Source organism: Kitasatospora sp. A2-31, assembly GCF_022288725.1.
GTDB lineage: Bacteria > Actinomycetota > Actinomycetes > Streptomycetales > Streptomycetaceae > Kitasatospora.
Genome location: NZ_JAKNTA010000008.1, coordinates 1 through 56,280, shown reverse-complemented (window position 1 = coordinate 56,280; position 56,280 = coordinate 1). Strand labels below are relative to the sequence as shown.

The window sequence follows — 56,280 nt, the reverse complement described above, 5'->3', positions numbered from 1 at the left end:
CTGAGCGTCGCCGGCCGTCGGGCCGGTCTGATGGAGGGCACCCGCTCCGGACTGTGGCTGACCATCGCCCGCGCGATCGACGTCCTCAAGCCGAAGTTGGTGATCATTGAAAACGTCCGCGGCATCCTCTCCGCAGCCGCTGCCTCGCCAGCCGATGGCGATCTGGAGTGCGGCTGGTGCGATCTGGGAGACGGCGGAGGTGAGCCTGCTCTGCGGGCACTCGGCGCGGTTCTCGGAGACCTGGCCGACCTCGGGATGGATGCGCGGTGGACGGTGCTACCCGCTGCCGCCGTCGGCGCCCCCCACCGCCGGGAGCGGCTGTTCCTCGTCGCCTGGCCTTCCGACACCGAAGGCTCGCGATGCGAAGGGGCCGGACGCGAAGCGGGAGGACCTGGGGCATGCGGTCACCTTGCTGAAGACCCCGACGAGCAACTTGGGCTCGATCGGCGGCTCGCAGCACCCGGACAAGCGACGCCAGGGAGGCCACGGGCCGAACTTGAGCGACGAGGTGGAGCACCTGCTGTTCCCGACACCGAAAGCCTCCGACGGGACGCACGGCGGCCCCAACAGCCGTGGCAGCAAAGGGGATCTGACCCTGCCGTCGGCGGCGGCCCAGCTGCTGCCGACGCCGAGGGCCTCGGACACCGGGACGCCCGGGCGCCGGGCCGGGGCGGGGTTCCGGCCCCCGCTGTCGGCGGTGGTGCTGCCGATCTGGGAGCAGGACGACTCGGACTGAATCGGTGGGGCCCGTACGGGCCCGCCATCGCCCGCTGGGAGCGGGCCACCCGGCCCGCGCCGGAGCCGACCGACGAGCGGGGCCGGCTCGCCCCCCGCTTCGTCGAATGGATCATGGGCGTCAGCGAGGGCCACGTCACAGCCGTCCCGGGCCTGTCCCGCTCCGCCCAGCTGACCGCCCTGGGCAACGGTGTCGTACCTCAACAGGCCAGCCGAGCAATGGAGTTGCTGGGTGCCGCAGACCTGCTCGCCGCCGCCCACTGCTGCGGCCGGCGGTGAGCGGGGGGTGCTTATACACCAAGTCCGGCCCGATACGTCGGGCCGTCGAGCGCACATCCTCGTGTCATCACCCGCCGACGAGAGGCACCCGCCCCTTTGACCACCCCCGAGCCCGACCCGACGTCCGCGCCGGACGGCTACACCAACGCCCAGATCGACGTGCTGACCGCGAAGCTGTCCGCTCTCGCGGCGGGATTCGACCTGCAGGCCGAGCAGCTGGCCAGCATGACCACCGCTCTCCCCCCGGAGGCCGGCGACGATCCGGACGACCCCGGCGGCGCCGAGCCGCTGTTCATCCTCGCCTTCGACGACCCGCAGTACGAGCAGGAACTGGAGCTGATGACCCCATGGGTAGACGAGATCTGGACCAAGATCTACGGCCCCGAGACCACCGCCGGAAAGCCCTGGTGCCCGCGCTGGAAGGAGCACCCGGAGGCCGTCGCGCGACTGCACGCCCTCTGGCTGGCCTGGCAGGCCGCGCTCGACCCCGAGTCGGGTGCCGCCGGGCCCAGCTCGTGGCAGCGAGACCACCTCGAGCCCGCGCTGATGAAGCTCCGCTCCGCCGACGGGCCGTTCGCCGCCTGCACCAGCAGCGGTGGCCACATCAGCCACCGGGTGCTGCCGCACCCCGCGCTGACCGACACCGCTCCTGTCGACCACCCCCTCACCTGAGAAAGAGCCGACCCTTGCCCGACTTCAACCTGCCCGGACGGCGTCCCGCGGACGCCGCCTCCGCCGAGGCCCAGGTGCAGTTCCTCGCCGCGGAGGATGCGTACGAGCTGCTGACCGAGGTGCACCTCGACCACGACGGCGGCGCGGAGGACTTCCTCCTCTTCGCGGACGTCTCCGGCTACTCCGCGGTCGCCGCGCACCTGCACTACGGCGAGGACGGCAAGACCTTCACCCTCGCCACTGAGACCCTGCCCACCTTCGCCCTGGCCGCGGCCTGGCTCGTCCAGCGCGGCGCCGAGACCGACCCCTTCCTCGACCGCTCCGGCCACCCCGGCGCCCCGGCCGACGCCCGCAGCGCCTCCGCCGCCGCCCGCCTCCTGGAGTCCGGCTCCCGCTACCGGCTGGTCGACCACGGCGCCGAGCCCGGCGAGACCTGGGCGATGCTGCGCGACGGCAGCGCCGCCGGCGCCGAGCGGCCCTTCCTGCTGCACTTGGAGACCGTCGACCCGGACCGCGGGTACAAGTTGCGCGAGGGCTCCTTCGCCTCGCCGCAGGAGGCCCAGCAGTGGCTGGAGAACCGGCGCACCCCGCTGCCCCCGGTCGCCGACGGGAACGTGTCCGTCGTGGTCAGCCCGCAGGCCAACGCCGCGCGAACCCGCACAGCGACCGGCCAGCGCCACACGGCCGCTGCGGAACCCGCTCCCGCCCTCGCCGCAGCGGCGGCGACCTCGGCTCGCAGGTCCGTCCGGTGACCACACCCACCCGGCCCCTGGCGGGGTTCAGCGCGCACCCCGAGGCCCTGGACGACCTGCTGTCCGTGCCGCAGCACGTGCGGATGCTCGCCCTGAGCTACCTCGGTCGGCTGGTACGCGCCGAGGTCCGAGGCCCCCTCCTCGAAGAGCAGGGCGAGCGCGACCTGCGCGGTGCCCGGAAGCTCTACCTCGACGACGCGCTGGACTACCGGCTCGTCTACGTGGAGCGCCGCGCACCCCACAACCCGCGCCATCTGCAGGGCATCCACTTGGTCGCCGTCGGTGAACGCAGGGGGGTCGCGGTCTACGAGACCGCGGCCCGCCGCCTTCGGCAGGCCGCCGGCCAGGAGGTGCGGCGCGGAATGCCGGCCCGCTTCCAGGCCGCCCTCGCCTCCTCCACCCGGACCTCCCCGGCCCAGTCCGCCGCCTCTGCCCACGTGCCGGCAGGAGTGTCTCCGGCCGTCGCTCTCTCCCCGGCCGCCCGCCAGCGCTGACGCCGCCCAACTGCCCAACCGCACGCCTGAATCGGAGATCACCCCGTGTCGACCGCCACCGCCGTCCTGCCCGCCACGTCGAAGCCCTCCACCAGCACCGTCCAGCGGTCCGCCGAGGTCCTCTCCATCCGGTGGGCCACCCGCATCGTCCACGCGCTGCGCCAGGGCACGACGACCAGCGGCGACCTCCTGGCGGCCGACCCGTTCATTCCGACGAGCAGCGCCTACTCGGCTCTCCGCGCGCTCGCCGGAGCCGACATCATCACCCGGACCCCGAGCAACAGTGCCGCGGCGTGGTTCGACCTCTCGCTGTCTCCCAAGGGCCAGGCGCTGGCGCCCGTGTACGCCTCGGCCCTTGCCTGGGCCGAGCGCTACCCCCGACAGGGTGTCGAAGCCGAAGAGGCGCCGGAGATGATCGAGGAGGCGTTGGGCCTGCTGGCCAGCTCCCACACCGTGCCCCTGCTGAGCGAACTGGCGGGCAGCGCGCCGATGCCCTACCCGAACCTGGTCCCTTCCCTGAGCGCCCGCGACAAGGCGGCGGCCTACCAGCGGCTGCTCGCGCTGGAGGAGCGCGGCCTCGTGGCCCGCAGCGGCACCCGCCGCACCTACCGGTGGAGCGCCACCGAGGCGGGGCTGGCGATCGGCCGGGTGTACGGCGCCCTGGCGGCCTGGACCTCCGGCTCCCACACCCCGTCCGCACCGGCCAAGCCCGGCACCGCGCTGGCCGCCGCCGGCCGCGCCGCCGTCGTCGTGCAGAGCCCGGCACAGGGCGACCTGTTCTCCGAACTGCAGAACGCGGAGCGGCCGGTGAGCACCCGAGCAGCGGCGGCGGACCTGCGCAGCATCACCCTTCACATCTCCTTCTCCCACGCCCCGGCTCCGCAGCCGCCCGCTCCGCTGCTCGTCGCCGCCTCGGCGCACCGCCGCTGACGAACCCCGACCGCCCGGCCCGCGACCCCCACCCCGAGGTTCATGATCCCGCCTTCCCCGTCCTCTGTCCCTACGAGCAGCACCCCCACGCCGGCCACGGCCTCAGCGGCGGATCCCGAACGCCTCCGGCCAGCGCTTCCGGCAGGCTCCGGCCGGGCAGGTGGGCGATCCATCCTTCGGACCCCGCACGTCACGCCGCTGCTGGCGGGAACCCTGGTGGGTCGTCTGCCCGCGGCGATGGCCCCGATCGCCGTCCTCCTGGCGGCCCGGGCCGACCATGCCTCCACCGCGGTCGGAGCCGTCCTGGCCGCGCTGTACGCATTGGCCGGGGCGATCGGGCAGCCGCTGCTCGGCCGAGTGGTCGACCGCTCCACCCTGGCCGCCGTCGCGGTGCCCGCAGCAGCCGTCTCCGGCGCGGCGTCCGTCGCACTGGCCTTCGTGGACTGCGCGGCCCAGCCGCTGGCCGCCGCCATGCTGTCGGTCGTCGCGGGTGCGGCCACCCCGCCGCTGGAGGCGGGCTTGCGGGCGATGTGGACCCGGCTGGTCGAACCGCGCCACCACCACAAGGTCTTCGCCCTCGACTCCGCCTCCCAGGAGGTGGTGTTCGTCGCCGGACCGCTGCTGGTCACCGCCGTGTGCCTGCTCGCCTCGCCCGACTTGGCGCTGGTCGCCTGCGCAGCGGCCGGCAGCGCGGGCACCCTGGCCGTCGCCGCCCGCCCTCCCGCCAGCGTCCGGACCGCGGCACGCACGGTCCACTGGCTCGGGCCGCTGCGCTCGCCCGGTCTGCTGGTCCTGCTCACGGCCTCGGTGTTCTTCGGGGTGACGCTCGGCTCCTTCACCGTCCTGGCCCTGTCCTACGCTGACCGGCACCACGAAGGGTGGCTCGCCGGAGTGCTTCCGGCCGCACTGTCGCTCGGCAGCCTCGTCGGCGGCGCTGCCTGGGCCAAGCTCAAGCACCCGTGGCCGCCGGGCCGCGCCCTGCCCGCGGTCGGCACGGCGTACGCCTGCGCCTTCGCTGTCCTGCTGCTGCCCGCCCCTCCGTGGCTGATGATCACGGCAAGCGTCCTGCCGGGCCTGTTCCTCGCCCCGTGGCTGGCCTCAGCCTTCGTCGCCTGCGACGCCCTGGCGCCGAGCGGCACCGCCACCGAGGCCGCCGCCTGGCTGATCGCGGTGATCGGTCTCGGCCAGGCAGCGGGCACCGCCCTCGCCGGCCAGTTCTCCGCGCACGGCCACACCGCCACGGCCGCCGTCCCCTTGCTCGGCGCCGCGCTGGCCGCTGCCGCACTCGTCGCGGGACGCCGCCGGCTCTCGCTTCCCTGATCTACCCCTTTCTTCTTGGAGCTGGACTTCTTGCCCAACCGCACCACCAAGGCCACGCCCGCGCCGATCACCATCATCTGGGACTGGAACGGGACACTTCGGGCCGACTTGGACGATCACGTCGCAGCCCTGAACGCGACCCTGCCCGGTCTGGGCGGTGAGCCGATCAGCGTGGAGACCTACCAGGCGCTGCACCGGATGCCCATCCGCGACTTCTACGCCGACCTGCTCGGCCGCCAGCTCGGCGACGAGGAGTGGCACGCCGCCGATGACGCCTTCCTCGCCGAACTCGCCCGCCGGACGGTCCGGCTCCAGCGGGGCGCCCGGCAGCTGATGATGGGCCTGCGCGCCCGGGGTGTGCGGCAGAGCCTGCTGTCGCTGGCCCCGCACGAGCGGCTCGTCGGTGAAGTGGCCAAGGCGGGCATCACCGGCCTGCTGGAGCGGATCGACGGCCGCCCCGGAGCAGCGGTGGCGAGCAAGGCGCCCGCCATGATCGAGCACCTGCGGGCCCTCGGCCCGGGGGTCGATCCGGCGCGGACCCTGGTGATCGGGGACAGCGTCGACGACGCCGTCGCCGCGCACGCCGTCGGAGCCGTCCCGGTGCTGCACACCGCAGGGCTTCACGGCGCGACCCGGCTGGCCACCGCTGGCGTCCCGCTGGTGGACACGATCCAGGACGCCGTCGCCACCGGCATCGCCATCATCGCCTCCGGCCAGCTGGCGGCGGCGTGAGCGCGGACAGCGGGCGCCCGATCGCCCCGTGGAGGCCCCGGGTGCCCGGCAATACCGACCTCGGCAACCGGACGGTGTGGTCCGAGCTCCAGGTCGAGCCCCGCGACCTTCCCGGGCACGGCACAGCGACCCTCCACGGCGCGGTCGCCGACCAGATCGCCTCCACCGCCGTCAAGCTCGACGACGTGCAGACCCGGCTGGTCGCTCTGGCCGCTGCTCTGCGCGACGACCTCCAGCGCATCGCGGCCGGCCGCGACACCGCCATGCCCGTCACCAACGGCATCCTGCGCAACGGCGCTCTCGACATCGACCTCCTGGTCACGCGCCGCACCGAACTGCACCGCTCGCTCACCGCGCTGATCGGCGTCTACAAGGAGCTGCCCGCCTTCGTCGCGCCGCCGGCCCCGGTGCCGGCAGCGAAGGCGGCACCAGCGCACGGCCGCCTGCCGCCGCGGCAGGAGGAGGCGTTGCGGCTGGTCGGCTCGTCCACCGTCACCATCTTTAAGGGCGCGCGCGGGTCGGTCAGGGTCGTGGCCGGCGGGGCCGACGTCAAGGTCGCCACCGTCGATGCCCTGATCGGCAAGGGCCTGGTGGACCACTACGCCCGCAAGGACCTCTTCCGGGGCCACGATCTGACTCTCACTCCCCAGGGGCAGACCAGGTACGAGGCCCTGACCACCACGACGACCGCCGCTCGCTCGGCCGCCGCCCGTGCTCGGCCAGCCGTACTTCCCGCAGCGCCGGAGGAGCCCGCAGCCGTCGTGGTCTCCGTGTCGCCGCCGGCGGCCCGGTCCCTGCGCTGACCGCCGTCTTCACCTCAGCGGGCCCGCCGGGCCCGGCCTTCGACCACGCTCAGGAGACCCCTCATCGGAAGCTGGGACACCGGTCCGTTCCACAACGACGCCGCCGTCGGCACCGCCGAGCGCTTCGACAGCCTCTTCGACAGCGAGCTACCGCCGTGGCTCCACCGCCTCTTCGACGTCGCGGTCGCCATGCCGGAGGGCCCGCTCGACACCGACCTGGCGCAGGAGGTCGTCGCCGCCGCGGCTGTCATCGCCTCGCAGTGCCCGGACGGCGGCGACGTCAACCTCAACAGCGGCCCGCGCGAGCCGGTCCCACCTCTGCCGACGGTTCTCCGGCCGAAGGCTGCCGCAGCCCTCGACCGTGTCCTCGCCCACGCCGACGCCGAGGTGGACCGCTGGTACGTCCGGGAGCGAGGCGAGCAGTGGCTCGGCAACGTGCAACGGATCCGCCTCATCCTGACGGCCCCGGCCTCCAGCCCGGAGCCTGCGGCGCCCCGACCGCAGCGGCGAGTGTTCGCCGGCCAGCAGCTCCTTCGCGACAGGTTCGGCGTCGAGGACGCCTTGGACCTGCACGCCCGGCATCCCAAGGAATCACCGGCGCACGCTCTTGCCGATCTGATGGAGCGCCAGTCGTACGAGGTGGACACCCTCGACCGGGAACTGCGCGCGACGGCCTCCCGAGCGCGCGAGACGCTCGCCCAGGTCGCCGACGGCAAGCACTCAGCGGTCCAGACGAACGGCGTCCTGCGCTTCACCGGCATCGAACTGGAGACCCTCGGGGCCCGCTTCGCTCTCGCCAGCCGTGATCTGCAGGAGCTGGCCAACCGGTACGAGTACGCCGTCGCCAGCGGGACGGACCAGGCCGTTGCCCCGCGGTCGGCGGCTGCCCGGACCCGGACCACGCCCGGCGACGCCGTCCCCGGCCGCGGAACCACCGACTCGCTGCCTCCACCCGATTCCGCCGGCCACCGCCCCGGCCCGCGTCGCTGAACCGAAGGACCCCGCTCATCCCCACCCACGAAACCCTCGAAGAGACCCGCTTCGACGTCGACGGCCTCCGACCGGTCACCGCCGACGACGAGTCGAGGCTCGATGACCTCTGCCTCAGCCTGGACATGTACACCTCGCTGGCGGTCCAGCACACAACGAACCCGCACACCGAGCTCCTCGCCGACAGCTTCCACGTCGTGCACGACGGCACCATGACCTGGCACGACGTCCCCGGCCTCCCGCAGTACGCGGCCATCCACGTCGAGCGCGACCTCGGGGAGGGCACGTACCGCTTCGACTTCAGCCGCCACCCCATCGCCGCGCTCGCCCAGAACTGGCTCATCTCCCGCGGCGCGGACCCGGGCCAGCTCACCGTGGACGCCGAAGACCCCATGAGCACCGACCAGGCCACCCGGGACCTGGAGGACTTCCTGGCCGTCTCCGGCGACCGCTTCGGGATCCGAGACGACTACACCCACGACAGCCCGGACTTCTACAAGACGTGGATCATCGCCACCGATAGCCGGCCCGATCCGGGCCAGCAGCCGGTCAGGGTCTTCTACGAGGACGTCGACACGGCGAACCACTCGTACACCCTGCGCCAGGGCGGCTTCGCCACCGTCGAAGCCGCCCGGAGCTGGGTCGACCGGCTGGGACACCCGGACAACCCGCTGCCACCACTGACCGCCGCCCCCAGCGCCCGCGCCGCCGGCGCCACAGCGCACAGCTCCGTCGCGATCACCCTCTCCACCCCGGGCCCCGCGCAGGCACCCGCTACGGCGGAGGGCAGCCCCACCCGACCGAACCGCCGCTGACGCCCCATCACTCCCTGGAAGGACTGCACATCTCCCCGACCGACAGCACCGAGTCGCCGGCCACCGCCGGGCCTCAGCGGCGACCGCGCACGACAGAGCGCCGCAGCGTGCAGATCACGGTGCGGTTCACCCCAACGGCCATCGCCGCCATCGGCGAGCGCGCCGCCGCCGAGCGCCTCACGATCGCCGGGTTCATCGGCGACGCCGCCCTGGCCGCCGCCAGGTCCACCGATCCGCTCGCACGCGCCGAGCGCGATCCGCGGCGCCCGCTCGCCGAGGCCGTCGACCGCATGGCCGGCGAGCTGAACGCCGCCGTCGCCACCGTCCGCGACTCAGGCGACGGGCCGGCGCGCGAGGCCGCACTCGCGCTCCTGCCGGACCTCGCCGAGCGGACGTACACCGTCCTGGACGCCGTGCTGGAGGCTGCGTGATCCCCGACATCTCCCGGGGCAACAGCATCCGACCGCTGCTGGCCTACCTCTACGGCCCCGGCCGGCGCGAGGAGCACGACGATCCGCACCTCGTCGCCGCCTGGGACGTGCACGGCGCCCCCGACCCGGGCCGCGCCCCGGACGCAACCATCAGGCGTCTGGCCGCACGGCTCGACCAGCACGCCCGGCTGCGCGCCGCCGAGCTGGGGACGACGCCTCCGAACCGGGTGTGGCACTGCGCGGTCCGGGCCGCTCCCGAGGATCCGATCCTGGACGACGCCCAATGGGCCGAGGTCGCCCGGCGCATCGTGCGGGCCACCGGCATCGCGCCCGAGAACGGCCCGGCGTGCCGGTGGGTGGCCGTCCGGCACGCCGTCCACCACATCCATCTGGCCGCCGTCACGGTCCGGCCGGACGGCTCCCGGCCCCTGACGCAGCGCGACGCGGCGCGCGCCCAGGCCGAGTGCCGGGCGATCGAGGCCGAATGGGCGCTGCGGCCCGTCGGCACCGGACCCCGCGTCACCACCAGCTACCCCACCAGCGCCGAGATCATCAAGGCGGAGCGGCACGGCTGGAGCGAGCCCTCCCGGGTGTGGCTCCAGCAGCAGATGCACCTGGCGCTGTCCGAGGCGGCCGACCTCGACACCTACTTCGCCGCGCTGGCCGAGCGCGGGGTCCTCGTCCGCGTCCGCCGCGACGAGGACAACACCGCCGTCGGCTACAGCCTGGCCCGCCCCGGCGACGTCGGCGCCGGAGGGAAGGCCGTCCACTTCGCCGCCGGGCGCCTGGACTCCGCGATGACCCTGCCCCGCGTCCTGCACCACCTGTCCGAGAAGAAGCCCGCCGAAGGAATCCGATCATGACCAGCCCCCAGAACCACCTCAGCCCCGTGGCGGAGTTCGCGCACGCCCTGGCCCAGCGGCTCCCGGACCGGTGGGAGGCCACCGCGATGGACCTGCGCGACGACGCCGACCTTCGCCATCACTTCTACGACCGCGTGTGGGACCGCCGCAACGCCCAGGACCTCGGACTGGACCGCGACACCATGGCGGAGAGCGCCGTGCTCGACAGCCCCGACGGACGCCGGCTCCTGGTGCTGCCCGCCGCCGAGGAGGCCCGGTTCCTGATCTGCCCCCTCATCGCTTTCGACGTGCCCGTGTACGCCAGCAACTCCCAGCTCAGCTCCGCCGTCGTTCCGGCTGACCCGGCCACGGCCGCCGGCGAACTCGCCGAGTCGCTGCTGCCCGTCTACGAGAGCGAACTGCGCACCCGGCTCGAGCGAGCCCTCGGGATCCTGGACCCCACCGCGGCGGCCCTCGCCACCTTCCTGGCCTCCGAGGTCGAACACGACCCCGAACTGGCGGAGGACCTGTACGACATGAGGGCGGTGCGCTGGCTGTCCCACCCGGAGGACACCGACCTGCTGCGCTGTGCCACCGAGGAAGTCCTCGCCGCTCTGGGTCTGCTGCTGGGCCACCGCGGGCCGCTGTCCGAAGCCCTGGTCGGCGTCACCGCCCACGTGCGGATGTACTGCGAGGTGCACGACAGCTGCGAGGCGCTGATCGAGGCCGAGGTGATCGGCCGGATCCTGGCTGCCGCCGGTCTGGCCGACACCAGCAGCGGCATCTTCGATCCCGCGATCACGGCGAAGATCGCGGCGATCGACGCCCTCCCGATCGAGCAGCAGCGAGCCCTGGTGCGCTCCGCCTTCGCGACGTACACCCGGTGAACCAACGCCGGCTGACCTGATCAGAAAGACCGCCCGTTGTACATCGCCTCCTTCCACGACGCCCGCGACGAACTCGACCTCGACGAGTTGGACGCGGTCGACCCCGAGACGGCCCGGACCATCAACCGGCTGTTCGACCCCGAGAGTTCGCTGTGGATCATCGCGAAGCAGTGGGCGTCGGACACCTTGCGCCGCCCAGGGGCGCGGTTGCACGACTACTTCCTCCTGCTCGACTCGTACGCCGTTTACAACGAGCGCCCCGGGGCACCGCAGATCATCGCCGCCCACTTCGACCGCGACCCGAGCACCCGCACGGTCCGGGCCAGCATGACCTCCCACGCGCTGATCCCGCTCGCACAGAACTGGCTGGTCGGACGCGGGGCGGACCCCAGCAGGGTCCTGGAGCCGCAGGGGTGGAGCGATCCGCTGGACGCCGAGACCGAGCGGCTGGAGGGCTTCCTGCGCAGCAGCGGCGAGCGGTTCGAGGTCCACGACACCTTCAGCCGCCACGAAGCGCCGTACGAGATCTGGGTGATCGCCACCGACACCGAGCAGCCTCCCGGCCCGGCGGAGGTCTTCATCTGGCGGCTGCCCGACGACCAGAACCCCGCCTACACGGTGCGCCGCGGGCAGTTCGCCAGCATCGAAGCCGCGTACGAGTGGACCCGGGACACCTCCGCGCCCCTTCCCGCGTCCCCCCGTACCCGGGCCGCCCGGCTTCGCGTCGCGCCGGTCCAGCCCTCGCCCGCGCAAGCCCCGGCGCCGCCGCTGACCATGCCCAACGCCCACCGCCCCCACGGCCGCTGACACGCCTCACCACCCTTTGGAGCTCTGGCCCTTGCCCGACACCTACCTGCCGCACCACGACCCCGACACCGAGACCCTGGTCCGCCCCCGCTACCTGGCCGGCCCCGGCGACCGGGAGGCCGTCGACACCGCCTTCGGGCCGCTGCGCGGGTCAGGGTGGCACGTCACGGCCCTCGGCCGGGACCTCACCGAGGTGATCGCCACCAGCCCTTGCCACCGCATCCGCGTCGGGTACCGGCCCGGCCAGGAGCAGGCGTGGCAGGTCACCGCGGCCCTGGACCCCTTCGCCATCCCCGCCTGGCGCGGCGGATTCAGCCGGACCACCCCGCCGGAGATCATCGAGGCGTTCCTCGGCCAGCTGGCCGACTCCCTCCACTTCGACACCGTCAACGACACCGCGGGCACATTCGTGTCGATGGAGGGCACCTGGGCAGACGCCAACGAGCCTCTCTCCGAAGCGGGTTGGCCGACGTCCTACACCGACGGCTTCTGGCTGACCAGGTCGGGCGACGGCGAGGTCGAGTACGAGGTCGCCCCGCTCGTCGACCCGGCGGTCGAGCTGGCCGCCGACGTACAGCGCGGCTTCACCTGGCGGATCGTTCCGGGCGACCCGGATGTGGGGTGGAGCGCCGGATTCAGCTCGTGCACGCCACTGCACCTGATCGCCGCCGTGAACGGCGCCGTCGTCGACAACAACCCGCTCGTCCGCGTGAGTGACGACCTGCCCCGGCGGGTGCTCGCCCGGGCCCTCGCCGAGCAGGCCGAGGTCGACCGGCGCGAAGCCGAGGCCCGCGCCGCTCTGCCGACCGCGGCCGAACTCCTCGCCGACGGCGACGGCCTGGAGCCCCCGGTGGCCGTCAGCCCGCCGTCCCCGGCCGGGCCCCGCGACGTCGAGCGGGTGGCGGCCAGCGCCGCCCGCTCGGGCACCGCACCGGCCTCCCGCACTCCGCTGCCTGATCCGGCCGGACCTTTGCGGACTGCCCCCGCGGACCGGAGGCGGTTGCGGTGAGGGACAGCCGCGCCCTGGAGGCGTTCACCGAAGCGGTGGCCGGCCGACTTCCCGGTACCTGGCGGCCGGCACTGGCGGACGTGCGCAGGTCTGCGGCTCTGACCGAGGTGTACGAGCGGCTCTGGGACCTCGGGATCACTCAATGGGCCCTGCTGGATTTCGCCAACGACCGTCTCGGGATGCTCCGTGACGTGCAGGGCCGGGAGCTGGTCGTTCTCCCGCGCCCGCTCCGCCAGAGCCGCTACCTGATCGCCCCGCTGGTCCCCACCGGCACGGACCCGGGGGCGGTGGAGGACCTGACGCCGTTCGGACTGACTGTCAGCGGGGCACCGGCCCGGGCGGCTGAGACGGTCCGCCGTCGGCTCCTGCCCCGGCTCGACTACGCGCTGCTGCTGGCCGAGGAGCGCGGGGTCTATCCCGGGCCGCCTTCCGACGACGGGTACCGCCGGGTCCGCGCCGCCACCGCCCGCACCAGCCTGCCGACCGGCACCACCCCGGTCGTCGTCTACTCCGCCGGGCCTATGAGCCCGGCCACCCCGATTCCGGGCCGAGGCCGAGTCCCGGCCCCCTGACCGAACGAGATTTGTGCCAACTGCTGTCTCCACCGACCCGCTCCTCTCCGTCCGGCCCGCCCACCTCGCCGGGCCCGGTGAGGTGGACCTGCCGTCCCTCCTCACCGCCGAGCACGGCTGGTTCCGCCCCTACAACTCGCCCACCCACGTCGTCCTCGTGAGCGGCACCAGCGGCATCGCCCTCTCCAACGGACCAGACCCGACCCCTCTGTCCCTGAACGGGATCGGCTGGTCGGTCGGCTTCTGCCACCAGGTGCCTGCCGAGATCACCCGGGCCCTGCTCAACGAGGCCGCCACCGGCATCCGCCACGCCCCGGACCTCTTCGCCGGTACGGGCCGCCTCGTCGGCCAGCACGCCCGCGCGGCGCTTCTCGCGGCCGGCTGGTCCGGACACCAGCGGGACGGCTACGAACTGGTCTCCGCCCCCGACCGCCACGCAGCCCTCTCCTTCCCGCTGGACGCCCCGGGCAGCGAGGTGATGCTGACCGGCGCCGCCGAGAAGGGCACGTGGACGGTGCGGTTCGGCGCGACCGCTCCCGAGCCGCTGCTCACCGCCGCGACCGCCGCACTTCTGGCCCCGGTCGTCCGCCTGGCCGGGCAGCTCCCGGCGCGGCACCGGGACCTGCTGACCACCCAGACGCTCGCCGAACGGCCACCGCGCACCGGACGGTTCGGCGCGGCTCGCGCCCGGAGCACCGCGGCCCGGCCGGTCTCCGCCCCGCTGCCGCTCTCCGACCGGCCGCGCACCGGCAGCAGCGCGTCCGTGCCAGCTCCGCGGCGCCGCCCGTCCTGACCCCGCCTCCCTCGCTCCTGGAGACCTCGCTGCCTGCCGATCCCGACACCGACGACCTGGTCGCCGTCCGCCCGCTGGAACTCGCCGGCCCCGGCACCGCGCCATTCGACCTCCTGCGCCACCTCACCGCCGAGTACCACTGGCGGGTGGTCTCCGGCGGCGAGAACCCGCAGTTGGAGAGCCCCTGCGGGCGGCTGCGGCTGCAGCACGGCGACTTCCTGTCCGGCAACCTCCTGCTGGCCGACAACTGGATGCTCACCGCCCGCGAGTCACCAGCCGCGGAGTGGTTGTGGTGGGCGTGCTTCAGCCCTCAGACACCGCACGAACTCACCTACGGCTTCGTGCTGGAGACAGCCCGGCGCCTGGGCAGCGAGCCGAGCAGCGTCCTGGTCCGCCGGGACGTGGCCGACGACGCGGGCGAGCTGCTCGCCGCTTGCGGCTGGCTGGAGCGGGAACACCCTCTGCCCGGCGTTCGCATGATCACCCCCACCGGCAACACCGGCACGGCCCACACCTACGAACTCCCTGAGCGGGCCCTGTCGTTCAGCATGAACAACACCAGCTCCGAACTGGCCTGGTCGGTCTCCATGTCGCCCCGGACACCGGAGGTGCTACTGCAGGTCATGGCGACGGCCCTGGTCGACGACTCGGCGGTGCGCCGCCGCAGCGAGATCCCCGCCCACCACCGCGAGCGGGTCTCGACCGCGCCGCCCAGTACCGCCCTCCCGTCTCGTTGGGCGGCACTGCTGCCCGACCACGCCGCCGAAGGAACGCTCGCGCCCACCGGCTCGAACGAGGCCGCCGCTGAACAGCCCAGCCCGCCACCGGCGTTGGTCGCAGTCACCCCTCGTCACTACGCCGGGCCCGGGGCCGGCGACATCGAGCGGCTACGGCACCGTCTCGAGGCCGAGGGCTGGGTCCGCGGCGAAGGCGTTCTCACCAGCGCGTGCGGCCGACTGGGCGTCGCCTGGCCCACGGAATCGGACAAGCCACGAGGCTGGGGGCGCGAGCGGACGTACGCACCGTGGCGCATCTGGGGCACTCAGCACCGCGGCGCGGGCGTCGCCTGGCGGGTCACCGGCTGGCGGCTGGTTCCCCAGGAGATCATCGAAGGTCTGATCGGCGAGGCGACCACGATGCTGGACGAGGCCGACCAGGCCGGCCGGCCGCCGTTCGAGGCCGGCGTCCTGGCGTTGGGGTTCCTGCCGCTGGCAGCCGCAGGCTGGACCAGCGAGGTCACGCCCAAGGGCGCCGCCACCTTCGAGTCTCCCGACGGACTCCTCAGCGCCCGCTGCGGGCCCCCGGACGCCCTGTACGAACTCCGAGGCCGCCCGGCCGCCCGCATCTCCTGCCGCCGGGCGCTCGGATTCTGGGAGGTCGAGATCAGCGCGAACACCCCCTCCCGGCTGGCCGCCGCCCTGTGCCGCGACGTCGCCGACCCGGGCCCTCTGATTCGTGATCCCGATCACCTGCGCCTGGACGCCACCGACCGGGAGGTCGCCGTCGTCACCCCGGTCACCGCGCAGTCCCTCACCACCTCCACCAGCCGCCGGGCCGCGGCCGTCACCCGCTCCCTGCCCGCCGGCGCTGCGGCGAGCCCCGCCGTACCGGTCGTCCTCACGGTCTCCGTGCCCGCGACCTCAAGCCACCTGCAGCGGTGAGGCCATCGGCCGCCCGCCTCCGAGTCCCGCTCCCTGAGCACGGCTGGCACCGGGGATTCGAGCCCTTTGATCACTTGAGCCGACAACCTGGAGAAATCCTGCCCTCGCACCCTCTCGACTCCGTCGTCCACGTCAACGCCAGCGCCGCGACGCTGCATGAACTCGCTGACCATCTCGCCACCATCGAGACGGATCAGTTGGACCAACTGCTGGGAGACCTCCTGCAGGACGGAGGTCTGCTCCACGCCGCCGAGCGGCTGCTCGACCTCGCACGTGCCGCGGTCGACCCCGACCTCGACGAAACCCACCCCGACCCGGGCTCCGTCCCGGCGTACAGGCTCATGCACGCCCTGGCCCGGCTCGGCGAGGAAGTGTGGGACTGCCGGATGGCAGTGCTGGAATCCTTGTCGGCCGTCCGCACCCGCGACCTCGATCCCACCGAGCCGTCGCCCGCCCACCCGGCGTCCCGGTCGGCAGCGGTGAACCCCACTGCCCGGCCCCGCGTGACGATCCTGCGCACCGACACCGGCGATATCACCGCCACCGGCTACGACCCCGCCGCTCAGCGGATCCTGCTGCGGGCCGGCTTCGAGGAGGTCCACCTGCGCTCGGGCGAATCCTGGCTGCGGCTTCCCTCCGACGGCAACCAGCACGGGCCGGACCCACGGGCCTGCTCGGCAGCCAGCGAGCTGCTCGCCGTCGGCTACCCCGTGCGCCTGGACGGAGCCCTTGGGCAGCCGGTGACCGCTGACGGTACCCCCCTGCCGGGTACGCCCGTGCGCGACGGCGACACGACCTCCCGCGCCGACGCCGCCCGCACCGCCACGGGCCAGCCGAAGCCGGGAGCCAAGGGCACGGACGTATCGGTCCAGGTGCCCGTGAGCGGGCCGGTCGCGCCGCCACGGTCCCGTTGATCATCCCGTCTCGGTGGCTCCGGCCGCTTGTACCTACCCACCTCGACGACCGGCTGGAGCACCCGGACTGGTTCGAACCCGACCCCAGCCTCGCCGTGACCCCGGGTGCCTCTACTCCTGGAGACCTCCTTGCCCACCGATACCGATATCGACCCGTTGGTCGCGGTCCGCCCCTTGGAGCTGGCCGGCACCGGCACCGCCCCCAGCGACCTCGGCGACCACCTCATCACCGCGTACGGGTGGGAGCACGACCCGGACAGCACCCCCGAAGAACCCCTGCTCGTCAGCCCGTGCCGCCGCATGGCCCTGGAGCGCGGCGACTTCCCCCTCGGCCGCACCATCCTCCAGAACCACTGGAAGCTCTCCGCTTACGACAGCGGGGAAGAGGACGCCACGGAGCTCTGGTGTGCCTGGTTCAGCCCCAGGACGCCCTACGAACTCACGCACGGCCTCGTTCTGGACGCCGCTGGCCGGCTCGAGAGCGACCCCGCTACCGTCCTTGCCGACCGCCGGGCCGGTGACGACATCGAGCGGATCCTCTCCGACGCCGGATGGACGACCGAGCGGGGCACGTGGCGGACGTTCATCCACTCGCCCGGCGCCGCCACCCTCCTGGTCCCCTCCCACCCGGAGCGCACGCTCGCCTTCAGCCTGGGCAACACCAGCTCCGAGTTGGCGTGGGAGGTCATCGCCTCGCCGTGGACTCCCGAGGCGATCCTGCGTACGGCAGCGGTGACGGTGGCCTCGGACACAGCGCTGCGCCGCCGCAGCGAGATCCCCGCCCACCACCTGGCCCGGGTCACGATCGGACCCGCCGCCTCCGCCTCCCTGCCCCGGTGGCGCCCCCTACTGGCGGCCCCGGACCTCCCGCCCGACCTGGAGAACCCCCTGCCGACCACCCCCGCCCCGACCGCCGCCGAACCACCGCGTGGCACCGACCCCGCACCGGCCCTGGTCACCGTGACCCCCCGCCACTACGCCGGCCCCGGCCGAGGCGGTGCCGACCAGATCAAGGGGCATCTCGCCTCCCTGGGCTGGACGGTGGACACGAACTCGATGACCAGCCCGTGCGGAAGGCTCGGGCTCGCCTGGCCCGACGGCACCGACACTCCGACGCGGCAGAGCGCCGCCTGGCGGGTCTGGGGTGCCCAGCACCGGGGAGCGGGCGTCGCCTGGCGCATCACCAGCGGCGACCTCGTCCCACCCGAGCTGATCGCCGGCGTCGTCGACGAGGCACTCGCCATCCTGGACGAAGCCGGACCGGACACCCGAGCACCGTTCCAGCCGGGCGTCCTGGGCCTGGGCTTCCTGCCCCTGGCCGAGGCCGGGTGGAAGAGCGAAGTCGACCCCCGCGGCGCCGTCTCCTTCCGCTCGCCCGACGGCTACGTCAACGCCCACTGCGACGTCCCGACCGCCCTGCACGACCTGCGCGGCAAGCCCGCCGCCCGCATCAGCTGCTACCGGGCCCGCGGGTACTGGCTGGCGGAGATCAGCGCGAACACCCCCTCACGCCTCGCCTCCGCCCTCTGCCGCGACCTCGCCTCCCCCGACCCCCTTGTGCGCAGCACCACCGGACTCCACCTCGACGCGACCGACCGGAAGGTCGCGATCGTCACCCCGGTCAACCCGGTCACCGCCGAGGACCGGGCCACCCCGACGGAGCGGCGGGCCGCTGCCCTCTCCGGCAGCGCGCCCACGTCGGCTGCACCCAGCTCCTCGGCCACCGCCACCACCACCCCAACGTCCCCGCGGAAGCTCGCCCGCTGAACACCGGGCGCACCTTGCCAGCGTCAACCCCCTTGGAGGATCTTCGCTTTGACTACACCCGGACCGGCCGTCAAGCCAGTGAAGGCCAAGCCCGGCGAGCTGCGGGCCAAAGTCGCCGGCATGTTGGCCGACCGGCCGGCGGACACGCTCACCATCGGGGAGATATGCAGGGCGTTGGGCCACTCCCACGGCGCTGTCCAGCAAGCGGTCAAGACCCTGGTGCGCCGTGGCGAGGCCGACCAGCCTGGTGCCGGGCCGAGGTTCCGCGCGAACGGGAAGACGGCCGCCGCCGCGCGAGTCGCGGTGATCAGCCCACCAGGCACCCACTCTCCTCGCGCCGCCGCGGCCACGGCCCGCACGACCGCACCCGCACCCGCACCCGCACCCGCACCCGCACCCAAGCACACCGGCCCGATCCGCCGCGCAGGGGGACAGCTCTACCACCCCCGTGAGTTGGCCGACCTTCCCGACGTCGAAGCGCTGGCGCGTCTGCGCGACGCCGACATACCGGTACTGCTCTACGGCCCTCCGGGCACCGGCAAGACGAGTTTGGTCGAGGCGGCGTTCCCCGACCTGCTCACCGTCGCCGGCGACGGCGACACCACGGTCGGCGACCTGATCGGCGAGTACACCCAGGACGACGACGGGCGGTACGTCTTCCAGTACGGCCCATTGGTCACCGCCATGCAGGAAGGCCGCGCCCTGCTGATCGACGACGCCACTCTGATCTCCCCCAAGGTCCTGGCGTCCCTGTACCCGGCCATGGACGGACGTCGGCAGATCCAGGTCAAGGCGCACAAGGGCGAGACGATCCAGGCCAAGGCTGGCTTCTACGTGGTGGCGGGCCACAATCCGGGCGTGCACGGCGCCGTGCTAACGGAGGCGCTCGCGAGCCGGTTCAGCGTGCAGATCCAGGTCGGCACGGACTACGACCTCGCCATGGCCCTGCGGATCGACGCCCGGGTGGTCCGGGTTGCCCGAAACCTTGCCAAGCAGGTCGAACTCGGGGAGCTGGGCTGGGCCCCCCAGCTGCGCGAGCTGCTCAGCTACCAGAAGACGGAGGCCGTCCTCGGTACCCGGGCGGCGCTCGCGAACCTGGTCGGAATCGCGCCCATCGAGGACCGCGACGCCGTCGCCGAGGCCGTCAGCAAGGCCGTCGGTGTCAAGCAGCTCGCGCCCCTCACCCTCGGCAAGCAGCTCTCCGCCACGACCGCTTCCGCTGCACGGCAGACCCCGGTCAGCACCGCCTCCGCGAACCGGGGCCGCCAGCGATGAGCGCTCACCAGCACGTCCAGTCCTCCGCCCCCGCGCCCGACGACGCCGCCGACCTCGCGCGCTGGGACGACGACGGTGCTCCGCCCGCGCAGCCCCGCACCTCCCCGGCCGCGTGGCTGCGCGTGGGAGCCGAGCTCGGCGACCGGCTCGTCGCCCTGTCCGGCCGCCAGGACCTCCTCGTCACCTGCCGGCCGGGTACCCGCAGCGGCGCACCGGCCGCCTACTTCCCCATGCTGGGGGAGGTCGAGTTCGACGCCGAGCTGTTCGCCCCTCTCCAACCGCACGAAGTCCATCCACGGATCCCGGGCGACGAGGAGAAGTATCCGGCCGCCTGGGGGGTGTTCGTCCACGAGGGCGCCCATGCCGCCCACTCCGTATGGACGGAGCCAGCCGGCGCGGACCCCCGGATCGTGGAGGCCGCGCTCTTGCTGGAGGAGAGCCGCGTCGAAGGCGCCCACCTGACCAGGCGTCCGATGGACCGCACGTACCTGCGCACCAGCGCCCGGACCCTGGTCATGCCCGACATCGCCAACCCGAGCTTCCAGGGCATCGAGCACGCCGCCAGCGTGGCAGCCCTGATTCTCGGCCGCCGTGACGTCGGCATCCTGGACGCCGGTGAGACCCGCGCCGTCGCCGAGCTGTGCGAACAGGTGCTCGGCGCCGACCTGCTGGCCACCCTCACCGGCATCTGGACCGCGGCCCACCAGTGCGCCGACCACGATGCCACGACCATGCTCGCGCACGCTCAGGACTGGTGCGAGGCTCTGGACAAGGCTGCACCGTCCCTGCCCGCCCCTCCGGAGGACCTCACCGATCTGCTGTCCGCCGCCGCAGGGGTCGTGATGGACAGTATGGCCGCCAACGACGCCGCCGACCTCGCGGCACAGGCCGCCGCGAACAGCGCCACGGCCACTCGGTCAAGGGCACAGGCCAACGACCGCGCCCAGCAGGCCAGCCGGCGACGCCAGGCCGCCGCCACCGCGAGGTCGGTCTTCAACTCCGGCGGCGGCACCGTCAACCCCGACGGCACACCGGCGCCCTACAGCAACCCTGTCACCGGCAGCCGCCGGCCTACCGCCGCTGAGCAGACCGCTGCGGCGCGCCTGAGCCGCGCGCTCCGTGCCGCTGCCTACCGCGAGCGGACGGAGGAGCGGACCACCAGCCCCACCCCACCCGGCCGGCTCAACATGGGTCGGGCCCTCGCCCGCGACGCCCAGCGCGCGGCCGGCTCGGTGCCCACTGCCGAACCGTTCACCCACACCCGGCGTCGCCACTCTCCCCCCCCGCCGTTGCGGGTGGGGATCGCGGTGGACGTGTCCGGCTCCATGCGCGCCGCCTGCGGCCCCGTCGCGTCCGCCGCCTGGATCGTGGCCCGCGCAGCGGCCCTGACCGACCCCGACTCCCGCACCGCCACCATCGCCTACGACACCCATCTGACCGCACTGACCCGGCCCACCCACCGGGCCCCGGCGCGGGTGACGACGTTCGACGCCCGCGGCGCCAGCCACAACCTCGGCGACGCCCTCGACGCGCTCGACCACGGCCTCGACCTCAGCCGCCCCGGCGCCGGCCGCCTCCTGGTGATCGTCACCGACGCCCAGTACACCCCCAACGAAACCGCCAACGCCGTCACCCGCATCCAGCGCCTCAGCACCGCCGGCTGCGCCGTCCTTCAGCTCACCCTCGACAAGGAATCCCGCCACCTACCAGGGACCACCCTGCTCCACCTGCCCCGGCCATCCAGCGCCCCCGCCGCCATCGCCAAGGCGGCGACCGACGCCATCCGCAGGACACGCTGAGACGCCGGCCGAGCCAGGGCGTGGCGAAGAACCGCCCCTCGGTCCGGCGCTCAGCGCGGTGGCTTGCGGCCTGCGCCGCCATGACCCAGTCGTCTCTCCGGCTGGGTCTTCGGCATGTTCGCCTGCGGCAGACAGCAACCCCTGGAAAGGACTACGCGAATCGGGGCAGTCCAAGTCAACATGGACGACCTCGTAGCGCCAGCCCCAAGGAGGCCCCTCTGTCCGTCGTGATCTCCGCCCCCGTTGTCCGCGGTCCCCGTCCCGGCGACGCCATCGCCCACCGCACCTGGCCGCTCGGCGAGGGCAACCCCACCGCCGTCAGTGCCTTCCTCTACGAGCACGGCTGGTCCTGGGTGATCGACGCCGAGGGCGGCCTGCACGCCGCGTCGCCGTGCACCCAGGTGTACGTCGGCTACCAGCCGGACAACCCGCACGTCGACACCTGGATCATCGCGCTGAGCGGCACCGCCCGGCAGCCCGGCTGGCGGGCCACCTTCAACCGGCACACCCCCGCCGAGCTGGTCATCGACCTCCTCACCTCCATGGTCGCCCGCTCCACCCCCCGCCCGTCCGCCACCGCCTCGTCGCCCTCCTGAAAGGACGCGCCATCCCTCGCACTCTCCACCTGCCTGCCCGTCGCCGCCTCGCCCTCGCCGAGTACCTGATCAGCGCCGCCGCCGTGGGCCTGGCACTCCACGCGCTGCTGCTCAGCGAGCACGCCGCCGTCCGCGTCGGGCTGCTCCTGATGACCCTGCAGCTGGCAGTCGCGCGGGTCCTGCTCATCCGTCTCCCGGCCGTCGTCGAGCCCTCCGGCCACCGGATTCCCCGCCAGCGCTGCCCGCACTGCTGACCACCGCCTCCGCGCACGCCGCCGCGCCCCGGCCCGGCGGCCCAGTCATCGACGCACACCCGCGTCGAGCACCGCGACCACGGAGGCCCGTTGGAACCCGAAACCCTCGACCCGCTCGGCGACCGCGTCGGCAACATCGCCCGCGCGTTCGGCACCGCCTACGGTCCCGCGAACAGTGCGGGTGAGCGGACCCGGTACCACGTGCTGGCCTACCTCGCCCCGTCCGACCGCTACCTGCTGGCCGTCGGCGGAATCGACGGCGGAAGCGGTCGGCCCCATCCCCGCGAGGGCCACTGCGGGTGGAGCGATGCCGGCCAGCTCGCCGAACTCGTCGTCGCCCACCCGGTCCGAGCCGACGATGGTGGTCGGACCTTCTGCCACCACCACATCGTCCCCGGCACACCCGAACGCCCCTGCCGGGTCTGCCGGATCCGCCCTCCCCGCACCGACTGCGCCTTCTTCTCCCAGTCCCGTTACGCTCCCCTGCCCCAGGAGGCTCTGTGACCACCAACCCGAACATCTCCCGCCGCGGCCTGCGCCGCGCCGCGGTCATGTTGATCGTGCTCACCACCGCTTCGGGTGCCATCGCCGTCGCGGCGGGCCTGCTGCACCACAGCGTGTCGGCGGCTGTCGGACTGACCGCGTGCGGGGTGTCCGCCCTTGGGCTTCACCGCGTGAGCAGATGGCTCGACGCCGACGCCGACCGTGCGGTGCTCGCTGGCCTGGCCTCCGGTGCGGCCACGCCCGACGAGCTTGCCGCCGACCTGGGCCTGCGGGTCGCGGTCGTACGGCTCAGCCTCGCTCGGCTGCGGAACTCCGGCCAGGTCGAGAAGGACGGGCGCGGCTTCGTCCGCCGCCACGACCGGTAGGTGCGGCGCCCCGTCGGGGCAACGGTGAAGGGGCGGCACCGCGAGAAATCGCGGTGCCGCCCCTTCGTGTCGTTTCGCGGAGTCCACCAGAGCCCGACCCAAGGACCCTCCGAGCGCCAGCCGCGGCTACGGCCGCCGGCTCAGTTGAGATACATCCCCGCCCAGGAGCCGTCGTAGCCGGTCGAGGTCATGGCCGTCTCGAAGTCATCCCAGGCCGCGGTCGGCGTCGAGTAGTGCTGCTCGAAGTACTCGACCGTCAGGTCCTCCTCGAGCCACTCGTGGCCGCAGCGGCAGCGAACGAAGACATGCCGGCGGGTGTTGAGGAGCAGCCAGTCGCGGCCGGCCTTGCACTCACCGCAGAGGATCACGGTGCCGCGGGGGTTCAGCTCGTCGTGGTGCGGGACCGCCCGGATCAGGGGCTTGTCCTGGGAGAGGGTGGGGAAGTCGGGAATCGAGAACTCGTGGTCGAGCGGCGGGAGATCAGCCGGCTCGTTGGGCCCGTGGTCGTGGTGAGGTCTCGGCGAATCCGACAAGTGCAGCCCTTTCGTAGAGGTGCCGGGTGTAACCGGGCCGGGGTTGGATTTATTCCCGATGTGGCGGTTTGTTATCAATGCGTGATGCGACTGACGCGGTGATTCGTCCCCGACCTCGGTAAGCGCCTGGAGTGCCCGATGCCCTGACCCCAGAACTCCCCGCCCGCGCGCCGGAACCCGCGAGGACGGGGTCGACCGCGTCAGAATACGGGCTTCACCTGCGGGGTGCTCGGTTCCGGTCGGCCTGTTCAGCGCGCAGAACCTGGACGACGAGGGAGGAAGCCGCTGCGGGGAGCCGGGGCGAGCGTGCCTCGGCGGCGGCGGTGCGACCGGCCGGCTCGGTGGAGACGGCAGCACCGCGCAGGAGGGCGGCGAGGGCAGGCCCCGTGGTGAGCCAGGTGTCGATGTCCGACCAGATCTCCGCGTTGCGTTCCTCGACTGCGGCGGTGTGGCCGGGCTCGATCGGTGTCCCGTCCGGTCGGCTGTGGCGCTGCAGGGCGGGCTTCCATTCGTCGAGGATCTGGTTGGCGCGCTCGAAGGTGCTGGCCAGCGCGCGCAAGTAGTAGCCGGTCCGGTCGGCTTCCTGCCCGGGCGGCAGGAGCCGGTGGGCGGCGCGGCCGTCTTGCAGGAGAGCAGCGGCGTGGGGCAGGACTCGCTGGAGGTGGGCGAGCGCGGTGGCGTCGCGGCGGACCTTGCCGTCGCCGTAGAGCTGCTCGTCGAGGGGCCAGCCGTCGTCGTCGCAGAGGCCGTCGGAGATCGAGTCCCAGTGGTCGAGTGCCCGTTGGGCGCCCTGGAGGGCTTCTTCGAGGATGGCCAGCCGGTGCCGGGCCTGGAGCTGTTCGTGGTACGGCAGCAGGGTGCGCTCGATGTGGGCTGCTGCGGTCTCCGGGTCTGCGGGGAGGGCGAGTTCGAGCTGTTCGCCGGCGACCGCCTGCCGGGTGTAGGCGTGTCCGTCGGTCAGGGCGATCGAGCGGATCGCGTAGCCGTGCCCGGTGGCGGGCTGCTCCTCGGTGACGAGGAGGCTGATTGGCCGGGCTGGGTTGGTGAGGATGGAGGCGTTGCGGAAGTCGGCGTACCGGATGGGGCCGAGGGTGAGCATCGAGATGATGTCGGCCATGTCCGCGTTGAGGTGCTGGTGGTGTTCGGCCGTCCAGGTGCCGGGCAGGCGGGCGGCGAGGGCGGTGGCGTAGGTGGGAAGGTCCACGGTCCTGTTCTCGGTTGTCGGCTCGGGCCTGGGGCTGTCGTCGGTGTGATCGAGCGGGTACGGTCACGGGGCGGGCCCGGCGCGAGCAGTGCGCCGGGCCCGCCGTCGGTTCGGTGGGTCAGCCGTCGGCCGGGGCGGGGTCGACCGTGGTGTCGAGCAGGCCCTCGGCGTGGGCGAGGTGCTCGTGGACCTGGGCGGCGTCGGTGCCGGTGACCACCAGGTGCCCCAGGCGGGCGGTGCCGAGGTCGCCGGCCGGGGGCAGGAGGACCTGCTCGCCCGGCTTGCACTCCCATACCAGGCGTGCCAGCCAGGCGGGGTTGCCCAGTTCGGGGCGGGGCCGGGCGGTGCGGACGGTGCCGGAGGTGTCCGGGTAGAGGAAGCGGACGCCGGCGGCGGCCGAGCGGGTGGGGGTCAGGTCGGGTTCGCGGCCGAGGGCGATGTCGGCCGCTGCGGCGGCGAGGTCGATGCCGGTGGCGAGCCGGACCAGGTGGCCGATCAGGTCGCCGCCGATGCGCCCGTTGACCTCGATCAGCCGGGGGCCGTCGGCGGTCAGGCGCATCTCGACGTGGGAGACGCCGGAGTTCATGCCGAGGGCGTCCAGGGCCGCTTCGGCCACCGGCCCGGCCTCGGCGAGCAGCGGGTCGTCGGCGGATACGACGTGGCCGACCTCCTCGAAGTGCGGTTCGGCTCCGAGTTCCTTGCGGGTGACGGCGACCGCGGTGGTGATGCCGTGCACGGTGACGCACTCCACCGAGATCTCGGGTCCGGCCAGGTACTCCTCGACGAGGATGCCGCTTCCCTCCTCGCCCTGGTCCTCGGCCCGGCCGCTGGCGTAGGCGAACGCGCCCGGCAGGTCGTCGGGGTTCTCCACCTTGATCACGCCGATGCTGCCCGCGTGGGCGGCCGGCTTGAGGACCACGGGGTAGCCGATGCGCCGGGCCGCGCGGGCGGCGGTCAGCAGGGAGGTCACCCGGATCGACTGGGCGGACGGCACGCCCTCCGACGCCCACACCGCCCGCGAGGCGGACTTGTTGCGGCAGGCCGCGGCGGTGGCCGAGGACTGGCCGGGCACGCCGAGGTCGGCGGCAACGTGCGCGGCCGACACCAGCGCGTACTCGTCCCAGGTCACCACGCCCTTGATGTCGTGCCGCTCGGCGAGGCGGGCGACCGCCCAGCGCAACTCCTCCAGGTCGGTGAGGTGGGCCACCTCGTGGTCGCGGACGTGATCCAGCTGCCAGGTCGGCTCGGTGGCGTTCACCAGGACCAGGGGGCTGCGGGCGGCGGCGGAGGCCAGACAGTACGACCGGTAGGCCCTGTCCCCGGAGCCGAGGACCAGGAGCACCCCCTCGTCGCGGTTGTCGTTCGTCGGGCCGTTGGCGGTGGTCATGCTGGTCCTTCCGGTACGGGTCGGTGCGGCGGGCACGGTGGGGTTCACCAGCGGGCAGCCGTCGGCAGGTGCGGGGCGGCCTGGTCGCCCAGGCGCTCGGACAGGCGCCGCAGCGCGCGTTCGGTGGCGGGCTGGTGGCCGATCAGGTGGACGACGGTGCGCAGGATGCGCGGCCGGTAGCCGAGGCGGGCCTTCGCGAGGTGGTTGGCGCGGCCGGCGTCGATGAGGATCGCGCCCTGGTCGATGGCCCAGCGGGCGGACTCGCACATCAGCCAGGTGTAGGCGAGCGGGGCGAGCGGGTGGTCGTAGTCGAGGCCGGACGCCCAGAGGTAGAGGCAGCCGTCGTACAGCCAGCCGTAGATCCCGCCGACGAGGCGGCCGTCGTGGCGGGCGGCGAGCAGGACGGTGCCGGGTACGGCGAGCAGCTGCTCGAACATGTCGCTGCCGTAGAGCCGGGTGCCGTGGCGGTCGGCGGTGCCGGCGGCCAGCGGGGCGAAGGCGGGGACCGTGTCGAGGATTCCGCGGCTGGTGGTGAGCGGGTCGAGGACGAGGCCGGCTTCGGTGCCGCGGCGCCAGCGGCGGCGGATGTCGCGGCGCTGGCGGGAGGGCATGCCCTGCCACCACTGGTCGAGGGTCGGTCCGAGGGTGCGGGTCCAGGCGACATCGGTGGCCAGGTCCAGGGCCTGGCTTGCACCGGCAGCGCGGGCGGCGGCGGTCAGCCGATCGGCCTGGTCCTGGTCCAGGCCGGGGTGGACGAGGGCGCTGGCGCCGAGCCGGGCGGCGAGGTCGAGTCCGGCCCGGGTGGTGGCGGTGGCCATCGCGGCGGTCGCGGTGCCGGCCCCGCTGTACTCGGCGTGCGGGCTCCCGGCGTAGAGGACTCGGCCGGGCCACACCGGGGGGAGGCCGGCGTCGGTCTCCTGGCTCGTCCAGTACGGGGAGCCGTCCGCGGTGGTGAGGAAGAAGGAGACGGTCTCGGCGTTCCCGGTGGCAGGGTCGGCCAGGTGGAGGTGGTGGTGTTCCAGGATCCGCTCGGTGGTCAGCGTCGACCAGGCGCTCGCCCAGGCCCGGGTGCGGGAGGGGTGCGGTGCCCGCCGGGTGTCGGCCGGGGAGTCGTCGGGGTGCTCGTACCAGCGGGTGGTGACCTGGGGTACGTCGGTGCGGGGCAGGGTCATGCGGTGGCGGTCTCCGAGAGGTTGGAGGCAGGGGGACGGGTCAGGCAGCTTCTACCTGGGTGGCCTCGTCCCGGGAGGCGGGCTCGGCGGCCGGGTGTTCGTAGGTGTGGCGGTGCCGGTGGAGGCCGACCAGGCAGAAGGCGGTGGCGACGGTGGCGGCAACGGTGGCGGCGAACAGCAGCGCGCGTACGCCGCTGGCGGGGACGACGGCGACCAGGAGGCCAGCCAGCGGGAGCGGGGCCAGGACGAGCAGGACGCAGACCGACAGCGTCGCGCCGAAGCGCCGGGCGGGGATCAGGCGGGCGCGGGCGGTGCGCAGGGCGACCGTCGCAGCACCCTCGGCGGCCATCAGGGTGGCGACCGCGGCGGTGTAGGTGACCAGGGTCGGGGCAATGGCGGCACCGGCGGCGGCGGCGCAGGTGACAACGGAGGAGGTGAGGATCACGGGGAACAGGCCGTGCCGGTCGATGAACCGCTTCGCGGCCAGGACGGCCAGCAGGGAGGCCACCGCCGCGACGCTCCACACCAGGCCGGTGGCGGCGGTGCTGTGGTGCAGGTCCCGGGTGACGGTGATCGGGGTGGAGACCTGCAGGAGGCCGGACAGCAGGTTCGCGGCGGCGAGTGTGGCGACCAGCCAGGCGAGGGCCGGGGTGCCGAGCACGCCGTTCAGGCCGCCGGCCAGGGCGTCGCGGGCCCGCTCGCGGCGGTGCTCGGCGACCAGGCGCAGCCGCACGCGCGGAGTGTGCATGACCAGCGCCATGGTGATGGTGACAGCGGACAGGATCGCCACGGTGGCTAGCAGGAGCGCCGGACCGGCGAGCAGCAGCGCGCCGCCGATCAGCGGCCCCAGCAGGGCGGCGCTCTGGTCAATCGCGGTGAATCGCGACTGCACACGGTGCGCCTGGGAGCCGGCTCGCCGGCTCGCCTCCGACCCGAGCGACTCAACAGCCAGGAACGAACCTTCGGCGAGCATCCCGGCCACCACGCCGAAGCCGAGCACGATCGGCACGCCGAGCCCCAGGCTCATCCCCACCAGGGTGAGCAGGGCGGCCCCGCCGCGCGCCAGGCTGGTCGCCAGGACCGCGGTCTGCGGGCTGTGACGGTCCACCAGCGGGCCGCCGAGCACGATCGCGGCGAGCCTGGGCAGCCACTCCAGCAGGAACGCCGCTCCCGTCCACATCACCGAGTGGGTGAGCGTGAGGACCAGCAGCGGCACGGCGTAGGTGATCACCGACCCCGCGAGGGCGTCGGTGCCGCGCAGCACGTAGCAGCGCAGCAGCCAGTCCCGGTCGCCCTGCGGCGCCCGGCGCTGGGCACGCTCGGCGCGGTCGCCGGACTCCGTGAACGGGAAGACGGACATGCTGCTCCTGCTGGCGTCGACGGGCCGGTGGTACGCCCGCCGACGAAGCGTCTGGGCGCATCCGTCGGCGGGCGGACCCCAAGACTCCGCGCCGCGCGGCCCGACGCATCGCGCCGATCATGTGGTAATGACCCTGACCAGGTGATCGACACGGTTCGGTGAAATGCCGCCGACGCCTCAGTGATCACTGGATGCGGTGCCCGGCGGAGGCCATCGGCCTGGCTCAGCCGGTACCCTGCTGGCTGTGACCAGCGACGACCGGGCGCCCGCCAAGGCCGAGAAAGCCGCTGCGGCGGCCGAGGCCGGCAGTAGCCTGCCCCTGCGGCCGACGCCCGTGCGGATTCGCCGCCCGGACGATCCGATCACCACCGAACAGTCCGAGCTGCGCGAGCGGCTGGTCGCCCAGCGCGTCGCCATGGACGCTGAGCAGGTGCTCTCGTGATCCCGGGGCCGCACCGCACGAAGGGCGGCGCCCTCCAACTCGGAGCCGAGGAGGCCGGGCTGCCCGGCCCGTTCGGCACCTGGACCGCCCAGGACGACCCGGAAGCGGAGCCCGAGGACGACTCCGATCTCTGCTGCTGAACCGGCGATCGGCCGGGCCACCGCGACAAGATCGGCTTCAGCATGAACCGCTGTACCCCCCGCGCGGCTGTGCGGGAGGGGCGGCCCGGTGACGTCAGCGCCGGCTGTTGCGGGCCTGACGCCCGGGTGCCGGTGCCGGAGCCGCTGGTCCTTCGCTCCTGGTTCGGACGCCGGTCTCGGGCTGGGCCAAGGGTGCGGCCGACAGCTTCGCGATCCGTCGGACCCGCCAGACCATGACGGCAGTGACGGAGTCCGCGGTGTCCAGCTCACGGCGGTTCCGGGCCTTCTCGAGAAGCGCGGCCGGATCGTGGCCGGCCGCCTCCGCCTCGGCCAGGGTGGCGGCGAGCGCGTCCCAGTCGCTCCCGCCGTGCTCGGTGCCCACGTCGGGCAGTTTCGCCCGGATCACCGCGTCCTGGCGCTCGCGAACCGACGAAGGCAGGGAGCGTCCCCGAGCGGCCATGGCCGCCATCGGGCGGGCGGCCACCGTGGCGTACGCCGCTCGCAGTTGCTCGGCGGCGGCGCTGGCGGCGGCAGCCTGCTGGGCGTGCGAGCGGGCGGAGTGCCACCGGGCGGAGGCGACGGCCAGCAGGATCAGGGCGGAAAGCAGCATGGCGGTCACGCCGCCGTCCTCCCCCCGGTTCCCGGAGTAGCCGCTGCTGAGCATCTCGCGGGCAGCTGCTCGCACCGCCCGGTTGTCGGCCCGCTCGGCGCGCACGTGGGAGCGTGACGCCCGCTCGAATGCCCTCGCTGCAGCGAGAAGTTGGACCCTGGTGTCGGCCGGGGCGCGGACGGCCAAGACGTCGATGATCTCGATCGCACCGACCAGCTGCGCTGCTGCGTCCTCTTCGTTCCCTTCTTCGATGGTCTGGGTGGCGTCGTCGACTGCGGCTGCGGCGTCTCGGCGGGCGCGGGCGGCCTTGGAGCCGGGCACACGGGCCTTGCCGGTGGCCGGGTCTCCCTGCTCGACGGTGCTCGCCTCGGCGGCCCGGACGCCGCCGCTCAGCCGCTTGCGGATGCGCGGGAGGGAGAGGTCGGGGGCCAGTTTGGAACCGGGGAAGTAGACCGGGTCGCCCTTCCCGTTGCGGTCGTCAGGGTCCGCGACCGAGTACCCCAGGGTGTCACCGGACGGTCCGATGCGCCGCTGCACCAGCAGGCCGGCGGCGGCGAGGCGGTCGAAGAACTCGGCTTCGGTCTGGCAGCCCGCGACGGCGCGGCGCACCTGGTCCCGGAGCTGGAGGCGTACGGGTTCCGGTCGTCCGAGCCGCTCGGCTTTGTGGGTTTCCGCGCTGGTCGGGCGCTTGGCGGCGGTCTTGTCGCCGGGGTTGAGCTGCTTGAGGCCGAAGTCCTTCTCGATCTGCCGGCACTCGTCCTGGGCGCGCTGGGCGTCGCCGTGGAGGCGGGCCTGGCGCCCGTCGCCGCGTACGACGGTGGCCATGATGTGGATGTGGCGCGGGTCGTGGCGGACCGCGATCCAGCGGCATCCGTCCGGGTCGCCGGGGTCGGCGATGCCGGCGGCGGCGACGACCCGGCGGGCGACCTCGGCCCACTCCTCGTCGGAGAGCAGCCGGTCCTCGGGGTCAGCGCTGACGGGGCAGTGCCAGACATGCTTCTTCGGCCGCCTCGGTCCGAGCTGGTTGACCCGCAGGTCCAGGACCTGCTCCAGCTGCTTCAGGCTGGCAGCGGGGTCGCGGCCCGGGTCGGGCGCGAACCCGTCGAAGGAGGCCACCATGTGCGGGTCGAAGTGTTCGTCGTGCTTGCCGGGGCCGTACAGGTAGGCCAACAAGCCGTAGGTCTTGCTGCCGCGACTGATGTCAGGGACCAACCGGACCACCGGCGACCAGCTGTGCGGCGGCAGCGTCGACCGCAGCGACTGCGGTACGGACGGCTCCGAGCGTCGGGGCCAGCGCCGCCGGCTCGACGTAGCCGGAGGCGTTGAGGCCGAAGACCAGCTGGTTCAGGTTGTTGCCGACGCGAGCGAGCTGCGCACGGGAGGCTGCGAGTTCGTCGACGGCGTGGTCGAGGCGGTCTTGGGGGTCGCGGTCAGCGGGTGTTCCGCGGGCGGCGCTGATGGCGCTGGTCGCGAGGAAGCGGCCGACGGTGACGGCGCGGGCAGCGGCGGCGGTGTCGATCTCGGCTTTCTCTTCAGCGTTCAGACGCACGGTCAGCTTGCACGTGCGGCTCTGTGGGTCGCGATGGCGGCGGCGCGGGCGGCGCGCGGGCAGCGCGTCGGCAGTCGGTTCGGCGGTGGGCGGTTCGACAGCGTCGGTCAGCGGCTCGATCTTCTCCTCCTCCTTCTTCCTCCCGGCACCCCCTGGTGCCGGGAGACCGAGGACGAGTCGAGCGCCCCCGCTCGACTCGCCCTCGGTCTCCCTCGCCCCCTGGGGGCGAGGGCAAGTGCGAAACCGGGCGTATGCCCGGCTTTCGCGATAGCTTGCTGCGCCGTAGGGGCCAAGCGGTCAGGCACCGAACTGCGTTACGCGGCAAGCACTTTGGCCATATCAGGCTGCGGCATCCTCCAGTTCGAGCTTGGCGTCGAGGAGCACGCCGAGCCCGTAGTCCATGACCTCGATCGGGCCTTCGAGGACGACCTTGGGTCCGTGTGCGGTGCGGCGGACGAGCCAGCTTCCGTCGTTGGCGGCGGTGGCGGCGCGGACGAGGCGCTGCTCCAGCAGGAGGCGCATCAGAGCTTCGGGGGTGGTCTTCGGCATGGCGGTGCGGGTCATGGACGTTTCCTCGGGAAGGAGTTGGGCGTGGGGCGGGAGTGCGGTGCGACGGATTGCGGCGGGCGCGCGGAGCCGGGCGGCGAGGTCGGCGGAGGTTTGGTGTCCTCGATCATCCGGAGCAGCTTTCCCATGCGCTCGTTGCTGATGGAGTAGCCCTCCTCGCGGAGGCCGGCGGCCACGACCTCTCGGTTGGTCCGGCCAGCCCGAGCGGCGGCCTTTCGGGCGACAGGCACCAGCTCCTCCAACTTCACCCGCGCCCGTCCGGTCGTCGGAGCCGGACCGGACGGACCCGGCGCGGGAGCCGGACCGGACGAGCCCGCCCCGGGGACCGGACCGGACGAGCCCGGCGCGGGGACCGGACCGGACGGACCCGACGCGGGAGCCGGACCGGACGAGCCCGACGCGGGAGCCGGACCGGACGAGCCCGGCGCGGGAGCCGGACCGGACGGACCCGGCGCGGGAGCCGGACCGGACGAGCCCGACGCGGGAGCCGGACCGGACGAGCCCGACCCGGGGACCGGACCGGACGGACCCGACCCGGGGACCGGACCGGACGGACTGCTGATCAGGCGAAGGTGCGGTTGTTCGGTGCGGGCCGGAGCGTGATCGAGTTCCTCAGCTTCAGGGCGGGTGCGGCGGAGACGGTTTCGCCACCAGGACCGGACCGTGGTCAGCTCGTCGCGGTCGCTCTTGCCGGTTGCTGCTGCACCCCTTCCCTCGGTCTCCGCGTCGGCCGGCTCGCTGGCCTGCACAGCGGCAGAGGTGTGTCGCGACATGACGATGTACAGGTGGGTGGCGCCGCCGAGGACCAGCGGAGCGATGGTGCTGAGCGCGCCGACCGCGGTGTTGGTCAGGTGGAATCCCTGGCCGGTCGTCGTCTCGTTCAGGCGGACGGCGTGGGTCCAGTTGGCCCAGACGCTGGTGGCCGTGGAAGCGCCGAACAGGGTCCAGGTGTAAGCACGGGCGCGAAGCGGGGCCTCCTTCAGCACGACCAGCGCCCTGACGCCGTATGCGATGAACCCGTCGATGGCGACTGGGAAGAGGTAGCTCAGTTCGGGGCGGACGTGCATGGCGACGGCCATCTGCTGCAGTGCGTCGTAGCTCAGGGTTCCGCCGACCGCGCCCATGACGCCGATCGCGGTCTTGTCCCATGGGGACATGCTGTTCGGCATGTTGCCGCTCTTGCTCACGCCGCCACCGCCGCGGCCTCTGGGCTGAACGCAGCGGCGATGCGCTGCTCGCGCCGAAGGAGGAAGGGCTGCTTCTCGAGCTGGGCGCGGGCTTCGCGCAGTCGAGTGAGCGCCCGCTTGCGGCCGATGCCGAGCACCGGTGCCCAGATCCGCGGGTCGAGGTCGAGGATGGCGGCGACGACCGAGACGCTGTGCTTCTCTTGCGGGGAGAGGCTGACCGGGCGGCCGTTGAGCGCGGCGACGACTCGCTCCTCTTCCCAGCGCACCTTGCCGAGACGGTGCAGCACGATCCGCTCGCTCTCGACGAGTCCGCCACGGATCCCGTAGCGGTCGTTGGTCTCCAGCGCTTCGGTGAGGCACTCCTCGCTGACCGGGCAGCCGGCGCACAGGGCCTTGGCGGCCTCGGTCTCCTCGGCCTGGTCGGGCAGGGGGTAAAAGCAGTCCGGGGCGGCGGTGCCTGCGCAGGCGGCGCGCTGAACCCAGGTGTTGTCGCGGCGGCGGGTGGCGATCGAGGTAATGGTGGACACGGGGTTGGGTCTCCGGGTGGGTCCGCAAGCAGGGTGCGGAGGTTCGAGGGGTTGGCCGGCGCGACTGGGGGCGGTCGCGCCGACCAGCCGGTGGCTAGCGCGGGCGAGGGCCGGAGAGACGGGGCGCCGTCTCCGGACCTCTGGCCAGCGATCTGATCCGTCGGTCGACCGCCGGGCTCGTCCTGGAGTCCGCAGGTGCGCTCGGGCGGCTGGCCTGCAGCTGGGCCAGGGCCCGCAGGTAGCCGGGCGAGGCGTCCTCCCGAGTCTTGATCTTGGCCTCCGGCGCGGGGGCGGCGGCGCGGGCCGCGGCCGGTCGGGCCTCCGCCGCGGCGCTGGCCCGGTGCGTGCCCAGCACTCGGATGCTCCGCAGGATCGTTTCTCCGTTGGCCTGGTTGAGCGTTGCGACGAGGGCCGGGGCGAGGGTGCGGACGTGCGTCGCGTAGGCCGGGGAGTCGGCGCGGACGTCGAGGCGGCCCGTCTGGTGGTCGAAGCTCACCGCGGTGACGTGGCTGGCGAGTTCACCGACGGCGGCCGGCCACAGGTCGAGCAGTCCGCCGCCGGTCAGCGGCTCCTGCCAGGCGTGCTGGACCATCAGGTCGGACAGGGCCGCGCCGAGGCCCACCGGATCGGCCCGGCCCCGCCTGGGCGCGGTCGGTCCCCCGGCGGCCTTGGCCTTCACCACGCTGTCGCCGCGCTTGGCGGCGTCGGCGCGGGCGCGGCGCAGGGCGAGGCGGGCGAGGTCGATCCCGGAGGCGGGCTGGTGGTCGCTCATCGTGCTGTTCCCGTTCGGAGGTGGCTGGTGGTGGCGCGGAGGCGCAGGACGCGCTCGACGAGGTCGCGGCCGTAGATCTGCTCGGCCTGCTCGCGGCCGGCGATGGCCAGGGCGGAGGTGACCAGGGAGGGTCTGCCGCTGAGGTACTGGCGCCACGCCGTGGTGCGGGCTTCGCGGTGTTCCTCGCTGGTGGGCTGGTCGTCCAGGACGGCCAGCGGCTGGCGGAAGGTCTCCCGTGCTCTCGCCCAGGCGCCCTGGACGAGGGTTCGCACCGCGGTGCTGCGGGGTGCCTGCCAGGTGCCGGACCACTCGGCGTGGCGGTCCCGGGTGGCCTGCGGAGAGTCGCGCCACCAGGCGGTGATCGCCTCGCGCTTGGCCTCGGTGTCGTACAGCAGCTCGGCTCCGGCCAGGCGGGCGGTGAGGAAGCCGACCGGACGGTGGATCCGGGTGGCCGGCGTCCGCTGGGCGAGCACGGCGATGACCTGGTGGGCGGTCCACCCAGCGTCCGCGAGGTGGCGCACGGCCCAGGCGACCCGCGGGACCGGGCTGCCGCTGAGCCACGCGACCTGGCGGACGAGCTCGAGGCCGAGCTGGTGGCGACGACCGACCCGGTTCAGCTGCCGACGGCGCTTCCGTTCCCCCTGGTGCTGCTGGTCGTTCCCGTTTCCGAAGTCGCTCTCAGAGGGATTGTTGGTAGGTGCTGCAGGAGAAGAAGTGACAGCACCGACCCCCATTGGGGTGCAACGGGGGGAGCCCGAGGAGGAACGGGTACCGGCCTTCCTGGTGGTGCGCCGCTTGGTCCGTCGGACCGTTCGGGCGGCCTTCTTTCCCAGCTGGGCGAGGGCGCGGCGGCCCTCGTCGGTGCCGACACCGACGACCTTGCGGATGAAGGACTCGGACTCGGTGGTCCGCAGGCCGATCGCCTCGTCGAACTTCGCGGGGATGGTGCGGACGAACTCGCTTGCCCTGCCGCCCACCTGGCGCACACGGCTGCCCTTGGCGGTGTAGCTGAGCAGGCCGGACTCGCGGAGGATGGACAGGTGGTACTGCACGGTGCGCTCGCTCAACTTGAGCATCCGTACGAGGTACCCGATGCCGGGTCTGCACGGGGTGAGCTGGGCGAGCAGCTGGGCGATGCGGATCGTGGTGCGGCCGAATCTCGGGCCGTGGGAGCGGGCCGGGGCGTGGGCCTGGGTGTCGGAGACCCAGTGGACGGCCTGCATCCACGTGTAGGTGTCCGGCGCGATCCGGCCGGTGGTGGTGGATATCCACTGGGCGGGGTCGGGGACATGCAGGCCGGGGCCGCCTGTCGTCGTCCCCGGGGGCTGCGCTTCGGGGGCGCAGGCGGGCAGGGGGGCACTGGGCACGGGAGTCCTGGTTTCGCTGGGCACGGCGGCCGGCACCCTGGGCGGTCGGGGTGCGGCGGCGGGTGCGGTGAACTCGGTGCGCGGCGGAAGGGGCTTCGACGGCGCGTCACCGGTCGGAAGGGGACGCCGCGCTCGGGCGCGGCAGCACGGCCTCGCCCCGTGGAGCGGGGCAGGGCTGGTCACCCGACGTCGCGGAGGTGGTGCCTCGTGGTCGCGGCGGTCGGGCCTTCGGGGTGGTGCGGGGTCAGGCCGCCATCGGGGTGGCGTCGACGGCCACAGCGGTCAGGCGCCCGGTGGCGAGGTCCAGCTCGTGGACATTGCGGGGGTCGAGGCCGGGGAAGCACTGGACGATCCAGCGGGCTGCGGCCTGACGGTAGGCGAGCGGCTGGGGCACGGCCCGGCCCTGGGCGTCGAATACGCCAGCGGTGCGGGGGTAGCCGGCCGATCCGGTGTTCAGGCGGACGACGGCGACGTCGGGGTCGAGGAGGCTGGCGAGGATCTCGACGAAGGAGGCCGGGGCGGTGGCGATCTCGATGCTGTCCGGTCGCGAGGGCGACCCGGCTGTACCCGTGTAGGTGGGCATGGGAGACTCCTGGGCAGGTGGAGCAGATCGGCCGCGTGGTGGAAACAGGCTGGCCGGCTGCTTCGGACGTGTTCCGCGGCCTCGGCGGGTGGCATCAGGGAGCTGCAATCTCCCGGAAGCCCGCCGAGGACGGCCCGTGGACGCGGGCCGCGCAGCGATCTGCCACTCGTTCCCCCTCCACCGATCACCGTGCCGCAGGCGCCAGAAACACCCCCTGACCAGGCAATCGACAGTTAACTGTCCGTCGGGTGCGATCAACGTACACCAAAAAGTCGGCCGTGGGGATAGTTAACTGTCGATCGAGATGTGCATCCGAGCACCATCGGGCACTAAAGTGTCTGCGTGGGACGATCTGACACGGAGGAGCACCGATGACCGAGGCCGCGAGAGAGGGCGTGGCGCGGATCGCCGCGACCTTCAACTACCTATTGGACAACCGCCACCCCCAGGAGCGAGGTCCGTACTCGATCCCCGAGGTGGCCACGGGCACGGGCATCAGCGAGAGCACGCTCAAGCAGATGAAGGCCGGGGCGAACGACAACCCCAAGATCAACACCCTGGTCGCGGTGGCGAAGTTCTTCGACGTGCCGCCGGACATCTGGGTGACCGACAAGCCGCTGAACGAGGTCCTGATCGACCGCGACCTCCACAACGCGATGCGGGACGCCGGCATCGAGTCGATCGCCCTGCGCAGCAAGGACCTGAACCCGGAGAACCGTAGGCTGGTTGCCGACATGATCACCGTCGCACGCAAGTCCCAGGGACTGGACCCCGAGGAGTCGGGCGCGTCCTGACCTGCACACACACGCGCCCTCGGGGCGCTTCATTTTTCAACGGAATCTATGCGCATAGACTCGACTGACGAGTCCGTGCGCATTTTCCATATCCCGCCACGACTCCTCCAAAATGCGGGCGGACTGAGGCTGCCTTGCGGAACTGAGACGCAGATCACGAGTCCATTTGACGTGGGCACGCGGCCTCACTTTCGGTAATGAACTAACGCCTCGTCACCTGAGCCAGCCCCGAGATCTCGCGCATTCCAACAGGTTGCACGATGCACATCAGCACGTTCTGTCACGACCTGAAACAAAACCCAGGCGGCCCACTGCGCCACCCTCCGCCGGGGCAAAGATCATTAAAAGAAATGATCTTCACTGTATGCCTACGATCGTCCCCGTCACGACCACGGTGCAGGCCGTCGCCATGAGTGCAGATCGGCCTTCAAGATCGCCTTAGGAGGGGATTGTGTATGCGGCCTGCGAGGACCGCCTCAGCGACCTCTTCCCCCTGCTGCCTCACCGCTTCACCGAGGAAGAGCTGGTCCAGGCAGTCTCCACGCTGATCGGCCGCCCCATCATCGTGGAACCACGCGACATGAAGGGCAATTTCGCCTGCGGCCTCCGGGAAAGGTATTCGGACCGCGAGGTCATCTCTTATGAGATAACCGCCTCACCGCTTCATCGAATCCAGATCATCGCCCATGAACTCGGCCACATCCTCTGCGGCCACCCGGGCTCGATCAGGCTCGCCGATATTCCGTCGGACGAGGAATTGACCGACATGACCGACTGGTCGATCCTCGGCGTTTCCGCCCGCACGTCCTACGAGTCGAAGGACGAGCAGGAGGCCGAGCTGATGGCCTCCCTCCTCATCCAGCGGATGTATCGCGCGACCGTGATGCCCGCACAGCGCCCCACCGCCGCCGACGAGCGGTGGAACGCGATGTTCACCTGACCGAAAGAACAACCACCCATGATCCGCCTCATTACGCTCGGACTCCCTGCCCTCCTTGTGGCAGCCGCCCTGTTCTGGATCCGCCCGCGCCGGAACGGCCAGGCCCGGCCGGCGCATTCCGGCAGCACCATCACGATGCTGCTCGCCTGGGCAGTTGCCATCGTGGGATTCCACCCCGGCGTGCAGGACGCGGCGGACGGCGTCACCCGCGACCTCGCGAAGTTGGTCAGCAACGTGCTGATGCTCGTCGCAAGCGTCAGCGTCGTCTCCTGGCTCATGGCCCTCAACCACGAGAAGACCGAGGCCCGCAGACGGCTCCGGCCCCGACTCGCCATCCTCGGCGTGGCGGTCGCCGTGATGACGGCCTCCTTCTTCGCGGTCCCCGCAGACCGCCGTTGGAGCAGCGAGTTCACGAACACCCACTGGGGCCAGGCCCCTGCGCTCCTGCACGTCTACACCCTCGCCTACGTGCTGGTCATGGGCCACGCCACCTACGACTGCCTCGCCCAGACCTGGCGCCGCAGCAGCCAGTCGCCCTGGCGGGTCCACCGTGCCGGACTTCGTGCCGCCGCGATCGGTTGCTTCTTCGTCCTGCTCTACCTGGCCTACAAGGTGGTCAACGCCGGAGCCTCGATCGCCGGCGTCGAGCTCTTCCCGGGCGGCCCCCGCTGCACCAGCCTCGTCACCCCGTACCGCTGCGCGTTCTCGTTCACCGCACCCCTGGTCGGCGTGCTGCTGATCACCGCCGGCCTCACCGTCCCGGCCCTGCTGTGGCCGGCCGCCAAGATGCTGCGCCGACGCTGGGAGCGCAAGACCGCCCAGGACCTTCTGCCGCTGTGGACGGATCTGACCGCGGTGCGCCCGCAGGTCGTCCTGCGCGCCGTCGTCATCGAGACCGACCCGGACGTCGTCCTGCACCGCCGAGTGGTGGAGGTCTGCGACGGCATCCTCGACCTGGACCCCTACCGCTCACCCGCGATCGAACGGCTGGCCACCGACGCCGTCGCCCGCCGCGGCCAGGACGGCACCCCGACCGGTGCGGCAATCGTCGAGGCGGCCGTCGTCGCCGCGGCGATCGAGGCGGCCCGCAGCGGCGCCCAGCCCCAGCAGGCTCCCACCCGCCAGGCCACCGGCGAGTCCGCCCGCGCGGGAGACCTCCGCGCCGAGGCCCTGTGGCTACGCTCGGTCTCCCAGCAGTACGCGACCTCCGACATCGTCCGCACCGCCGTGGCCGTCCAGCGGCAAGCGGCGCCCACTGCGACTGCGGCATAGGGAACGACCATGGCCTCTCCCTTCGCCGACCCGGCGTTCTACGCCGACCGCTACCCCACCTACTCCGCCTTGCGGACCTCCTCCCCGGTCCTGCAGGTGTCCTTGGACGGCGGGGCCTCCACCTCGGCCGTCGTCACCGGCTACGACGAGGCTCGGAAGGCGTTCACCGCACCGCTGTCCAAGGACGCCGGCGCCTACTTCGCGGACAGGCCCTCGGGACGGTCGCTCCACCCCGCCATCGCCCGCACCATGCTCACCGTCGACCCGCCCGAACACACCCGGCTGCGCCGGCTGCTGACGAGGGCGTTCACCCCGGCCCGGGTGGACGGGCTGCGCCCGTACATCCGCGCTCTCGCCGAGCAGCTGGTCGGGAACTGGGAGGGCGGCACCGAGGTCGACCTCGTCGAGGAGCTGGCGGGCCCGCTGCCGGTCACCGTCATCTGCCAGCTCCTCGGCGTACCGACGACCGACAGGGACTCGATCAGGGCCTGGTCAACCGACCTGTTCGCCACCGGCGACCACCAGCGGATCGACGCGGCCTCCCACGCCCTGGCCGGATACATGGCCGGGCTGATCGAGGCCAAGCGCGCCCACCCGGACCGCTCGCTGCTCTCCGACCTGATCTCGGTCCACGACCAGGACGAGAACCGGCTCAGCGAGGACGAGCTGCTCTCGCTCGCCGTGCTGCTCCTGGTCGCCGGCCACGAGACCACCACTGCGGCGATCGGCAACTCCGTGCTGGCGCTTCTCCAGCACCCCGCCGAACTGGAGCATCTGCGCACCAGCCCGCACTGCATCGCCGACGCCGTCGACGAGCTGCTGCGGTACGACTCCCCGGTCAGCATCGCCACGTGGCGATGGGCACCCGAGGATGTCGAACTCGCCGAGGCCACCGTGCCCGCCGGCAGCCCGGTCTTCGTGTGCCCGGGCGCGGCCAACCGCGACCCGGCGAAGTTCCCCGACCCCGACCGGCTCGACCTCGGCCGCGCGAACGCGGGCAGCCACCTGGCCTTCGGCCACGGGATCCACCGGTGCCTGGGTGCACCGCTGGCCAGCGCGGAGGTCGAGATCGTGCTCTCCGTCCTGCTGGCGCACTCCCCCGGCCTTCGGCTGGCCATCCCGGCCGACCAGCTCGTCTGGCGGCAGTCCCGGCTGGTCCGCGGTCTGGTCTCCCTGCCGGTGCACGTCTAGGTACCGGCGTGTGCGGGGGTGGGGGCTTCCTCCCCGCCCCCGCACACGGCCCACACGGGGCCCACACGGGTCGCAAGCGTTCGCCCAGGTCAGCGCAGTCGCTGGTCTGCCCACGCGCCCGACAGCGGGCCCTACGCGGCCTCGGCCGTCCCGGTGGCCATCGCCGCCCGGACCTTGGCCAGCCCCCTGGCCGTCGTCCGTGCCCGCGCCTCGTCCGGAGCGCTCTGGCGGCGAGTTCCCGAGCACGCCGGGCACAGGCCCGGCTTCGGCAGCGGATCCCGGCACTCCTCGCACTCGGCGAGGCGTCGGCGCGGCGGCGGCGTGTCCAGGTACTGCGACGGCGGCATCTTGCGCTCGAGACGGCTCTGCACCACCTTGGCCGGCGAGTAGATCACGCTGGGCAGTCCGGCCAGCAGCGCCTCGCGCAGCCCCTCTTCCGAGCCGCCCCGGTCCAGCCACGCCCGCACCAGCGGTGCGAGGGCCGCCGCTTCGGCCTGCCCGAGCGGCAGTCTGCGCTCGGGCCGGACCGCCCGCAGGAGGACCGCAGCCGCCGCCCTAGTCTCCTCGTCAGCCTCCCGCCCGCCCTCGGCGGTCGTTCGGGAGTCGGGTTCGTCCCCCCGCCCTCCCTTCTCCTCCTCGGGCCGCGATCCGCGCGGCTCCTCCGCCTGCGGCTCCTCGGCGACAGGGCGGGAGGGTTCTTTCACCAGGTACTTTCCAAGAAGGGCGTCAGGATCACCGCACTCCGGTCCACCGGACGCCGGTATGTCGGCACCCGGCAGCATTGCCCGCTGCGGCACGTCGAAGAGATGCGCCTCGGAGCGAAGCCGTCCGGTCGGCAACCGCACCACGTCCACCCGGTAGTACCCCCACGCCCGAAGCTCGTCGAGCGCGTCCTCCACCGTCTTCCGGCCCTGCGGACTGGAGTCCGCCATCTGCCGACAGGTCTCACGCCACTCCTCCGGCCGCGAGATCAGATCGACGAACAGACCCTTGGCGGTGTAGGAGAGGGAGCGGTTCTGCGCCAGAGCGTTCGGGATGATCACGAAGTTCGACGGGTGGGGGCTGCGGTGGATACGCAGGGAGGGCCTCCTCGTTCCTCGGCCGGGCCTGCCCCGACCGGAGGGACGACGGACCATAGCCGCGAACCGTCCGCAAGTGAAGCCGGCGCCGAGCGACCTTGATCACACTGGATGAAAGTGCGCATAGCGCCCTCCCCGGCATCTGCCACAGCGGTGTCGCGGTCAGCGCGCACGGCAGCATGTCTGCAGTCAGCGGCGCCGGGTCGTCGCGGCGTTGAGGACGTCGGCGGCCCACTGGTAGTGGCCGGTCTCGCGGATGTCTGTGTTCTGCTCGGGGTAGAGGTCGCAGCTGAGCAAGGCGATCGTGTGCAGGTAGTCGGCGAGGTCACCGCGCCGATCAGCGGAGAGGTCCTGGGCAGCAGCGGCCAGCAGCCGGTTGCGGACCTCGACGCGGTCCGGGTCGTACATCCGGTAGTAGGCGCAGGCCCCCGCGAGGTCGTAGAGCGGGTCTCCGAGCAGGGTGAAGGTGCCAAGGTCGATGACGCCAGATACCTTGCTGTCGGCGACGAGGATGTTGTCCGGGTAGAGGTCGCCGTGGATGACGCCTTCGGGGCCGGTGTAGGGGCGGGCGAGCCGCGCGGTGAGCCGGTCGGTGATGTGGTCTACGGCCGGGACGTCGCGGCGCAGGTCGGGGAGGACCTTGGGGAGCTTCTGCGCGAGGAGGCGGCGCAGGAAGGCGTGCCAGTCCTCGCCCTGGTGGGCCGGGTCGGGGTCGAGGAGCATGCGCCGGTCGAGCGGGGTGGTCAGGCGCAGGCCGGTGAAGTCGCGGACGGCGGCCAGGTACACGGCTTCGGTGGCCGGGTCGGTGAGGTCGAGGGCGTCGCCCATCGAGGCGCCGGGCAGGCGGGTCTCGGTGACGGCCAGCAGGGGGCCGTGCTGCTCGATGTTCTGGATCTCGGGCAGGGCGAAGGGCACGCTGGTGCGGTCGAAGCGCCAGTAGAGGTCGGCGATGGTCTCCAGCGCAGAGCGCTGGTCGGGGTCGGCGTAGACCTTGAGGACCTGGTCGTGGCCGAGGGCGTAGACACGGGCCTCGGTGCCGGCGGCGATCAGGTCGGCGGGGGTGAGTCCGCGGGCGTCGAGGAGGGTGTTCTCGGCATCGGCAGTGATGCTGCTGGCGTCGCGGCGGGTGATCACGGCATGCTCCGGGCGGTGGCGGTGGCGGTGACGGTTGCCAGGTTCTTCGGTCTCATTGTGGTCCGGTCCGCGAACACGGTCGGGCACTGCTGCCGGTGTAGGGTTTTGAGCTGCGCTGGTGCGGACTCCGCCGTGGTCGGAACGCATCGAAGAAGACGGCTCATCTTGGAGGACAGGTGCCAGCGATCCAGCGGATCACCTCCCGCAACGCGAAGTTCCAGCTGTGGGAGGCCCTGCTCACGAACCGGAAGAAGCGCAACCAGCTCGGCGAGTTCCTGGTCCAGGGGGTTCGGCCAATCTCACTCGCCGTTGAGTACGGCTGGCCGATCCACGCACTTCTGTACGACGACCGGCGGAAACTGTCGAGCTGGGCGCAGGAGCTGCTCCGGACGACCCGGGCCGAGCGGGTCGTGATGGCTCCCGAGCTGCTGGCGGAGCTGGGTGAGAAGACCGAGGGGGCGCCCGAGGTGATCGCGGTGGTCGGCGTGCCGGCGGACGACCTCGGTCGGATCGAGGTCGGGCCGGACTTCCTGGGTGTCCTGTTCGACAGGCCGACCACGCCGGGCAACATCGGGAGCATCATCCGGTCGGCAGATGCCTTCGGCGCACACGGCATGATCGTCTCCGGCCACGCCGCTGACGTCTACGACCCGAAGGCCGTGCGGGCGACCACCGGCAGCCTGTTCTCGCTGCCGTCCGTCCGGGTGCCGGGGCCGACCGAGGTGATGGCCTGGGTGGAGCAGCAGCGTGCCGCCGGTCACCCCCTGGTCCTGGTGGGCACAGACGAGAAGGGCGACGCCGATGTCTTCGACTTCGACCTGACTCAGCCGGTGCTGCTGCTGGTGGGCAACGAGACGACCGGGCTGTCCAGCGCGTGGCGGGAGCTGTGCGACTTCACGGTGAGCATCCCGATGACTGGGGCGGCCAGTTCGCTGAACGCCGCGAACGCCGCGACGGCGATCCTGTACGAGGCTTCCCGGCAGCGGATCGCGGCCGGGAAGCGTTCGTGCTGACCGCAGGTCAGGTCCAGGTGCCGCCCACGGCGGCGCGGCGGTAGACCTCCAGGTACTTCGCGGCGATCACGTGGTGGCCCCAGCGGTCGACGGCGGTGACGCGGAGGTACTCCGGGGCCGGGAGGCCGGCCAGGATCTTGGCGGTCTCCTCCGGGGTGGGCGTCCGCTCGACCGGCAGGACGGTGCCGACGTGCGGAGCGATCTCGGCGAGGCACCCGTTGTCGGTGGCGATGACCGGGGTACCGCTGACGGCGGCCTCGGCGACGACGGTGGCGCCAGGTTCGATCCACTCGCCTCCGAAGGGTCCGCCGAACGGCTGGGAGAGGACGAGCAGGGCGTGGGCGGCGGCGAGCAGCTCGGTGCGCCGGCTGCCTCCGACCTCGCCGACGTACTCGGCGGTGCCGGGGTAGTCGGTGAGGATGCCGTGCAGGTAGTCCGGCTCCCAGGCGGGTCCGGCGAGCTTCAGTGGGAGGCCGGCGGCTTGGGCGAAGGCGGCGGCGTCCCTTGCGCCCTTGTGGACGGAGACTCGGCCGAGGAACAGCAGGAAGTCCTCCTTCTCCTCCCGGTAGGTGTAGCGGTCGGGGTTGACCGGCAGCCGGATGACCGGTGCCTCCGCGGACCCGGCGGCGCGGCGCTGGGCGTGGGAGAGGTAGACGCCGTTCGCCGTGTGCTCGGGCACGCCGTTGAGGTGGTGGGTGCGGACGGCGGGCCAGTCGGGTTCGGCAGGCAGCAGCTGGCCGTTGGTGTGGTCGTGCACCACGTCCGGGCCGAACGCGCTCAGCGCGTCCCGAGTGGTGTCGTAGGTGGTGGCGTCGGAGACGGTGAGGCCCGGCTGGGGGGTGCTGCCGGGGGCACCGACCAGGAGGATCTCGTGTCCGGCGGCGAGGAGTCCGTCGATGAGGGTGGCGACCACCCACTGGATGCCGCCGTAGCCCTGCGGCGGGACGGTGATCCACCGGGTGGTGTCCTGCCCGAAGCGGTGGGGCGGGTTGAGCATGGCGATCTTCACGAGCGCCTCCGAGCGGGATCGAGGAGTTCGCGGCCGATGCCGGTCAGCACGGCGGCCGTGTAGAGGACGGCGAGCACGGCGGGGCGACCGCCGGGGCCGCCGGAGCGGTTGCGTCTCCACTCCTTGTGCAGGCCGGCGCGGGCGGTGCCGCGGCGGACCTCGCTGCGGCCCTGCCAGTAGGCACGGCGCAGGAGGTAGCCGGGGCGGAGCCGGTGGACAGGGATCAGGTGGCGCACCTGCGTGTCGTGGAGAACAGCGGTGGTCGCGCCGAGAGTGGCGAGCCGACGCACGAGCGTGGTGTCCTCGGCGGAGGCCAGGTTGGTGCCCACGCGGCCCAGACGGCTGTCGAAGTCGAGGCCGAGCAGCCGGGCGTGGTCGCGGTCGAGGGCGAAGCACCCGCCCCAGATGCTGGCGGGCAGGTCCGGGTGGTGGGAACCGAGGTAGTGCAGCTGCCCGGTGGTCAGCCACCACGGAGTTCGGCGGCCCTGGAGATCGGCGGTGATCCGGGTGCCGGCCACGTGCGCCCCGTCGGCCAGGGCGGCGCGCAAGTCCTCTACGGCGTCGGTGGTGGGCACGATGTCGTCGTCCACGAACACGACGTGCCGGGTGGGGGCCTCCTTCAGCGCGAGGTTGCGGCTGTACGACAGGCCGATGGTGGCCCCGTTGAAGAGTACGGTGCGCCGGTCGGCGGGCACGGTGAGCCGCCGCTGGGTGGCGGCGTCCGCGGCGGTATCCACGACGACCACGAGGTGGTCGTCCGTGCCGAGTACGCCGGGGAGCCGGTCGAGGGCGGCCAGCAGCAGGTCGGGCCGGTTGCTGCACACCGCCACCGTGAGCGGGACAGTCATCGGACCACCACCGTGCGGTGCCGGGCCGGGGCGCGGTCGGCGAACCGGGTGGCCAGGTCGGCGAGGTCGCGGGCGTGCAGGCTGTGGTCGGCGGCGGGGTGCCGGCGGACCCCCATGCGTTCGGCCCGCACCTCCCGGTAGGCGGCGACCAGCGCCGGGTCGGTGCCGGGCGGGGCGCTCCAGCCGGTGGGCGGGGTGACGAGCGCGGCGTGGGCACCGAGGCGCTGGGCGGGGGCGGCGTCGTGGTCTGGCCGGTCGCCGACCATCAGGGTGGTGGCCGGGTTCCAGCCGAGCTGCTCGATCGCCCAGCCGAGCAGGCCGGGGTCGGGCTTGGCGATGCCAACGGTGGTGTCGAGGGCGACGAGGGCCAGGTGCTCGGTGGCGCCGCTGGCGCGCAGGACCTCCTCGCACTCGGGGGGCTGGTTGGCGACCACGCACACCGGCCGGTGCTCGGCGAGGCTGGCGAGGGCAGTGACGGCGCCGGGGACCAGCTGCGCGAGGTCGGACCAGCGGCGGCGGACGCTGGTCCAGGCGTGCGCGCCGGCCGGGCTGTAGAGACCGGGGCTGGCGGTGGCGCTGGCCCGCTGGAGGTAGAAGCGGCGCATCTCGGCGGTGAACCGCTCGATGGTCAGAGTCGGGTCGGCCTCGCCGGCCAGCTCCAGGACGCCTTGGAGCCAGGCGAGTTCGAAGGGCTCGTCGTAGTAGAGGACGCCGCCGACGTCGGTGGCGATGGTCTCGACGGCCGGGTCGGCGGCCTTGGCGGGCTTGGTCACGGAGTGTCCGTCCGGGAGGTGGCGGTGGTGTACCACTCGGGCTGGGTGTCGGAGCCGGTTTCGAGGGTGAGCGTGCTGCGCGGGGTGACGGGGCCGTGGCCCTTGGCCCAGGCGGCGGTGGCGGCGAGGCCGGCGGCCAGCGGGGTGTCCTTCCAGTCACCGAGCAGCATCCGGGCGAGTTCGCTGCTGGTGTAGGCGGCGTGGACCTCCTCGCGGGTCTCCAGGTGGCGGATCGGGTGGTCCGGCACGCCCATCGCCTCGCGGACCGCGTGGGCCATCTCCAGGACGGTGCAGGGCTGCTGGCTGCCGACGTTGATCACCCGGTTCCAGTGCTGGGAGTTGTCGGCGGCGTCGAGGAAGCAGCCGACGATGTCGTGGACGTAGGTGAAGGAGCGGCGCTGGCTGCCGTCGCCGTAGACGGTGATCGGCTCGCCGCGCAGGATCTGGTTGAGGAAGATCGCCACGGCGTTGCGCAGTGGATCGCCCATGTTCTGACGCTCGCCGTAGACGTTGTGCATCCGCAGCGCGGTGAACGGCAGGCCCTGCATGTGCGCGGTGATGGCGAGTTCGCGCTCGATGGTGAGCTTGGCGTTGCCGTAGCTGTCGACGGGCTGGGGGTGGTCGTCCTCGCACATCGGGACGCGGCCGGTGCCGTAGACGGCGACGGAGGAGGCGTAGGAGAAGTACCGGACGCGGGTGCGCAGGGCGGCGTTGATCAGGTGGATGCTGCCGAGGACGTTGACCTCGTAGTTGTGGGCCTTGACGGCGTGGCTGATGCCCTCGGCGGCAAAGGCTCCCAAGTGGAAGACGCTGTCGAAGGCGTGGTCGGCGAAGAGGTCGTCCACGGTGCCCCGGTCGGCGATCGAGCCGACAACGAGCCGCGCGCCGTCGGGGACGTTCTCCTTCTTGCCGCCGTCGAGGTTGTCGAGGACGACGACCTCGTGTCCGGCGCCCAGGAGCCGGTCGGCGAGGTGGGAGCCGATGAATCCGGCTCCGCCGGTCACCAGGTGAAGGGCCATGCTGTGCTCCGATCGGGCTGGGAGAGTCAGGAATTGAGGAGCGCCCGCACCCGGGCGATGTCCGCGGTGGCGAGTGCGGCCTGAGTGGGGAGCCGGGTGGCGAGGTGGTCGCGGAGCTTCTCGGTGTCGAGGTGGGCGAGGTGTTCGGCGGCGCCCGGGTCGGCGGTGAATGCGGCGATGTCACGGTGGACGTCGCCGGGCGGGACGTCGGGGCCGTAGGTGTCGGCGAGGACGCCGTGGAACTTCGGGCTGTGGCCGAGGGCGACGGCGGGGGTACCGCTGGAGAGGGCGCCGATCGAGGCGTGCAAGCGCTCGGAGACCACCAGCTCCGCCCCTCCGAGGACGGCCTTGTAGTCGCCGGCCCCGGTGCCGTCGGCGTCCAGGACGTGCACCGGCACGTTCGGGAGGCGGGCCGCGATCTGCCGGGCCAGGAGGCGGTCGTCGTTGTGCTCGCGGGAGTCGTGGCAGTGCGGCACGAGGACCAGCGGGCGGCAGCGAACGCGCCACAGGGTGTCGGCGAGTCGGGTCAGCGCGTCCAGGTGCTGGGCGTCGCTGATCGGGCTGTAGCGGGTGACGCCCCGGCTCGGCGCCAGGCACACGTACTCCTGGGTGGCGTCGAGGCCGGCGTCGGCGAGCAGCTGCGCGGTGCGGTCGGGGCTGGACGGCTGGAGGAGGAAGGCAGGGTCGGCGGCGAGCACTACCCGGTCCTCGGGTAAGGCGAGGGGGCCGGTGAGGTAGGCCCAGGTGGTGCTCTCGCGGACGGTCAACAGGTCGAGGCGCTGGGCGGTGACGGTGAACGCGGCCTGCTCGGCGGGGTCGGTGAAGCCGACGGACTGGCCGACCATCGCGGTGGGGATGCCTAGCTTCTGGGCCCGGTCGAGCACGGCGAGGTAGGAGGTGGAGACGCCGTAATCGGAGGTGTGCAGGTCACCGCCAGTGGCGAGGACCAGGTCCGCCTGCTTGACGAGGCGGGAGGCGCGTTCGCGGCGGTGCTGCTCGGTTTCGACCGGCCGCATCGTGGCCCAGGAGCGGGAGACGACGAACGGGTCCGCGGTGCAGTCGGCGCCGCTGCCGGCGAGCGCTTCGCTGTCGAGGTCGGGGGTCTGGGTGAGAACGGTGACCGTGGTATCGGGAGCGGCGGTCAGCGAGGTGGCCAGGGAGCGGGCGAGGGCCTCGACTCCTCGGCTCTCGCAGCTGGTGATGCCGGTGAGCAGGATGTTCGGCACGGTGGCCTCCCGGGCTAGTTGGTGAAGGCGAGCAGGTCGCCCAAGACGCGCCGGTAGTTGAACCGGCGTCGGAGCTCGTCCTGGATGCGGCCGAGCCGCAGGCGGTTGGCGGGGCCGTCGCGCAGGAGCCGCGCGAGGTCCTCGGCTGCGTCGCCGCCGAGCAGGAACGGGCCGATCTGTTCGCCGTAGAGGTCGGTGGTGTAGGCGAGTTCGGGCGGCAGGGCGGGCAAGGTGCCGGCCGCGACGGTCTCGAACATGCGTGGGGTGAGCAGCTGTTGGTGGGCAAGCAGGGGGCGGGCCAAGATCGGGGTGATCTCGGCCTTCGCCATCTGGGTGAGGACCTGGCCGAACGGGACGGGGCCGGTGACCTTGACGCCGTGCTCGGCCAGCCAGCCGGGCCGGTTGGCGGTGGCGGTGAGGTGCTCGGGGTGGGGGTCGCCGGACCACCAGCGGCCGGCCACCCGCAGGCGGGTCAGCGGCGGCTTGGCGGACCGGGCGGCTTCGACCAGGTCTGCGAGTGCGTCCCAGCGCCACCAGTTCGCACCGACGTACTGGAGGTCGTAGGTCGCGGCCGGTGTCCGCTCCGGCCGGTGCACCGGCTTGGGCATCCCGAAGTACGGGAAGAACTGCGCGCCGTCGGGGAGCTTGCCGAGGCGCGGCTGGAGGATGACGTCGCTCAGCTGCCGGTAGAGCTGCTGCCACTGCTGGTGGCCGTAGGGTCCGGCGGAGTCGTCGTCTCCGAGGACGGTGTGCTCGCCCCAGTGGGCGTCCGGGTCCAGGACGATCCGGCGGCTCCGCGGGAAGCGCTCGCACAGCTCCAGCCGCCGCTCGTCCAGGAACTGGCGGCCCTCGAAGACCAGGACCAGGTGGGTGCCCCAGGCGAGGTCGTCGACGACCGGCAGCAGGCCGGGGACCTGGTCGTCCAGGCGGCACAGCGGCCCGGCGAGGGCGACTTCGCAGTCCAGTGCCGGGGCGGCGCGCACGTACTCGCTGATCATGTGCGCCGATCCGGCCTGCCAGTGGAAGTCGCCGGCGAACAGCACCCTGGTCACCGCGCACCCCCGGCGGTGCGCAGGCGGTGGTGGGCTCGGCGGCGCCGGGCGATGGTCGGGGTGAGCCGCAGCAGCCACCAGGCGGCGGTGGCCGTCTCCGCCCACCCGCGGACCACCGTGGTGTTCCCGCCGACCGAGCGGCCGGCCAGGTCCTGGCGCAGCCACCGCCCGGCCAGGGAGAGGATCGCGGGCCACGTCCAGGTGACGTCGGTGAGCAGGAAGTAGTACCGGTTGCGGCGCATCTGCACCCGCCGGTAGGTGCTCGCGCCGGTTCCCCCACCGCCGTAGTGCTGGATGCCCAGGTCCAGGTTGAGAGCGACCCGCCAGCCCGCCCAGCGGGCCCGGCGGCACAGGTCGGTCTCCTCGTAGTAGGTGTGGAAGACCCGGTCGAACAGGCCGAGCGTGCGCAGGACCTCGGCCCGGACGAACAGGGCGGCGCCCTGGACGTAGGCGTGCTCCAGGGTGGCGGGGGCGCGGCCGTGCTCGGGGCCGGCCGGGGAGGGCCGGTTCGGGCGGTCGCCCACGAAGCCGTCGGCCTCGCCGAGCTTCAGCGCGAGGCGTGACCAGTCGTTGTGCTCGTCCAGCGCGACGGTGCTGCCGTCGGCGTCGGTGTAGACGTACTGCATGGGGCCGCAGATGCCGTAGGTGGGCCACTGCTCCATGAAGGCGGTCAGCTGGTGGACGAGGTCGGCCGGGGTACGGGTGTCGGGGTTGACGAGGAACACGTAGTCGGCGCCGGCGGTCAGGGCGGCGCGCATGCCGACGTTGTTGGCGCGGGCGAAGCCGAGGTTGGTGTCGTTCTGGATGATCTGCACCGTGGGGAAGGTGTCGCGGATCATCTCGGTGCTGCCGTCGGTGGAGGCGTTGTCGACGTACCAGACGGTGAGGTCGAGGTCGGGGGTGTTGCTGGCGAGGAGGGTGGACAGGCAGGCGGTCAGCCAGCGTGCCTCGTTGGTGCCGACCGTGACGGTGGCGACCTTCGGTCGGCGGGGCGCGGGTGCGGGGCTGGTCACGGTGCCTCCGTGGTGTCGGGGACGAACTCGATGACGAGGCTGCGGCGGGGCCGCTCGGTGGGGTTGGGGCGCGAGGCGTGGACGGTCCGCACGTCGTGCGCGGCCACGTCGCCGGCCTTCGCGCCGACCGTCAGCACGGGCCCTGCGGTGCGGACCTTCTCCACCTCGGCGTCGTCGGCCAGCAGGTGGCTGCCGGGCACGAACTCCAGCGCTCCGTTGGAGGCGTCGGAGTCGTCCAGGAACAGGCTCAGGTTGATGGCGCGGCCGGGTTCGGCGTCGGTGCGGTCGCGGTGCCAGGGGACGGCGGCGGCCACCTGCGGCATCTTGACGATCATGGCGATGACCCGGGCCCGCACCGGACCGCCCAGGATGGTCTCGGCGAGGTGGTGCAGCGGGCCGGTGGCGAACAGCCCGGCCGCGAGCGGGGCGCCCGACTGCCGCTCGAGATTGTGGACGCGGTAGAGCACCGGCGTGCTCTCGCCTTCGCGGGTGAAGTGCCAGAAGTCCTCGCTGCGGTGGCCGTCCTCGAACGCGGCCACCAAGGCGTCGGCCTCGGCGCGCAGCCGCCCCAGCAGCGGGCCGGTGACCACGGCCGGAACGACCGTGTACCCGTTGGCCCAGAGCTGGCCGAGGGCTTCGGCGGTCGGCGCGCTCATCGGGTGGCCCCGGCGGCGAGCTGCTCGGTGAACCAGCTGACGGTGGCGGCCAGGCCGTCCTCGATCGCCGTCCGCGGTGCCCACCCGAACTCCTCGCGGGCCAGGGTGGTGTCGGGCCTGCGGCGGACCGGGTCGTCCTCGGGCAGGGCGGTGAACTCCACCTCCGCGGCGGAGCCGGTGAGGTCGAGGACCAGGTGGGCGAGGGCCAGCACCGTCCGCTCGTCCTCGGTGCCCAGGTTGACCGGGCCCGGGTGGTCGCTCGCGGCGACCGCCAGCAGTCCGGCCACCGTGTCCTCCACGTAGCACAGCGAGCGGCTCTGGCCGCCGTCCCCGGCGACCTGCAGGGGCTGCCCGGCGAGCGCCCGGGTGATGAAGGCCGGCACCGCGCGGCCGTCGTCGGTGCGCATCCGCGGGCCGAAGGTGTTGAAGATTCGCACGATCGCGGTGTTGGTGCCGAACTCGCGGCGGTACGCGGCGGTGCTCGCCTCCGAGAAGCGCTTGGCCTCGTCGTAGACGCTGCGCGGGCCGATCGGGTTGACGTTGCCCCAGTACGCCTCGGTCTGCGGGTGCTGGTGCGGGTCGCCGTACACCTCCGAGGTCGAGGCCAGGACGAACCGGGCCCCGCGCTCCTTCGCCAGCTCCAGCACGTTCAGCGTGCCGATGGAGCCGACCGACAGCGTCGGAAGGGGGTGACGCAGGTAGTCCGCCGGGGAGGCCGGCGAGGCCAGGTGGAAGACCACGTCCACCTCGCCCGCGACGGCGAGCTTGTCGTTGACGTCCTGCTCGACCAGCTCGAAGTGCTCGGTGCCGAGCAGGTGCGCGATGTTGTCGCGGCTGCCGGTCAGGAAGTTGTCGACGCAGACCACGGCGAGGCCGTCGCGGATCAGCGCGTCGCACAGGTGGGAGCCGATGAATCCGGCTCCACCGGTCACGACAGCGGTCCTTCGAGGCATGGGACTCCTCCAGGCTCGGGCACGACCGACCCGCCCGGCGGCACGAGGGCACGGCGGACTGAAGCGGCGTACACGGTGAACGGGTGCGGGCGCGGCCGGCTTGTCGCGCCCCGGTGATCGGTGCGAGTGGTCCGTCCGTCAGCGGACGTCTTCTCGTCGTGCGGCCGGGTCAGCGTCAGGTCTCTGAGGTGGTCCCCGGTCGGCCCTCCGGGGTGCCCGGCCGCAGTTCAGCCAGTCGGGCACCCGTCGGGGGGAGCACTAGCTAACCCCCGATCAACTGGCGCTGAACAGAGCGGGTTTGTCGTCTTCCTGTCGTCTTCTGGCCCCAACTGCAACGGATGTACCATCAGCGCACAGTTGCGGACCGGCTACGGTCCGGTGAACAGATCGGGGGTTGGGGATGGGCCGGTCGACCGGCTTACGAGCACCGGTCCGGCTGGTACATCCGCTGAGTGTGGTGCGGGAGGAACGCGGCTGGACCTATCAGGATGTTGTCAACATCGCCGCCAAGCCGACTCGTCGGACCGCCGACCGGCGCAAGGCTTGGAAGTGGGAGCACTGGGGCGTTGAGCCGGACGCCGACAGCCAAGCAGCCCTCGCCGCCGAACTCGGCATTCCGATGAGCGAGGTGCACCGACTCGGCTGGCCCGGATGGCTGCCGGACGGCAACCCTGTCCGCACCGGTTTCCCCTGGACCCGGTCGGGGACGCTCCAGTCGTTGGATGACACCCTGGAGCACGCCATGCTCGACCGACGCGGATTCATGAAGCTCGGCGGCGAGGCCCTGGTCGCGTTGGCTGGCCAGTGGCTCACCGAAGACCCCGAGCCGGTCGTCGCCGCCCTCACAGGAGGCCGTATCGACACGCAGCTCGTCGCGGACCTGGAGGACGGCCTGCCCCGCCTTCGCCGTCTCGAGGCCCGCCTCGGTGGACCGCGTGCCCGCCACCTCCTGGGAGCCGAACTCGACACCGTCACCGGCATCCTCAAGGAGGCGTCCTACTCCGACCGGGTCGGCCAGCGGCTTCTCCGCCTCGGCGCAGAACTGGCCCGCCTCGCCGGGTGGTCGTCCTTCGACGCCGGCCTTCACGCCGCCGCCCAGCGGTACTGGGCCAGTGGCCTTCGTTCCGCCCACTCTGCCGGCGACCGGGCGCTGGGCGCCAACATCATCAAGTCGCTCAGCCTCCAGTGCTACGACCACGGCCTCTTCGCGGACTCCCGTGCGCTCGCGGCAGCTGCCGTTGACGGCGCGGGCGAGGTCACCCCCCGCACCCGCGCCATGCTGCTCCTACGACAGGCCCGCGCCGCAGCGGCCTGCGGCGACCGCGCCGAGTGCGACCGCCTACTGGCCGCCGCCGAGACGCAGATGGGCCGAGCCAACGTGGGCGACGACGATCCCGCCTGGACCAGCTACTTCGACGCGGCCGAGTTCCACGCTCAGACCGCCACCTGCCATGCAGACCTCGGGCGCCCCCGGCTCGCACAGCGCCACTACGTCACCGCGCTCGACCTCATGCCGGCTGCCAAGCACCGCGACCTCGCCACCTACACCATCCAGACCGCGCGAACCCACACCGCTCTGGGCGACGCGGACCACGCCGTCCACCTCCTGGAGACGGCCGTCCCGATGATCACCGCCGCCCCGTCCCAGCGGAACGCCGCCCGTGCGACTGCCGCCCGTGCCGAACTGCCACTCACCGCCAAAGACCCGAAAGTCCAGCGCCTCGACCAGCTGCTCGCCACACTGGCCGCATGACCACACACCCCGTCTCCCGCGTCGCCCTCGTCTCCGGTGGAAACCGCGGTCTTGGGCTCGCCATTGCCACCCGCCTCGCCGAACAAGGCATGCAGGTTGTCCTCGGCGTGCGCGACCGCCTCGCCGGCCGTGAGGCGACGGAAGCCCTCGGCCGCAAGGGCCTGTTCGTCCACTCCCACGAACTCGACGTCACCGACCCGGCCAGCGTCGCCCGGTGCGTCGCCGACGTCGCCGCTCCGCTCGGCCGCCTGGACGTGCTGGTCAACAACGCCGCCGTCGCGGTCGACCGCGGCCAGGCCGCCGCCGCACCGGACTTCGAGCGCATCCGAGCCACTCTGGACACCAACCTCCTCGGTGCCTGGCGGCTCGCCGCCGCAGCCGCTCAGGAGATGCGCAAGAACGAGTATGGCCGGATCGTCAACATCACCAGCCACCTCGGCTCGCAGAGCAACATGGGGACCGGCAACGTGAGTTACCGGGTTTCCAAAGCTGGCCTCAACGCCCTCACCCAGATCCTCGCCGCCGAACTCGACGGCACCGGCATCCTCGTCAACGCGGCCTCCCCCGGGCGCATGGCGACTCGCATGGCCTATGGCGAGACCGATCGCACGCCCGAAGAGGCGGCCGATACCCCGGTCTGGCTCGCCACCCTCCCCGACGGCGGCCCTACCGGTGGTCTCTTCTACGAGCGCAAGCCCCTCGGCTGGTGAGCACCACCCGCATCGACCGTCACGTGAGTCGATGGGTCGGTCACCGCGTGGATGAACCTCACCACATCCGCCGAGGTGTAGCCGAGCAGCTCAGCCCGGTGGACTGCGAGCAACAGCAGCTGTGCCACCGACTCAGCCCCGTAGCCGTTGAGGCCGTCGCAGAACCACTCGTCGAGCTTCTCCACCCCAACGTCGTTCAGCACGACGCCGTGGCTTCGACGGACCTCGCGAGCAACCTGACCGATCGCGTCAAGCAGGTGCTCGCCCTCGCGCTCACACACGAAGCGACTGCCTTCCTCATCGGCGACACAGCCGACCGGGAGAACCCCAGTCAGGGCAAGACTCCTCGCTGGCTGGTGGTGGTCGTCGAGCCCGAGCGCGAAAGAGTGCAGCACATCAACTCCGTTTCCACACACGACCCTAGCGAGCCAGGCCGCGGCTCACTATCGCTCGCCAGAGTGACGCGCGGCAGCGAAGGGCTTACTCGGCGTTTGCCACCCACAGACCCTTGTACTGGATCTTGGGGTGCCGGTGGTCTCTTGCAGTGGTACCAGCCGGGGTGTAGCCGCAGGACCGCAGCAGGTCCGCCGTCGTGGACCGGTCCCGCTCCTCGTTGTAGACGCCGATGATCAATCGGCCGCCCGGGGCGACGACTTGGTCCAGCAGATGAGCTACGTACGCTCCCCGCAGGTCCGCCGGGACGTAGTCCAGGCCGGTGCGGACGGCGTCGAAGCGATGCGGAGGTTTCCAGCCCATAGCGTTGGCGGTCCAGATCCGGCCGGCCCACTGTGGGCAGCGGGTTCGGGCGAGGTCGGCGAGGGCGGCGGAGATCTCCACCCCGTACGGCTCGATGGTGATCCCGACTTCGACTGCCCATTCGGTCAGGCTCTCCATAAGGTGACCGTTGGCGCATCCGATGTCGAGGAACGTCCCACCGGGGGATGGGAGCAGGTCGACGATCAGGCTGCGGGCTTCTCGCCAGCGGGTGTCGTCGCCGCTGTGGCCAGACTGGGCCCGCGGGTTGTCGCCGTTGAGGTAGGCCGGTTCGATGACGTCCAGGACGGCGGCGTGCCACTCGGTGGCCGTGATCTCGCCCGCCTGGTAGGCGTCATCGATGGGTGCCAGATCGCTCCAACCTCGCTCCTTCGCGCTCGCGATGTCCTCGGCGTCGTGGCCGGCTGGACCGCGTGTGGAGGAATCCATGCGTGTTCCTTCCCTATTCGGTGACGTTGGCGCCTTGCCGACAGGTAGACGTTCAGTCCCCCTGAAGAGCGCGGATCAGTCGGGCGGCCTCCCGGTGCGCCGGCCCCATTCGCGGGTCGTCGTTCGGACCAGCGTGCCGTCCGACGATCTTCGCCAGCACGAAGAGCTGCATCACCATCCCAGCGCGGCTCTCAAGGTCTGCCCGGCGCTCCCGCCGCACCCGGTCCGCGAGCGCCGGCACGGC

Annotated in this window: 62 protein-coding genes and 2 pseudogenes (1 of these 64 only partly in view); 37 read left to right on the top strand and 27 right to left on the bottom strand. The window is 72.6% G+C overall.

The annotated features are described in order from the left end of the window. The 28 genes and pseudogenes from MCM47_RS22625 to MCM47_RS22490 form a co-directional block, all read left to right on the top strand. Positions 1–288 (top strand): annotated as a pseudogene (locus MCM47_RS22625) (DNA cytosine methyltransferase); its annotated part reaches 69 nt to the left of the window's first position; the annotation flags it as partial. 208 nt (positions 289–496) lie between these two features. Continuing rightward, entirely contained in the window at positions 497–736 is a 240-nt protein-coding gene (locus MCM47_RS22620) for a hypothetical protein (RefSeq protein WP_232794874.1), read from the top strand. Between the two features lie 113 nt (positions 737–849). Then, the gene (locus MCM47_RS22615) at positions 850–1,014 is read left to right on the top strand and encodes a hypothetical protein (RefSeq protein ID WP_238863511.1); all 165 of its coding nucleotides are present in this window, start codon (positions 850–852) and stop codon (positions 1,012–1,014) included. A 96-nt stretch (positions 1,015–1,110) separates the two neighbouring features. After that, the gene (locus MCM47_RS22610; protein ID WP_238863510.1) at positions 1,111–1,686 is read left to right on the top strand and encodes a DUF4913 domain-containing protein; all 576 of its coding nucleotides are present in this window, start codon (positions 1,111–1,113) and stop codon (positions 1,684–1,686) included. A 14-nt stretch (positions 1,687–1,700) separates the two neighbouring features. Further along, positions 1,701–2,438: a hypothetical protein gene (locus MCM47_RS22605; RefSeq protein ID WP_238863509.1), complete on the top strand. Its 738-nt coding sequence runs from the start codon at positions 1,701–1,703 to the stop codon at positions 2,436–2,438. Next, a complete protein-coding gene (locus tag MCM47_RS22600; protein WP_238863508.1) occupies positions 2,435–2,932 on the top strand; it encodes a hypothetical protein in 498 nt (165 codons plus the stop codon). The genes MCM47_RS22605 and MCM47_RS22600 overlap by 4 nt, the downstream gene beginning before the upstream one ends. Before the next feature lie 45 nt (positions 2,933–2,977). After that, positions 2,978–3,862 carry a helix-turn-helix domain-containing protein gene (locus MCM47_RS22595; RefSeq protein ID WP_238863507.1) on the top strand — a complete coding sequence of 295 codons (885 nt, stop codon included), beginning with the start codon at positions 2,978–2,980 and terminating at the stop codon, positions 3,860–3,862. A 216-nt stretch (positions 3,863–4,078) separates the two neighbouring features. Continuing rightward, positions 4,079–5,182 (top strand): MFS transporter, encoded by a 1,104-nt coding sequence (locus MCM47_RS22590; protein WP_238863506.1) that lies wholly within the window; start codon positions 4,079–4,081, stop codon positions 5,180–5,182. 15 nt (positions 5,183–5,197) lie between these two features. Continuing rightward, the gene (locus MCM47_RS22585; RefSeq protein WP_238863505.1) at positions 5,198–5,914 is read left to right on the top strand and encodes an HAD family hydrolase; all 717 of its coding nucleotides are present in this window, start codon (positions 5,198–5,200) and stop codon (positions 5,912–5,914) included. 41 nt (positions 5,915–5,955) lie between these two features. Further along, positions 5,956–6,717 (top strand): hypothetical protein, encoded by a 762-nt coding sequence (locus tag MCM47_RS22580; protein WP_238863504.1) that lies wholly within the window; start codon positions 5,956–5,958, stop codon positions 6,715–6,717. Between the two features lie 63 nt (positions 6,718–6,780). Beyond that, the gene (locus tag MCM47_RS22575) at positions 6,781–7,707 is read left to right on the top strand and encodes a DUF4259 domain-containing protein (RefSeq protein ID WP_238863797.1); all 927 of its coding nucleotides are present in this window, start codon (positions 6,781–6,783) and stop codon (positions 7,705–7,707) included. Between the two features lie 125 nt (positions 7,708–7,832). Next, complete coding sequence (locus MCM47_RS22570) at positions 7,833–8,522, top strand: hypothetical protein (RefSeq protein ID WP_051816694.1); 690 nt, start codon at positions 7,833–7,835, stop codon at positions 8,520–8,522. A 107-nt stretch (positions 8,523–8,629) separates the two neighbouring features. Continuing rightward, entirely contained in the window at positions 8,630–8,953 is a 324-nt protein-coding gene (locus tag MCM47_RS22565) for a hypothetical protein (RefSeq protein ID WP_238863503.1), read from the top strand. Further along, the gene (locus MCM47_RS22560; RefSeq protein ID WP_238863502.1) at positions 8,950–9,816 is read left to right on the top strand and encodes a hypothetical protein; all 867 of its coding nucleotides are present in this window, start codon (positions 8,950–8,952) and stop codon (positions 9,814–9,816) included. The genes MCM47_RS22565 and MCM47_RS22560 overlap by 4 nt, the downstream gene beginning before the upstream one ends. Continuing rightward, positions 9,813–10,682, top strand: a complete 870-nt coding sequence (locus tag MCM47_RS22555) for a hypothetical protein (protein WP_238863501.1) — start codon at positions 9,813–9,815, stop codon at positions 10,680–10,682. The genes MCM47_RS22560 and MCM47_RS22555 overlap by 4 nt, the downstream gene beginning before the upstream one ends. 36 nt (positions 10,683–10,718) lie before the next feature. Beyond that, positions 10,719–11,489 carry a hypothetical protein gene (locus MCM47_RS22550; RefSeq protein ID WP_238863500.1) on the top strand — a complete coding sequence of 257 codons (771 nt, stop codon included), beginning with the start codon at positions 10,719–10,721 and terminating at the stop codon, positions 11,487–11,489. A gap of 31 nt (positions 11,490–11,520) precedes the next feature. Further along, positions 11,521–12,498, top strand: a complete 978-nt coding sequence (locus MCM47_RS22545; protein ID WP_238863499.1) for a DUF317 domain-containing protein — start codon at positions 11,521–11,523, stop codon at positions 12,496–12,498. After that, positions 12,495–13,070, top strand: a complete 576-nt coding sequence (locus MCM47_RS22540) for a hypothetical protein (RefSeq protein ID WP_238863498.1) — start codon at positions 12,495–12,497, stop codon at positions 13,068–13,070. The genes MCM47_RS22545 and MCM47_RS22540 overlap by 4 nt, the downstream gene beginning before the upstream one ends. A 13-nt stretch (positions 13,071–13,083) precedes the next feature. Continuing rightward, positions 13,084–13,863: a hypothetical protein gene (locus MCM47_RS22535; RefSeq protein ID WP_238863497.1), complete on the top strand. Its 780-nt coding sequence runs from the start codon at positions 13,084–13,086 to the stop codon at positions 13,861–13,863. A gap of 146 nt (positions 13,864–14,009) precedes the next feature. After that, positions 14,010–15,524, top strand: a complete 1,515-nt coding sequence (locus MCM47_RS22530) for a DUF317 domain-containing protein (RefSeq protein ID WP_238863496.1) — start codon at positions 14,010–14,012, stop codon at positions 15,522–15,524. Between the two features lie 74 nt (positions 15,525–15,598). Further along, positions 15,599–16,438 (top strand): hypothetical protein, encoded by an 840-nt coding sequence (locus MCM47_RS43365; RefSeq protein WP_308222409.1) that lies wholly within the window; start codon positions 15,599–15,601, stop codon positions 16,436–16,438. Between the two features lie 129 nt (positions 16,439–16,567). Further along, the gene (locus MCM47_RS22520; protein ID WP_238863495.1) at positions 16,568–18,205 is read left to right on the top strand and encodes a DUF317 domain-containing protein; all 1,638 of its coding nucleotides are present in this window, start codon (positions 16,568–16,570) and stop codon (positions 18,203–18,205) included. 120 nt (positions 18,206–18,325) lie between these two features. Continuing rightward, complete coding sequence (locus MCM47_RS22515; protein ID WP_374209194.1) at positions 18,326–19,480, top strand: AAA family ATPase; 1,155 nt, start codon at positions 18,326–18,328, stop codon at positions 19,478–19,480. Then, positions 19,477–21,279: a VWA domain-containing protein gene (locus tag MCM47_RS22510; RefSeq protein WP_238863493.1), complete on the top strand. Its 1,803-nt coding sequence runs from the start codon at positions 19,477–19,479 to the stop codon at positions 21,277–21,279. The genes MCM47_RS22515 and MCM47_RS22510 overlap by 4 nt, the downstream gene beginning before the upstream one ends. Positions 21,280–21,506: 227 nt before the next feature. After that, positions 21,507–21,875: a DUF317 domain-containing protein gene (locus tag MCM47_RS22505; protein ID WP_238863492.1), complete on the top strand. Its 369-nt coding sequence runs from the start codon at positions 21,507–21,509 to the stop codon at positions 21,873–21,875. Positions 21,876–21,958: 83 nt separating this feature from the next. Continuing rightward, the gene (locus MCM47_RS22500) at positions 21,959–22,129 is read left to right on the top strand and encodes a hypothetical protein (RefSeq protein ID WP_238863491.1); all 171 of its coding nucleotides are present in this window, start codon (positions 21,959–21,961) and stop codon (positions 22,127–22,129) included. A 90-nt stretch (positions 22,130–22,219) separates the two neighbouring features. Continuing rightward, on the top strand, positions 22,220–22,633 hold the full coding sequence (locus MCM47_RS22495; RefSeq protein ID WP_238863490.1) for a hypothetical protein: 414 nt from the start codon (positions 22,220–22,222) through the stop codon (positions 22,631–22,633). Then, the gene (locus tag MCM47_RS22490) at positions 22,630–22,998 is read left to right on the top strand and encodes a hypothetical protein (RefSeq protein WP_030458950.1); all 369 of its coding nucleotides are present in this window, start codon (positions 22,630–22,632) and stop codon (positions 22,996–22,998) included. Before MCM47_RS22495 ends, MCM47_RS22490 begins: the two co-directional genes overlap by 4 nt. Positions 22,999–23,138: 140 nt before the next feature. On the opposite strand, the gene MCM47_RS22485 is transcribed toward MCM47_RS22490, so the two are convergent. The 5 genes from MCM47_RS22485 to MCM47_RS22465 form a co-directional block, all read right to left on the bottom strand. Next, positions 23,139–23,531 (bottom strand): hypothetical protein, encoded by a 393-nt coding sequence (locus MCM47_RS22485; RefSeq protein ID WP_238863489.1) that lies wholly within the window; start codon positions 23,529–23,531, stop codon positions 23,139–23,141. Positions 23,532–23,745: 214 nt separating this feature from the next. Beyond that, entirely contained in the window at positions 23,746–24,735 is a 990-nt protein-coding gene (locus MCM47_RS22480; protein ID WP_238863488.1) for a hypothetical protein, read from the bottom strand. Positions 24,736–24,853: 118 nt separating this feature from the next. Continuing rightward, complete coding sequence (locus MCM47_RS22475) at positions 24,854–26,122, bottom strand: acetyl-CoA carboxylase biotin carboxylase subunit family protein (protein WP_238863487.1); 1,269 nt, start codon at positions 26,120–26,122, stop codon at positions 24,854–24,856. 44 nt (positions 26,123–26,166) lie between these two features. Beyond that, on the bottom strand, positions 26,167–27,294 hold the full coding sequence (locus MCM47_RS22470) for a GNAT family N-acetyltransferase (protein WP_238863486.1): 1,128 nt from the start codon (positions 27,292–27,294) through the stop codon (positions 26,167–26,169). A 40-nt stretch (positions 27,295–27,334) separates the two neighbouring features. Beyond that, positions 27,335–28,654 (bottom strand): MFS transporter, encoded by a 1,320-nt coding sequence (locus tag MCM47_RS22465; RefSeq protein ID WP_238863485.1) that lies wholly within the window; start codon positions 28,652–28,654, stop codon positions 27,335–27,337. A gap of 244 nt (positions 28,655–28,898) precedes the next feature. On the opposite strand from MCM47_RS22465, the gene MCM47_RS22460 reads away from it, so the two are divergent. Then, complete coding sequence (locus tag MCM47_RS22460; RefSeq protein WP_238863484.1) at positions 28,899–29,096, top strand: hypothetical protein; 198 nt, start codon at positions 28,899–28,901, stop codon at positions 29,094–29,096. Continuing rightward, the gene (locus MCM47_RS22455) at positions 29,093–29,236 is read left to right on the top strand and encodes a hypothetical protein (protein ID WP_238863483.1); all 144 of its coding nucleotides are present in this window, start codon (positions 29,093–29,095) and stop codon (positions 29,234–29,236) included. Before MCM47_RS22460 ends, MCM47_RS22455 begins: the two co-directional genes overlap by 4 nt. Before the next feature lie 94 nt (positions 29,237–29,330). Here the strand turns inward: MCM47_RS22455 and MCM47_RS22450 are convergent, their stop codons facing one another. From MCM47_RS22450 to MCM47_RS22415, 8 genes are all read right to left on the bottom strand, one after another. Continuing rightward, entirely contained in the window at positions 29,331–31,067 is a 1,737-nt protein-coding gene (locus MCM47_RS22450) for a relaxase/mobilization nuclease domain-containing protein (protein ID WP_238863482.1), read from the bottom strand. Continuing rightward, entirely contained in the window at positions 31,048–31,458 is a 411-nt protein-coding gene (gene mobC, locus MCM47_RS22445) for a plasmid mobilization relaxosome protein MobC (RefSeq protein WP_374209193.1), read from the bottom strand. Before mobC ends, MCM47_RS22450 begins: the two co-directional genes overlap by 20 nt. Positions 31,459–31,734: 276 nt before the next feature. Then, a complete protein-coding gene (locus MCM47_RS22440; protein WP_238863480.1) occupies positions 31,735–31,959 on the bottom strand; it encodes a hypothetical protein in 225 nt (74 codons plus the stop codon). Further along, positions 31,956–33,149, bottom strand: a complete 1,194-nt coding sequence (locus MCM47_RS22435; RefSeq protein ID WP_238863479.1) for a DUF2637 domain-containing protein — start codon at positions 33,147–33,149, stop codon at positions 31,956–31,958. Before MCM47_RS22435 ends, MCM47_RS22440 begins: the two co-directional genes overlap by 4 nt. Further along, on the bottom strand, positions 33,146–33,676 hold the full coding sequence (locus tag MCM47_RS22430; protein WP_051816702.1) for a WhiB family transcriptional regulator: 531 nt from the start codon (positions 33,674–33,676) through the stop codon (positions 33,146–33,148). The genes MCM47_RS22435 and MCM47_RS22430 overlap by 4 nt, the downstream gene beginning before the upstream one ends. 94 nt (positions 33,677–33,770) lie before the next feature. Continuing rightward, on the bottom strand, positions 33,771–34,448 hold the full coding sequence (locus MCM47_RS22425) for a DciA family protein (RefSeq protein WP_238863478.1): 678 nt from the start codon (positions 34,446–34,448) through the stop codon (positions 33,771–33,773). After that, complete coding sequence (locus MCM47_RS22420) at positions 34,445–35,815, bottom strand: helix-turn-helix domain-containing protein (RefSeq protein WP_238863477.1); 1,371 nt, start codon at positions 35,813–35,815, stop codon at positions 34,445–34,447. Before MCM47_RS22420 ends, MCM47_RS22425 begins: the two co-directional genes overlap by 4 nt. 244 nt (positions 35,816–36,059) lie before the next feature. Beyond that, positions 36,060–36,398 (bottom strand): hypothetical protein, encoded by a 339-nt coding sequence (locus MCM47_RS22415; protein WP_238863476.1) that lies wholly within the window; start codon positions 36,396–36,398, stop codon positions 36,060–36,062. A 371-nt stretch (positions 36,399–36,769) separates the two neighbouring features. Here MCM47_RS22415 and MCM47_RS22410 point away from each other — a divergent pair, with 371 nt between their 5' ends. The 4 genes from MCM47_RS22410 to MCM47_RS22395 all read left to right on the top strand — a co-directional run bounded on the left by MCM47_RS22410 (position 36,770) and on the right by MCM47_RS22395 (position 40,595). Then, positions 36,770–37,192 carry a helix-turn-helix domain-containing protein gene (locus MCM47_RS22410; protein WP_238863475.1) on the top strand — a complete coding sequence of 141 codons (423 nt, stop codon included), beginning with the start codon at positions 36,770–36,772 and terminating at the stop codon, positions 37,190–37,192. 451 nt (positions 37,193–37,643) lie between these two features. After that, positions 37,644–38,132 carry a regulator component gene (locus tag MCM47_RS22405; protein WP_238863474.1) on the top strand — a complete coding sequence of 163 codons (489 nt, stop codon included), beginning with the start codon at positions 37,644–37,646 and terminating at the stop codon, positions 38,130–38,132. Between the two features lie 18 nt (positions 38,133–38,150). Further along, the gene (locus MCM47_RS22400) at positions 38,151–39,404 is read left to right on the top strand and encodes an MAB_1171c family putative transporter (RefSeq protein ID WP_238863473.1); all 1,254 of its coding nucleotides are present in this window, start codon (positions 38,151–38,153) and stop codon (positions 39,402–39,404) included. 9 nt (positions 39,405–39,413) lie between these two features. Then, entirely contained in the window at positions 39,414–40,595 is a 1,182-nt protein-coding gene (locus tag MCM47_RS22395; protein ID WP_238863472.1) for a cytochrome P450, read from the top strand. A gap of 131 nt (positions 40,596–40,726) precedes the next feature. On the opposite strand, the gene MCM47_RS22390 is transcribed toward MCM47_RS22395, so the two are convergent. Both MCM47_RS22390 and MCM47_RS22385 read right to left on the bottom strand, forming a co-directional pair. Beyond that, positions 40,727–41,638 carry a hypothetical protein gene (locus MCM47_RS22390; protein ID WP_238863471.1) on the bottom strand — a complete coding sequence of 304 codons (912 nt, stop codon included), beginning with the start codon at positions 41,636–41,638 and terminating at the stop codon, positions 40,727–40,729. 225 nt (positions 41,639–41,863) lie between these two features. After that, entirely contained in the window at positions 41,864–42,808 is a 945-nt protein-coding gene (locus MCM47_RS22385) for a phosphotransferase family protein (RefSeq protein ID WP_238863470.1), read from the bottom strand. Positions 42,809–42,984: 176 nt separating this feature from the next. Between MCM47_RS22385 and MCM47_RS22380 the strand changes: the two genes are divergently transcribed. Further along, on the top strand, positions 42,985–43,821 hold the full coding sequence (locus MCM47_RS22380; RefSeq protein ID WP_238863469.1) for a TrmH family RNA methyltransferase: 837 nt from the start codon (positions 42,985–42,987) through the stop codon (positions 43,819–43,821). Positions 43,822–43,828: 7 nt separating this feature from the next. On the opposite strand, the gene MCM47_RS42630 is transcribed toward MCM47_RS22380, so the two are convergent. Genes MCM47_RS42630 through MCM47_RS22335 form a run of 9 tightly spaced genes read right to left on the bottom strand, consistent with a single transcriptional unit; the run spans position 43,829 to position 52,349 of the window. Continuing rightward, positions 43,829–44,830 (bottom strand): glycosyltransferase, encoded by a 1,002-nt coding sequence (locus MCM47_RS42630; RefSeq protein ID WP_308222406.1) that lies wholly within the window; start codon positions 44,828–44,830, stop codon positions 43,829–43,831. Next, a complete protein-coding gene (locus MCM47_RS22370; RefSeq protein WP_238863468.1) occupies positions 44,827–45,678 on the bottom strand; it encodes a glycosyltransferase family 2 protein in 852 nt (283 codons plus the stop codon). Before MCM47_RS22370 ends, MCM47_RS42630 begins: the two co-directional genes overlap by 4 nt. Next, the gene (locus tag MCM47_RS22365) at positions 45,675–46,451 is read right to left on the bottom strand and encodes an HAD family hydrolase (protein ID WP_238863467.1); all 777 of its coding nucleotides are present in this window, start codon (positions 46,449–46,451) and stop codon (positions 45,675–45,677) included. The genes MCM47_RS22370 and MCM47_RS22365 overlap by 4 nt, the downstream gene beginning before the upstream one ends. Beyond that, complete coding sequence (locus MCM47_RS22360) at positions 46,448–47,470, bottom strand: NAD(P)-dependent oxidoreductase (protein WP_238863466.1); 1,023 nt, start codon at positions 47,468–47,470, stop codon at positions 46,448–46,450. The genes MCM47_RS22365 and MCM47_RS22360 overlap by 4 nt, the downstream gene beginning before the upstream one ends. Before the next feature lie 26 nt (positions 47,471–47,496). Continuing rightward, on the bottom strand, positions 47,497–48,696 hold the full coding sequence (locus MCM47_RS22355) for a polysaccharide pyruvyl transferase family protein (RefSeq protein WP_238863465.1): 1,200 nt from the start codon (positions 48,694–48,696) through the stop codon (positions 47,497–47,499). A gap of 14 nt (positions 48,697–48,710) precedes the next feature. Beyond that, positions 48,711–49,748 carry a hypothetical protein gene (locus MCM47_RS22350; protein ID WP_238863464.1) on the bottom strand — a complete coding sequence of 346 codons (1,038 nt, stop codon included), beginning with the start codon at positions 49,746–49,748 and terminating at the stop codon, positions 48,711–48,713. Next, positions 49,745–50,761 (bottom strand): glycosyltransferase family 2 protein, encoded by a 1,017-nt coding sequence (locus MCM47_RS22345; protein ID WP_238863463.1) that lies wholly within the window; start codon positions 50,759–50,761, stop codon positions 49,745–49,747. Before MCM47_RS22345 ends, MCM47_RS22350 begins: the two co-directional genes overlap by 4 nt. Continuing rightward, positions 50,758–51,417 carry a phytanoyl-CoA dioxygenase family protein gene (locus tag MCM47_RS22340; protein ID WP_238863462.1) on the bottom strand — a complete coding sequence of 220 codons (660 nt, stop codon included), beginning with the start codon at positions 51,415–51,417 and terminating at the stop codon, positions 50,758–50,760. Before MCM47_RS22340 ends, MCM47_RS22345 begins: the two co-directional genes overlap by 4 nt. After that, positions 51,414–52,349 carry an NAD-dependent epimerase/dehydratase family protein gene (locus MCM47_RS22335; protein WP_308222404.1) on the bottom strand — a complete coding sequence of 312 codons (936 nt, stop codon included), beginning with the start codon at positions 52,347–52,349 and terminating at the stop codon, positions 51,414–51,416. Before MCM47_RS22335 ends, MCM47_RS22340 begins: the two co-directional genes overlap by 4 nt. Positions 52,350–52,827: 478 nt before the next feature. Here MCM47_RS22335 and MCM47_RS22330 point away from each other — a divergent pair, with 478 nt between their 5' ends. Together MCM47_RS22330 and MCM47_RS22325 are read left to right on the top strand one after the other, a co-directional pair. Next, positions 52,828–54,123, top strand: a complete 1,296-nt coding sequence (locus MCM47_RS22330) for a tetratricopeptide repeat protein (RefSeq protein WP_238863460.1) — start codon at positions 52,828–52,830, stop codon at positions 54,121–54,123. Then, the gene (locus MCM47_RS22325; RefSeq protein ID WP_238863459.1) at positions 54,120–54,833 is read left to right on the top strand and encodes an SDR family NAD(P)-dependent oxidoreductase; all 714 of its coding nucleotides are present in this window, start codon (positions 54,120–54,122) and stop codon (positions 54,831–54,833) included. Before MCM47_RS22330 ends, MCM47_RS22325 begins: the two co-directional genes overlap by 4 nt. Here the strand turns inward: MCM47_RS22325 and MCM47_RS22320 are convergent. From MCM47_RS22320 to MCM47_RS22310, 3 genes and pseudogenes are all read right to left on the bottom strand, one after another. After that, positions 54,806–55,228, bottom strand: a complete 423-nt coding sequence (locus tag MCM47_RS22320; RefSeq protein ID WP_238863458.1) for a hypothetical protein — start codon at positions 55,226–55,228, stop codon at positions 54,806–54,808. The two genes, MCM47_RS22325 and MCM47_RS22320, sit on opposite strands and share 28 nt — an antisense overlap. Before the next feature lie 85 nt (positions 55,229–55,313). Continuing rightward, entirely contained in the window at positions 55,314–56,036 is a 723-nt protein-coding gene (locus MCM47_RS22315; protein ID WP_238863457.1) for a bifunctional 2-polyprenyl-6-hydroxyphenol methylase/3-demethylubiquinol 3-O-methyltransferase UbiG, read from the bottom strand. A 52-nt stretch (positions 56,037–56,088) separates the two neighbouring features. After that, a pseudogene (locus MCM47_RS22310) lies at positions 56,089–56,280 on the bottom strand (hypothetical protein); the annotation flags it as partial.

Excerpts from the sequence above, each read along its gene's own strand:
- MCM47_RS22465 (WP_238863485.1), bottom strand. The coding sequence starts at position 28,654 with ATGTCCGTCTTCCCGTTCACGGAGTCCGGCGACCGCGCCGAGCGTGCC.
- MCM47_RS22515 (WP_374209194.1), top strand. The coding sequence starts at position 18,326 with ATGTTGGCCGACCGGCCGGCGGACACGCTCACCATCGGGGAGATATGC.
- MCM47_RS22615 (WP_238863511.1), top strand. The coding sequence starts at position 850 with ATGGGCGTCAGCGAGGGCCACGTCACAGCCGTCCCGGGCCTGTCCCGC.
- MCM47_RS22510 (WP_238863493.1), top strand. The coding sequence starts at position 19,477 with ATGAGCGCTCACCAGCACGTCCAGTCCTCCGCCCCCGCGCCCGACGAC.
- MCM47_RS22570 (WP_051816694.1), top strand. The coding sequence starts at position 7,833 with ATGTACACCTCGCTGGCGGTCCAGCACACAACGAACCCGCACACCGAG.
- MCM47_RS22425 (WP_238863478.1), bottom strand. The coding sequence starts at position 34,448 with ATGAGCGACCACCAGCCCGCCTCCGGGATCGACCTCGCCCGCCTCGCC.
- MCM47_RS22400 (WP_238863473.1), top strand. The coding sequence starts at position 38,151 with ATGATCCGCCTCATTACGCTCGGACTCCCTGCCCTCCTTGTGGCAGCC.
- MCM47_RS22325 (WP_238863459.1), top strand. The coding sequence starts at position 54,120 with ATGACCACACACCCCGTCTCCCGCGTCGCCCTCGTCTCCGGTGGAAAC.
- MCM47_RS22555 (WP_238863501.1), top strand. The coding sequence starts at position 9,813 with ATGACCAGCCCCCAGAACCACCTCAGCCCCGTGGCGGAGTTCGCGCAC.
- MCM47_RS22360 (WP_238863466.1), bottom strand. The coding sequence starts at position 47,470 with ATGGCCCTTCACCTGGTGACCGGCGGAGCCGGATTCATCGGCTCCCAC.
- MCM47_RS22470 (WP_238863486.1), bottom strand. The coding sequence starts at position 27,294 with ATGACCCTGCCCCGCACCGACGTACCCCAGGTCACCACCCGCTGGTAC.
- MCM47_RS22370 (WP_238863468.1), bottom strand. The coding sequence starts at position 45,678 with ATGACTGTCCCGCTCACGGTGGCGGTGTGCAGCAACCGGCCCGACCTG.
- MCM47_RS22415 (WP_238863476.1), bottom strand. The coding sequence starts at position 36,398 with ATGCCCACCTACACGGGTACAGCCGGGTCGCCCTCGCGACCGGACAGC.
- MCM47_RS22440 (WP_238863480.1), bottom strand. The coding sequence starts at position 31,959 with ATGACCCGCACCGCCATGCCGAAGACCACCCCCGAAGCTCTGATGCGC.
- MCM47_RS22475 (WP_238863487.1), bottom strand. The coding sequence starts at position 26,122 with ATGACCACCGCCAACGGCCCGACGAACGACAACCGCGACGAGGGGGTG.
- MCM47_RS22315 (WP_238863457.1), bottom strand. The coding sequence starts at position 56,036 with ATGGATTCCTCCACACGCGGTCCAGCCGGCCACGACGCCGAGGACATC.
- MCM47_RS22395 (WP_238863472.1), top strand. The coding sequence starts at position 39,414 with ATGGCCTCTCCCTTCGCCGACCCGGCGTTCTACGCCGACCGCTACCCC.
- MCM47_RS22410 (WP_238863475.1), top strand. The coding sequence starts at position 36,770 with ATGACCGAGGCCGCGAGAGAGGGCGTGGCGCGGATCGCCGCGACCTTC.
- MCM47_RS22340 (WP_238863462.1), bottom strand. The coding sequence starts at position 51,417 with ATGAGCGCGCCGACCGCCGAAGCCCTCGGCCAGCTCTGGGCCAACGGG.